A 57,671-nucleotide genomic window follows, 5' to 3' on the forward strand; every position below is an offset into this window, starting at 1 on the left:
GATAATATAAATATACATTTTAGATAGGGGGTACAATCAGATGGATACTATCCAGAAGCTGAGAATATATATGGAAGAGAAGAAGGTAGATTCTTTCTTTATTGCCAAGCCAGCTAATGTCCGTTACATCAGTTCCTATACCGGTGAAGATTCTTATCTCCTGACTTTTGCAGATAAAGAGAATTAAAAATGGCCGTAATCCCAGTATTTATGCGGGACTACGGCCTTGTTATTTTGTCATTTTTTCATGGTGTTTTTTCTATTTTTTTGTTTTTGCCAAAATTTTTTTTATTTCTCCCAGCGTACGGATACGTTTTCCGAAATCAATATCCATAATCGATCCAATCTCTTTTAGTACCTCATCATAGTAATCGAATAGATAATAGTTTTGCTGGAGCAGGCTGCATTCTGCTTTTGACAGGGAGTCCAGGATTCTTCCGACACTGTATTTTCGTTCCAACTTATTTTCCAGTATCCTTGCTATCGTCAAGGCTACAAAACAGGTCAGGAAATGTGCTTCGATATGTTCTTTTGTCCAGACGTATACGGGTCTGGCTTCCAGTTCGCTTTTGGTCACCTTAAAAGACTCTTCGATCCGCCATAGCCCCCGGTACATGTCGATGATTTCATCATCCGATGTCTCCATTTCACTGGTCAGGAGCATATAGTAACCGTCCAGTGCTTCCTCTTCACGGATCTTTTCTTCATCAATATCCAGTATGGATGAGGAGGTAAGGATCTCACCGGTCTCCTTGTCGTAGTCTATTTTTTTGACATATTTTGCTGCCCTATAGGAAGTGGCTCTTGTGTAGTTCCCCGGGTTTTGTGCCAGATCTCTGGCCTTTGCCAGTGCGGTTTCCCGTTCGGCTTTTGCCCGCCGGGCATATTTTTCACTCCAGAAGACGACCTGTTTCTCGTCCACCTGCTTTTTCATCTTTTTGCCGGTGACAGAAGTAACCAGGATCGTTCTTGGGGATTTTCGGGATTTTCGTTTATATTCCGTGCCAAGCCACTCGTAGCCCTCTTCTTTGAGGACATAGTCTTTGATCCCTTTTTCAGATCCTCTGATGGACATGCTGAAAACATATCCATCATGAGTAGGGGTATTGATCGTGTACCAGATGTTATCGCCTGTCGTCATGCCTTTGTCAGCAACGGAGATCACACGTCCAAGGTCAAACTGTTTTTTGATGCGCCCGAAGTTTGGCCGGTAGGTCAGGCAGTCATTGGTATTGCCGGGAAAGAGTTCGTAAGTAATGGGGATTCCTCTGTTATCCATGAAAAGGCCCATCTGTATAATCGGGTTTGGCCGGTGCTCTTTGGAAATGCCTTTGTGAAGGAAGTCGTTTTGTTCATCTGTTTCGAAATAGTAGTTTGTAACATCATAATAGATCAGGCTGGTATCCCTGCCATAATTCTTTTTAATCCTGTCATTCATCCATATCTGCAGGTTTTCCCTGTGTTTGTCCAGAAAAGAAAGGCAGCGGTAGACATCATCCAGGGAGTAATCCGATCTTTCAAAAAAACGTTCCCGGCCGTCATAAGAAGATTTCTTTGAAGCAGGAAAAAGGAGTCGGGAATAAACAAGCATCTTCATAATGGCGTTGGCATCATACTGTTCTTTCGAGTGGCGCTGCCGGTTGGTCAGGAAGGTATGGATGCCGAGTTCATGATAGATCCGGCTCAATGCGGCATAGCCGAAGTTTTTCCGCAGGTCATCATCAATGCGAAGCCTGTCGGAATCGTAGAAAGTAAAGTGAATCGGGGCTTGCTTTTTCTTTTTTTCCTCATTAAGTTGCGCTACACGTTTTGTGAAATGAGCAATCGGATCCTCATACTGCTTTTCCAGTTCATCGAGCCAGCCGATAGATTCTACGGTTTTCTGGCGGGAGCATTTCTTAACTTTATCGTAATAAGTATCAACAATAGAAAGCCGGATGCGGCCATGAGAGTTCGGTGTTTTTTTAAGATACATAATAAGCACTCCATTTCATATAATACTTATTATACCACAAAACGTTACAAAACGCTAGTAAAATATGACGAATTTAAAAAATAAAAAAAGCTTGTAAGCCGCCATACAAAAGGATTTCAAGCTATAAGCGAACATATGTTACTGCAAAACTGTGGATAATATAAATATACATTTTAGATAGGGGGTACAATCAGATGGATACTATCCAGAAGCTGAGAATATATATGGAAGAGAAGAAGGTAGATTCTTTCTTTATTGCCAAGCCAGCTAATGTCCGTTACATCAGTTCCTATACCGGTGAAGATTCTTATCTGTTCATTACACAGAAGAAGCAGTTCTTCATCACTGATCCACGTTATACAGAACAGGCATCTTATGAATGTCCTGATTACGAAGTGGTCAACTGGAGGACGCCGAACAATACGATCGGAATGACGGTACAGAAACTGGCGTCAGAAGAAGGGGCAAAAACAATTGCTTTTGAGGAAGATTATCTCACCTTCTCTTTTTATGAATCTATCCGGAGCCAGGGCGCGACAGAGATGGTACCGACGGTTAATGTGATCGAAGAGTTCCGTTCTGTTAAGACCAGCGAAGAAGAAGGATATCTAAGAGCAGCATGTGAGATTGCATCCAGAGCATTTGATAAGATTATTAAAGATATCCGTGTCGGAATGACAGAAAAGGAGCTGGCATCCAGACTTTCCCATTACATGGTAATGGAAGGAGCGGACACCAAGCCGTACGGCGGGATTTTGATATCAGGAGCAAGGACATCACTTCTTCACGGCATTCCGTCCAGCAAAGCCATCGAATACGGTGACTTCGTCCTGATGGATTACGGATGTCAGTTCAATGGTTATCTTTCTGACATGACAAGAACTGTTGTAGTCGGAAAGGCGACAGAGAAGCAGAAAGAAGTCTACAATCTCTGCCGTCAGATGACCGAAGATGTAGAGGCGGCGATTAAGCCGGGAGTGACAGGTACCGAGTGTTATGAGGCATCACTGAAAGCGATCAAGGACACAGAGTATCTGCAATACAATTACGGAGGGATCGGCCATGGCGTCGGCCTGTTCGTACATGAGCTTCCATTTATCGGAAGCAACAGCAAAGATGTTCTCCAGGAGGGGAACATTATGACGGTAGAACCGGGGATTTATATACCGGGATGGGGCGGTGTCCGGGTCGAAGACCAGGGACTTGTCACAGCGAAGGGATATGAAAACCTGATAAGTGCTACACATGAGTTAATAGAGCTTTAAAAAAGGAGGACACATTATGAAGAAAAAAGTATTTGCGGCGCTGCTTGCAACAGTGATGGTAGGAACCATGCTTGCCGGATGCGGCACACCTGGAAGCAAGAGCAGTAATGACAGTTCGAGTGATGGAAAGGTATTTCGCTATTCTACGAATACAGAGCCAACAACTCTGGACCCAACAAAAGGTAACTGTATTCCGGATAATGAAATTCAGCATGCTGTTACTGAAAGCCTTGTCCGCAACACAGGTGGAGAGATTACTCCAGGTGTTGCAGAGTCATGGGAAGTTTCAGATGATGGTCTTACATACACCTTCCATCTGAATCCGGATGCAAAATGGAGTGATGGAGAACAGATTAAAGCTCAGGATTTTGTTTACAGCTGGCAGAGGCTGATGAATCCGGATACAGCAGCTCCGTACGCGTTTATTGGGGAATATTTGAAAAATGGATATGCAATAGAAAAAGATCAGATGGATCCAAGTGAATTGGGGGTTGTAGCACAGGATGACACAACATTAGTTGTTACTCTCGAACATCCTACAGCATATTTCTTAAGTCTGATTGGTTCTTCGGCTCAGTATGCACCTCTTCGTCAGGATATTGTAGAAGAGTATGGTAAAGATTTTGCTGCAGATGCTGAGAAAAATGTATATTCAGGTCCTTATGTTCTTAAAAGTTCTCAAAATCAGAAATGGGTATTTGAACCAAACGAAAATTACTGGGATAAGGACTCTATCAAACTGGACCGCGTAGAATTAAGTTATGTTCAAAATACAGAAACAGCTGTTGCAATGTATGAGGATGGAGATTTGGATTATGTTCAGCTTCCGACAGCATCTATTGATCAGCATAAAGGCGAAGACCATACATTCCTGAATGGTAATGTAGACTTCTTCTATTTCAACATGGCAGGAAGTAATCCGGCTCTTGAAAACAAGAATTTCCGTCTTGCGTTAAACTATGCATTGAATAGAAATGATTATAATGAGCTTGTAAACAATGGTTACTTTAAACCAAGCAATGGCCTTGTATTCTCTGGATTAAGCGGAGTAAATGGTACATATGGTGAAGAATCTAATCTGAATTCCTATCCGTTGGACGGTGATGAAGATAAGGCGAAAGAATATCTGAATACAGCTTTATCTGAATTAGGATATTCAAAACCATCTGATATTACAGTAACTATTCTGACAACTGATTCAGACAATTCCAAGAAACAGGCTGAAGTTTGTCAGGAAATGTGGAAGAAGTCGCTCGGAATTAATGTTGAAATTGAACAGGTAACATATAATGAAGTACTTTCCCGTCAGCAGACAGGTGATTTTGAAATTTCATGGGCTGGATGGGGATCTGACTATGATGATCCATACAGTTATCTGGAACTTTTCAAATCTGACTGCTCTCAGAACTACTCTCATTATAAGAATGATCAGGTAGATCAGCTTTTGAATGCTTCTCAGACAGAAACAGATGCAGCAACACGTATGGATATGCTTCATCAGGCAGAACAGATTATTGTCGATGACGCAGCATTCCTTCCGCAGGCAGAACGTGAAGTTCACTACCTGCTTGATGATGATGTAAAAGATCTGCACTTCTTCTATTGCAGTATCAACATTGACTGGGTTTATGCAGATATTGAAGCTTAAAACAATAATTTAAAATATGTTTTTTCCACTGCCCGGAAAGAGAAGCCGGGCAGTGAGAATGTTAAGTAAAATAGAGATGGTTCAGGAAAGCCCAAAGGTGGGGATCTGATCTTTCCTGGATCATCTTGCTTACAACAGGAGGATGAAGGATGGCAAAATATATTTTAAAACGAGTGGTAGCAGCCATTCTGACGGTCTGGGTATTGATAACTATCGTATTTTTTCTTGTGCGTCTAATGCCAGGTGAGCCTTTTACAAGTGTAAAACTAACCCCGGAGATAAGAGCAAATATGGAGACATACTATGGCTTTGATAAACCAATGATCGTGCAGTATGGGACATATATGATGAACCTGCTTCATGGGAATTTCGGATATTCCATGAAGTATACGAATAGAACAGTCAATGATATTATCGGTGAGACATTCCCGTTCTCGGCTGATCTTGGTATACGTGCACTTGTAATGGCAGTTGCGATTGGATTAGTATTAGGTATTATTTCGGCCCGGAACAGAGGAAAAAAACTGGATTTCTTCTGCGTTATTATTGCGGTTTTGGGAACGAGTATTCCTGATTTTATTATGGGAGCAGTGCTCCAGTATTTCTTTGGAATCAAATGGGGATTGTTCCCGGTTGCAAAGTATGAAGGAATTGAATATACAATCCTGCCTGCCTTTGCACTTGCTTTTTATACATTGGCATCGGTATCACGTATTATGCGTGCAAGTATGCTGGAGGTAACATCCCAGGATTATATTAAGACAGCACGTTCTAATGGAGTATCAGAGCTGAGAATTACATGTAAACATCAGATTCGTAATGCGATTATGCCGGTCATGACCGTCATGGGACCAACTGTTGCTTCTGTATTGACAGGTACATTTGTTATCGAATCTATTTTTGCGATTCCTGGAATGGGAAAATACTATGTAGAAAGTGTATCCAATAACGACTATTCCATGGTACTTGGAATGACAGTATTCTATGGTATCTTCCTTGTATTATGTAACCTGATTGTCGACATCTTATATGGTGTTGCTGACCCACGTGTACGTATTGGAAAGAAATAAGGTAGGTGAGAGACATGGCAGAATTAAAGAAAGAACAATTTGTGATCAAAGGAAAAGATACTGTCCGCATGGAGAGTATCAGCCGTCCGTCTCTTTCCTTTTGGTCGGATGCTTGGAGACGGCTTCGTAAAAATAAAACAGCATTTATTGGTCTTTGCATCGTTGTGCTTTATGCACTGCTTGCTATTTTTGCACCGATGTTCAGCCAGTATACACAGTCAGAAATGGATGTTGAATCTAAGAATGCAATGATATCAGCAGCCCACTGGTTTGGATGTGATTCTACGGGACGTGACTTGTGGGTACGTATCTGGATGGGCGGCCGTGTATCGCTTACAATTGGTCTGATTTCAGCCGTATTGAATATGTGTGTTGGGGCTGTTATTGGAGGGCTTTGCGGATTCTATGGCGGCAAGCTCGATATGATTGTTATGAGAATTGTTGATATTTTATATGGAATTCCAAGTCTTATCATTACAATCCTCGTTATGATGGTACTTGGAAAAGGTGTTGCCCCATTGATTGTAGCAATGTGTATTGTTGGTTGGATTGGCACCTGCCGTTTTGTCCGTGGTGAAGTCTACCGGATCAAAGAGCAGGATTTTGTTATGGCGGCAAAGGTACTTGGAGTACCAGATTTTATCATTATTGTCCGTCATATTATTCCGAATATCCTTGGAATGCTAATTACAAACCTTTGTATGGCAATCCCGGGAGCCATTTTCCAGGAAGCATTCCTGTCCTACATCGGACTTGGTATCACACCTCCTGACTGTAGCTGGGGTGTTATCTGTAAAGAGGGAATTCAGTACCTGCGCTACTATCCGCATCAGATCCTGATTCCGGCATTTTTTGTCTGTACGACAATGCTGGCGCTGAACCTTCTTGGAAACGGACTTAGAGACGCGGTTGACCCGAAACTGCGTGGAACGGAATAGGAGGAACGGATAAATGGCAGAAAAAGAGAAACTTCTTGAATTAAAAAATGTTGTGTACTCTTTCCACACCTATGGTGGGGAAGTAAAGGCTGTCCGTGATGTCAGCTTTGAAGTACGCAAAGGGGAGATCCTCGGAATTGTAGGAGAGTCCGGATGCGGAAAGTCCGTTACAGCGCAGTGTATCATGCGTCTGAATCCGGAACCGCCGGGATTCTTTGAAGGCGGGGAAATCCTGTTTAACGGAAAAGATGTCCTGAAGATGGACAAAAAAGAGCTTAGACAGCTTCGTGGAGGAGATATCGGATTTGTATTTCAGGATCCGATGACATCCTTGAACCCGACAATGAGAGTCGGCGCACAGATCGAAGAGGTGTTCATTGGCCGGGCAGGTGTTTCAAAAAAGGAAGTTAAGGAAAAGGCACTGGAGATTATGAAACTGGTAGGTATCTCTGATGTTGAGAAACGTTACCGCCAGTATCCGCATGAGCTTTCCGGCGGTATGAAACAGCGTGTCATGATCGCGATCGCTCTTGTAAGCAGGCCGAGCCTTGTTATCTGTGATGAGCCGACGACATCTCTGGATGTTACAATCGAGGCACAGATCCTGGATCTGCTTCTTGAGCTGAGAGAAAAGCTTGGAACATCCATTATCATGATTACCCATGACCTTGGTGTTATTGCCCGTATGTGTGACCGCGTCGTTGTTATGTACGGCGGAAAGGTTGTAGAGCAGGGAACTGCACAGGAAATCTTTTACAATACGGCTCATCCGTATACAAAAGGACTGATGGATTCTATCGCAAAACTGGATACGAAGAAAGGTCAGAGACTGAAACCGATTGAAGGTACGCCTCCGGATCTGTTCTTCCCGCCGAAAGGATGTCCGTTTGCGGCAAGATGTGAGTATGCGATGGATGTATGCAAGGACAATCCGCCGTATACATATCAGTTATCAGCTGAACATATCACAAACTGCTGGTTACAGCATGAATATGCTCCGGATACCGAGTTCAAGAAAGAAGGAGCCGTAGCAGTAGAGAAAGGAGAGGTGGCAGAAGATGGAAAATAAGGAAAAACAGCCTCTCGTTCAGGTAAAGCATTTATGTAAATATTTCAAAGTGGGAAGGCATGCCGAACTGAAAGCGGTAGACGATGTTTCTTTTGATATCTATAAAGGAGAGACGGTCGGACTGGTAGGAGAGTCCGGATGTGGAAAATCCACGACAGGACGTTGCATGATCCGTCTGTACGAACCGACAAAAGGTGAAGTCATTTACGATGGAAAAGATATTACAAAGCTTTCCAAAGCAGAGCAGAAAGAGTTCTGTCAGAAGGTACAGATGATCTTCCAGAACCCGTATGCATCTTTGAATTCCCGTATGACGGTAAAAGAAATCGTAGGAGAGGGATTAAAGCAGCATGGAACCCCGAAGAATGAGATTGACAAAAAAGTAGAGGCATTGCTGGAAACTGTCGGATTGAACAAGGACCATATGTCCCGTTTCCCGCACGAGTTCTCAGGTGGACAGAGACAGCGTATCGGTATCGCGAGAGCCCTTTCGGTAGATCCGGAGTTCATTATCTGTGATGAACCGATCTCCGCTCTGGATGTATCCATTCAGGCTCAGGTTATCAATATGCTGAAAGATCTTCAGGAACAGCGGGAACTGACATATCTGTTTGTTGCCCATGACTTAAGTGTCGTTAAATACATTTCCGACCGCGTGGTTGTTATGTATCTTGGAATGATTGTGGAACAGGCAGAGACAGAAGAGCTTTACAGCAATCCGCAGCATCCGTACACGAAAGCACTGCTTTCCGCGATTCCGGAGGCAGATCCGGATAAGGCAAAAGCAAACCGCCGTATCCCGATCAAAGGAGAGATCCCAAGCCCGATCAATCCGAAACAGTGCTGCCGTTTCGCAGAACGTTGTGAATTTGCAACGGACCGCTGCTTTAATGAAGTGCCGGAATTAAGAGAAGTATGTCCGGGACACAAGGTAGCGTGTCATCTGATGGATGAGAAATAAAAGAAAAAAGAGTGATTCATTAAAAACCGGGAGGAATCCGCAGTATCTGTGGATTCCTCCCGGTTTTTTGATGACGAAACGGTTATGCTCGTTTAAGCGGTTCGCTTCTGGACCACTATATTCAAATCTAATATTCCGGATAATCGGCTGCCGTCTGATATTGATGCCAAAAATCAGAACCTGTTCCCTCAAGATCATCCGGCATAATATGTCCGCTTTCGGCATGACGAAATGGATTGGGTACGTTGACGGTAAGAAGCCGAACGACCTTGTTTGTGTGATTCATCCAGTTATGACTTTCATTGGAATGAATCTGGATACTGTCACCCGGATACAGCGTATATTGGGAAGAACCCACCTGAATGGTGGCAATGCCTTCCAGAATATAGATGAACTCCTCGCCGTTATGCGTATACATTTCCAGATTTTCTTCTGCTGTGTTGGCAAGTGGAAGCAGGGTAAAAATTCTTGGAAGAAAATCGAAGGAAGAAACATCGTGGCTTAAAATATGCTGGATGATCTGAGGCCCGACCTGTACTGCCGGAAGGGCAAAACTGTGTACAACAGGATCTGAAATATCCTTTACCGGTTCCTCATCGAAAAAGCTGGTAAGACTTACGCCGAGAACTCCGGCTATATTTTCCAGTGTGTCGATTGCTATAGATGACATGCCCCGTTCCATCTGGGAGAGAAATCCGGTGGACAGGTTTGTCTTTTCGCTGAGCTGCTTCAGCGTCATATTCTGTGAGGTACGTAATGCTTTGATTTTTTCTCCGATACTTGCGTTCTGGTTCATAATATAACCCCCATTCTTTGGTAATAACAGTATATTGACTTTTTTTTGTCAAGTCAACCTTTTTCACGCCGCCTGTCTATTCATAGAAATGAAACATTAAATGTAAAATATTTCACAAAGTTCACAAATGATAAAAATATGACAATAATTTCTGATAAAAGCTTCACAATCGAATAAAAATATTCATAAATATGAACAAAAGGATTGACGAAAATGAAAACTATGCTATAATAAAAGCATAAACTAGAACGCGGTCTAACAAGCAAACAGAAAAAGTGCACAAGAACAAGAAGGAGGATACTGGGGTGAAAATCAGAAAAACATTTCATACGATAGACACACATACCTGTGGTGAGCCAACGAGAAATGTGATTGGTGGAATCCCGAACATACCGGGTAAGACGATGCAGGAAAAGCTGGAGTATATGTCCACAGAGGGAGACTGGCTCAGAAAGCTTCTGACATTTGAACCAAGAGGAAATGAAGTAATGTCAGGAACACTGATCATGGAGCCGTGCAATCCGGAGGCGGATTTCGGAGTGCTGTATTTTGAGGTCGGCGGATGGATGCCGATGTGCGGACACGATACGATCGGAGTCGGAACCGCACTTGTGGAAGCCGGCATGGTTGATGTGCAGGAGCCTTACACCTATGTAACTCTTGATACTGCGGCAGGTCTTGTAAAGCTTCAGATTGAAGTGCGCGACTGCTCGGCTGTAAACGTTACTTTCGTGAATGCACCGGCATTTGTTATGGTTCGGGATGCGGAAATCACAACAAGCAAGTACGGAACAGTGAAAGCGGATATCGCATACGGCGGAAATATTTACGCGATTCTTCCGGCTGCATCCGTAGGACTTCACATCAATCCGCAAAGTTCTTCACTTTTGATTCAGGCGGGCAATTACCTGAAGCAGCGGATCAATGAACAGATTGCTGTGCAGCATCCTACGATTCCGTTTGAGCATCATGTGACACATGTTGAGTTTTATGAGCCGACAGATCAGGAAGACGGAGCAATCAAAAATGCAGTTATTATCCCGCCGGGAGCGATTGACCGTTCACCGTGCGGAACCGGAACATCGGCCAAGCTTTCTGTCCTGGCGGCAAAGGGAGAAATCAAAAAGGGCGAGAGCTTCATTCACCAGAGCATCATCGGCAGCCAGTTCAAATGTAAATACCTGGATGATGCAGAGGTGGCCGGCATACCGGCGGTGATTCCGCAGGTGACAGGAAGAGCCTGGGTGACAGGAATCCATACATTCCTTCTGGATCCGGAAGACATTTTCCAGGAGGGTTATCAGCTGGCATAAGGGCGGAAAGGAGACAAAAAGATGGAAACAGATACAATGAGAGTATTACATCATCCGATCCTGGGAGAACTCGGTCAGGATGACTATGTGGAGATTATCGTGGATGGAAAAAAGCTTCAGGCAAAGAGCGGCGAGACGATCGCGGCGGCGCTGATGGCAAACGGAATCCACATTCACAGATATACAACGAAAAAGCATGAGCCGAGAGGTGTGTTCTGCGGCATCGGACAGTGTACGGACTGCGTCATGACAGTGAACGGGAAACCGAATGTCCGTACCTGCATCACTCCGGTGGAAGACGGTATGGTAATTGAGACACAACAGGGATTCGGAAAGAGAGGCACGAAAGAATGAAAAGAGAAGTAGTAATCATCGGCGGCGGCCCGGCAGGGCTTGCGGCGGCAATCGAAGCAAAAAAAGACGGCTGTGACGTGCTTCTCGTAGATGAGAACAGACGTGCCGGCGGCCAGCTTTTCAAACAGCTTCACAAATTCTTTGGTTCCAGGGCACACCGTGCCGGCGTCAGAGGAATCGATATCGGAAAACAGCTCCTTCAGGAGACGGAAGAACTTGGAATTGACTTCTGGCTGAACAGCGCCTGCATCGGAATTTTCCCGGACAAGAGAGCAGCAGTATTGAGAGATGGAAAAACAGAAATCATAGAGGCGGAGAAACTTCTTCTTTGCACAGGCGGCGCGGAGAATCCGCTCCGGTTCCCGGGATGGACCCTTCCGGGTGTCATGGGAGCAGGTGCGGCACAGACGATGGCAAACGTACAGAGAGTGCTTCCGGGCAAGAGGATTCTGATGATCGGATCCGGAAATGTAGGTGTGATCGTTGCCTACCAGCTCCTTCAGGCAGGGGCGGATGTAGTCGGAATCGTGGAAGGAATGCCGAAGATCGGTGCTTACGGTGTGCACGCGGCGAAAATCCGCCGTGCGGGAATTCCGTTCTATCTTGGCAGCACCATTGCAGAGGCTAAGGGAACGGACCATGTAGAAAAAGCAGTGATCGCAAAATTTGAAAACGGACAGATTGTAAAGGGCACGGAGATGGAAACCGATGTGGACGTCATCTGTGTGGCAGTCGGACTCCGTCCGCTTTCCGAACTGGCACAGATGGCAGGAGTACAGCATGATTTCATTCCGGAGATGGGCGGATGGATGCCGCTTCACAACGCGGATATGGAGACGAGCGTGCCGGGAATCTACGTTGCCGGAGATACGGCGGGAGTGGAAGAGGCCAGCACAGCGATGGATGAAGGAAGACTTGCGGCGGCAGCAGCTGCGGAAGCACTTGGACATCTGACGAAAGAACAGGCAGAAGAGAAAAAGGCCGAAATCAGAGAGAGGCTGGATTCCCTGAGGCAGGGACCGTTCGGAGACCGGAGAATGTCGGCAAAAGAACGGATCATCAAGAAGGGGGTTTAATAGAGATGGCAACAGGAATCATTTATGATGGATACCCGTCTATGGACGAAATCAAAGAGGCAAATGGATGGCCGGACGAAGAACGCTTCGCGAAAGGCCCGGTGGCAGTGGTTGAGTGTGTACAGCAGATTCCGTGTAATCCTTGCGAATCCGCATGCCCGCTTCATGCAATTCATATCGGGGAACCGATTACCAATACGCCTCAGGTAGACAGAGAAAAATGTATCGGATGCGGCATGTGCGTTGCAGCCTGCCCGGGACTTGCGATTTTCCTTGTAGATAAGAGCTATTCCGAGACAGAAGCCACAGTCAGCTTCCCGTTTGAATACGATCCGCTTCCGGAAAAAGGAGCAGAAATAGACGCCCTTTCCCGTGCGGGAGAGTATGTTTGCAAAGGACGTGTGATCAAGGTAATGAATCCGAAAAAGAACGACCACACACCGGTTGTAACCATTGCGATCCCGAAAGAACATGCGGACACTGTCCGGACAATGAGAAGACTGAAGCTTCCGGAAGCACACGAAGGATTCCACCCGGTAGAACCGGAAGGACCGCTGGATGACGATGTGATCGTATGCCGCTGTGAGGAAATTACAGCAGGAGAAATCAGAAAAGCGATCCGGGAATACCATGCAACAACTGTGACGGAAGTCAAGAGAAGAGTCCGTGCCGGAATGGGACTCTGCCAGGGCAGGACATGCGGCAAACTGGTGAGCCGGATTATCGCAGAAGAAACAGGCAAAAAGATGAATGAAATTCAGGGAAGCACGGACCGGCCTCCGGTACGCCCTGTAACATTTGGAGAACTTGCAGAAGATGGAGAAGATCAGGAGGGATAAAAACATGGGCAAAGCATATGATGTAGCGGTCATCGGGGCCGGTGCCATCGGATCATCCGTGGCATACTTTAACGCAAAAAAGGGAGCCTCTGTCGTCCTGATTGACGCCGGGGACATTGCACAGTCCACAAGCAGCAGAAGTGATGGAAATGTTCTTGTCTGCGACAAACAGCCGGGATTTGACGCTCTGTTTGCAAAGGCCAGCCAGGATATGTTCGAAGGTTTAAGCAAAGAGCTGGATTATGATTTTGAGTGGAGACAAAGGGGAAGTCTCTTTCTCACAGAGACGGAAGAAGAATTTCAGATGGCGTCCGAGTTCTGTGAATCTATGAAGAAATGCGGAATTCCGATGCGGATGATGGACAGACAGGAAGTTCAGGATGATGAACCGTATCTTGCAAAAGATGTCTATGGGGGACTGGAAACCATGTCGGACGGCTCGGTTTATCCGATTGGACTGACTTATGGTATGGCATTGGGAGCAGAGAAAAAAGGCGCGGTGCTTTCTTTACATAACCGTGTCAAAGGAATCCGCCGGGACGGCAACGCATTTGTCATTGAAACAGAAAACGGGGAAATCGCAGCGAAGAATATTGTGGACGCCTGCGGAGTATGGGCCCCGGTGATCGGAAAGATGGTAGGACTTGACATTCCGATTCAGGCCCGCCAGGGACAGATCCTGGTTTCCGAGCAGACCTTCCAGGTGGCAAGAAGAAAAGTACATGAATTCGGATATATGTCCACAAAGTTCCAGAGCGACGGATACAAGCGTCCGGTATCGGAACGGGTGGAAAAATACGGAGTTGCTTTCGTATTTGAGCCGACAGCATCCAACAACTTCCTCATCGGTTCTTCCAGAACCTTTGCAGGAGAAGATACAAGAAGCAGCATTGAAGTCATGAAGGCAATGGCAGAGCGTGCGATCCGTTTCTTCCCTGTAATCGCAGATATCAAAGTGATCCGTTCCTACAGTGGACTTAGACCTTACACGCCGGACCACATGCCGATCGTATCCGGCACTCCGGTAGAAGGCTTCTACATTGCGGCCGGACACGAAGGAGACGGAATCGGACTTTCCCCGATCACAGGAAAAGTCATGGCAGATATGATTGCGGGAGAAGAACCGTTTATGGATTTAAGCCCGCTGAAATTTGACCGGTTTGCAGCCGGACAGGCATAGAGAGACGACAAAGTCAAGGAGGTAAAACATGAACACACAGTTTCAGGGCATTTATGCCGTAGTAGTCACACCATTCCACGAGGACGGAACATTTGATTTCGAGTCAGCAAAGAAAAATCTGGACTGGCTGATCGAACAGGGCGTGCAGGGAGTCTGCATCCTTGGAGCAACAGGTGAATATCAGAGTATTTCCGATGAAGAACATATGGCATATGTAAAAGAGATCGTTCCATATGTAAAGGACCGTGTCAGCGTCATTGTAGGGGCTTCCAGAGAACGCCCGGAAGACGTGGTCAAACTTGTCAACAACATCAAGGAATGCGGCGCTCATGCGGCAATGGTGCTTCCATCCTTCTACTGCCATCCGGCACAGGACGAGATCGTTGAGCACTACCGTTATATTGAAGAGCAGACTCAGTTCCCGATCGTGGCATATAACAATCCGGGATCTGCCGGAATCGAAATTGGCCAGGAAGCATTCCGGGAGATCATGGCACTTCCATACACAGCGATCGTAAAAGAGTCCAGCGGAAGCATGCAGAAGCTGACAGAAGTCCTGATGGATGCTCCGGAAAAGGTATCTGTATTCTGCGGATGCGACAATCTTGCATATGAAAGCTTTGCCGACGGTGCCTGCGGATGGATCTGCATGCTTGCAAATGTAGCTCCGAAACAGTGCGTGGAACTTTACGAGGCGGTTTATGTAGAAGGAGATCTGAAAAAAGGAAAAGAAATCTACAAAGAGATTCTGCCGGCGCTGAATGTGCTGGAGTCATTCCCGAAGCCGGTGCAGGCGTTAAAATACGGCCTTGGCAAAAAGGGATTAAACGGTGGATATGTCAGAAGACCGCGTATGGAATTAAATGATGAAGAAAAAGCATATCTTTCCGAAGCAATGAAATTTGAAACACTTCGATAGGTTATAGAACAGGCATAAAATTTCAGAAAGAGAGGTAAGAGCAGTATGGAAATCCGTAAACTGTACATCAATGGAGAATGGGTAGATTCATCACAGGACGAGTGGATTGAGATCGAGAATCCGGCTACGCACGAAATCATCGCCAAAGTACCAAGAGGAAACAAAGACGATGTAGACAGGGCAGTAAAGGCTGCAAGAGCAGCATTTGAAACATGGCAGTACACTCCTCTGAAAGAGAGAGTGGAGCTGATGAAAAAAGTTGTGGCCGGTCTGGAAGAAAGACGCCAGGAACTGATCGAGACCATCACCAAAGAACTTGGTTCTCCGTACAAGGTTTCCGCGGAAGTGCATACGGATCCGTTTATTCTGGAAGCAAAACATTATATCAAGACCGCTTCTGAATTCCCGTATGAGCAGAGAAGACTGACTTCTGTCGTAAGAAGAGAACCGGTGGGCGTTGTCGGAGGACTGACTCCGTGGAATTTCCCTCTGGAGCAGATTGAAAAGAAAGTTGTGCCGGCGCTTCTGGCAGGAAACTGTGTTGTATTAAAACCAAGCCAGTACACTCCGCTGACCGCATACATTCTCGCAGAAGAAATTGACAAGGCAGGATATCCGGCAGGTGTATTCAACCTGGTAACAGGACGGGGCGGAGAAGTCGGAAATGCCCTTTCCACACATGAAGACGTGGATATGATTTCCTTTACAGGATCTACGGGAGCAGGCCGGGAAGTGGCCAGAATGGCTCTTGGCAATATCAAAAAGATTGCTCTGGAACTGGGCGGAAAATCCGCTGCCATCCTTCTGGACGGCGGAGACTGGGAAAATGGAATTCATTCTGTACTGGAGACTGTCGTACCGAACGCAGGACAGACATGCAACGCGCTGACAAGACTTCTGGTGCCGAAGGACGGACTTGCACGCGCAGAGGAAATCATCAAAAAACAGCTGGAAGAATACAAATACGGACCGGCCGATGATCCGACGGTAACACAGGGACCGCTTTCATCCAAAAAGCAGTTTGACCGTGTCAAAGGCTACATTGAACTTGGATTACAGGAAGGTGCCAGAATGGTAGCCGGAGAAGTGCCGGAAGATAACGGAAGCTATTATGTAAAACCGGTGATCTTCAGTGATGTAAAACCGGATATGAGAATCGCACAGGAAGAGATCTTCGGACCGGTACTGGTAGTGATCCCTTACGAAACACAGGAAGAAGCGGTTCAGATTGCAAACGACAGCATCTACGGACTGGCAGGCGCTGTATTTGGCCCGGAAGAAGAGGCAAACAAAGTTGCACGTCAGATGAAGACAGGAACTGTTTACGTGAATGAAGGACAGTGGGACCCGACATCCCCGTTCGGCGGATACAAACAGTCCGGACTCGGAAGAGAAGGCGGCGTAGAGGGATACGAAGAATTCCTTGAAATCAAGACAATCTACGACAAGTAGGATAAAACATGCCATAATAACCTCACGAAGCACGGGGCAGCGGCTCGTAAAGAGCTGCTGCCTCTTGTGCTTTTTAGAATATTCTGCTATGATGAAGAAGACTTCTCTTTTTCTGTGTTTATTCTGAAAATGCAGTCTGATTTCATATCCGTGTTCTAATCTTTTGTCAAATTTATCATCAAATCTATCATCAAATCAAAGGAGGCTTCTGCCTATGAGTAAAAAACAAAGAAAACCAATATCCAAAAAGAAAAACACATCTTCGAATCATCATGTCAATTCTAAATATAAAGATACACTTTTCCGAATGATATTCCGTGACAAGAAAAATCTGCTCTCTCTTTATAATGCTTTAAACAAAACATCTTATACAAATCCCGATGATATGAAAATTACAACACTGGAAGATGTGATTTATGTGGGAATGAAAAACGATGTGTCCTTTTTATTCTCAAGTATCATGAATCTCTTCGAGCATCAAAGCACATTCAATCCGAATATGCCAGTTCGCGGACTGCTTTATCTGGCGCGGATTTATCAGAATTACATCCGGGAGAATGGGCTGAATATATACAGTTCTACCCAGATTTCTTTACCAGTACCGGTATATGTGGTATTCTATAATGGACGAAAAGAAGAAGCTGAATACCAGGAATTAAAACTTTCGGATGCTTTTAAAAAGTCAGAATTTTCCGGACAGGCGGCTCTGGAATGTCGCGTCATCATGCTGAATATCAATCTTGGACACAACAAAGAACTGTTCGAGAATTGTAGAATCCTCTGGGAATATGCATATTTTATCAATGAAGTCAGAGAGAATCAGAAAAAAGGTAGTTCTATAGAAGTAGCAGTCCGGCAGGCACAGAAGAGCTGTATCGAACAGGACATTCTGAAAGAATTTCTGGAGAAGAACAGTGCGGAGGTGAGCGACGTGATTCTGGAAGAATTTAATGAGGAACAATACGCCGAAGGGCTTAGGGAAGAGGGACGCCAAAAAGGACAGGAAGAAGGAAAAGCGAAAACATTAATCAGCCTTTATCAGAAAAATCTGTTGACGCTTGAGCAGGCAGCGGAAGAGTATGGAACGACAGTAGAGGAATTCCAGAAGCTTTTAGCTAGGAAAGTCTGAAAAGAAGATGGAAAATAAAGTACGGGGCAGCAGTTCTTTACGAGCCGATGCCCCGTTTTGTACAGATCAGGAGCAATTCCGGATATCCGATTCTTCCGGAAGAAAGCCCTCGAAAATAAAGTAGTCAAAAATATGCTCGCAGGCATAATATTCCCGCGGGGATTTTACTGTCCAGGCGAAACATGGAATGCCAAAAACCACCCGGCAGATCGTCAGGGAAAGGGCGCTTCTTGCATGGTGGTCGTAGGCGATGAAGTCCGGCTTTGTCAGAAAGTTGGTCAGCAGATGCCGCGGGAAATAATAGACAGGGTGCACCCGTCCGTCATCCTTGTGAAAATTCATTCCCAGCTGGCCTCTGACGGTATACGGCCGGTATTTCCGAAACCACATCAAAGCCACCGGATGGAAAGATTCGATGCAGTAAGAACCACTGTAATGATCCAGAAGCTCCGCGGCCTTCCGGCAGATGGAACTTCCCACATGTTTATATTTAATCTCCACAAGGAGCGGCACTTTGCCATCTACCAGATCCAGCACATCCTGAAACAGCGGAATGTGCTCAGCCGTACCAAGAACAGGAAGAGCTTTCAGCTCTTCATAAGTCAGCTCATCCACATCTTTTTCAACTCCGCAGATGCGCTTCAGATCAAAATCGTGTGCGGCAACAACCTGACCGTCTTTTGTCAGCTGGACATCCAGTTCGATTCCGTATCCGTGCTCTACAGCGCGCCGGAAAGCGGCCATGGTATTTTCCGGAATTCCGAGACTTAAGTCATGAAGCCCACGGTGGGCATAAAATTTCCCGGGCATCCGCTTCGGACGTCCGATCAATCTTGGCGCGATGGAAAGCAGGTAAAAAAGCCCTGCGGTCAGTCCTCTTTTTATCCATGAATGTCTATTATCTGTCATGATACACTCCTCCTCGACAAAAACCATTGCTTTCTTTTATGATAGCACAAATCCGGCAAAGGGGCAGAAAAATGTTTATAGTTTTTTCATTGGAGTTTCCATGTGCGCTTTGTTATACTATAGTGAGGAATCAATGTTCCATATTGATACAAGAAGAGGTGCGACTAATGAAAGAAAACTTGAAAGAGGTCTATACACAGCGTACGGACAGCTGTGATATGGCAAACAGCGTGGAATTCACAGCACTGATGAATAAATATAAATGTGCGATCATGGAAGTTGAGACAAAACTGAACGTACTGGATGCCGAGTTCTCGCTGAATTATGATCGAAATCCGTTTGAATCCATAGAGACGAGGCTGAAGTCTCCGGCCAGTATCATGGAGAAGCTGAAAAGAAAAGGGTTTGAGCCGACTTTGGAAAATATCGAGAAGAATCTTTTTGACGTGGCGGGCGTCCGTGTTGTCTGTGCGTTTCAGGAGGATATTTACAAGCTGGCGGAGCTTCTCACAGGGCAGGATGACATCCGGCTTCTGCGGACAAAAGATTACATACAGCATCCAAAGGAGAATGGATACAGGAGCCTGCATCTGATTCTGGAGGTCCCGATCTTTCTGGCAGACGGAAAGGAATATATGAAAGTGGAGGTGCAGTTCCGTACGATCGCCATGGATTTCTGGGCAAGCGTGGATCACCGTCTCCGTTACAAAAAGGAGATCGATGATGAGGGAGAGATCCAGAAGAAGCTGAAACGGTGCGCTACAGTGATCTCTGAGCTGGATCAGGAAATGCAGGATATCCGGAACATGATCGAAAAGAGCAACGGACAGAAACAAAAGCCAAGATATACCTGATTTGCGGTCGGAATGTTTTACGAACCCGGAAAACATGGTATACTATAGAACAGGAAAATTTGAATCGAAATGAGGAGATTGGAATGGACAGTAAGAAATTACAGGCATATGAGCTGATACAGGAGAGAGACCTGAGCGGGATCAAGGCAAAAGGGACGCTTCTCCGTCATAAAAAAAGCGGGGCAAGGATTGCCCTGATCGAAAACGATGATGATAACAAAGTGTTTTCCATCGCATTCCGTACGCCTCCTGAGGACAGTACGGGACTGCCGCATATTCTGGAGCATTCGGTACTCTGCGGATCAAAGGAGTTTCCGGCAAAGGACCCGTTCGTGGAGCTGGTGAAAGGATCGTTAAATACATTCTTAAATGCGATGACTTATCCGGACAAGACCGTATATCCGATCGCAAGCTGCAATGACCAGGATTTCCAGAACCTGATGCATGTTTACATGGATGCGGTATTCTATCCGAATATTTATGAGAGTGACAAGACATTCCGTCAGGAGGGATGGAGCTACGAGCTGGAAGATCCGGACGGAGAGCTGAAATACAACGGCGTTGTCTACAATGAGATGAAGGGAGCGTTTTCCTCCCCGGACGGCGTACTGGACCGGATGATTTTAAATTCGCTTTTCCCGGACACTTCCTATTCCAATGAGTCAGGTGGAGATCCGGATGCGATCCCGTCACTGACATACGAAGACTTCCTGAATTTCCACCGGAAATATTACCATCCGTCCAACAGTTATATTTATCTGTACGGCGATATGGATATGGAAGAAAAGCTCCAGTGGCTGGATGAGAAATATCTGAGCAGATTTGAAAAAGCCGAAATCGATTCGGAGATCCGCCTGCAGAAGCCGTTTGATGAGCCGGTAGAGTGGAAGCGGTATTATTCCATCGCAGCAAACGAGTCTGAGGAGATGAATACCTATCTGTCCTACAACAAGGTAATCGGCACCAGTCTGGACGAGAAGCTTTACCTTGCATTTTCCATTCTGGACTATGCATTGTTGTCCGCACCGGGTGCGCCGTTAAAGAAAGCGCTGACAGATGCAGGAATCGGACATGATATTCTGGGATCCTATGATAACGGAATTTACCAGCCGACATTCTCCGTGATTGCAAAGAATGCCGAAGAGTCACAGAAAGAAGAATTTGTCCGTGTGATTGAATCCACTCTGGAAAAGATTGTCAAAGAGGGAATAGATCCGGACGCTTTGACAGCAGGCATCAATTATCATGAGTTCCGCTACCGGGAGGCGGATTTTGGCAGCTACCCGAAGGGGCTGATGTACGGACTTCAGATGTTCGACAGCTGGCTGTATGATGAAGAAAGTCCGTTCCTTCACATCGAGGCACTGGACACGTTTGCATTTTTGAAAGAGCAGATCAGTACTTCCTACTATGAAGATCTGATTCAGAAGTACCTTCTTGATAACACCCATGCTTCCATTGTCATGATCTGTCCGAAGAAAGGACTGACAGCGGAAGCAGACCAGAAGCTCCATCAGAAGCTTCAGGACTATAAGGCGGGTCTCTCCAGAGAAGAAGTGGAGAAGCTTGTGCAGGATACGAAAGATCTGAGAGCGTATCAGGAGGAGCCGACTCCGCCGGAAATTCTGGAGAAGATTCCGGTGCTGAAAGTCAGTGATATTTCCGAAGACATTGCTCCGATTTATAACGAAGAGCAAAAAGCCGGGGATGTTCCATGTATCTGTCATCCGATCGATACAAACGGAATCGGCTATCTGACACTGATCTTTGATCTTCGGACATTAAGCGAGAAAGAGATCCCGTATGCAGGACTTCTGCAGGCAGTGCTCGGCATTATCGATACCGAACATTACGAGTACGGCAAACTGTTCAATGAGATCAACCGACGCACGGGAGGCATTGAGACATCCCTTGAAATGTACACCGACGTCACAAAAGTGAAGGAGAAAGAATTCCGCCCGACGTTTGAGATCAAGACGAAAGCGATGTACGGCCAGCTTCCGTTTGCCCTCTCTATGATGGAGGAAATTCTGATGCGGTCGGTGCTTACAGATGAGAAGAGGATCAAAGAGATTCTGGACATGCTGAAATCCAGACTTCAGATGAAGTTCCTCTCTGCGGGACACAGTTCCGCCGTGCTGCGTGCCATGTCCTACAGTTCGCCGCTTGCGCGCTTTAAAGACATGACAAACGGAATTGAGTACTACGAGACCGTCAGCCGGATCGCAGACCATTTTGAGGAAGAAAAGGATCGTCTCATGGAGATGCTGCAGACGATCAGCCGCAAGGTATTCCGGAAAGATCGGATGATCGTAAGCTATACGGGAGAACCGGAAAGCAAAGAACCGGTACTTCAGGAGATCGAGAAGTTCTCAGGATGTCTGCACACGGAAGAAGTGGAAGAGTCCGGTTTCCAGCTCACATGCGCGAAGAAAAACGAAGGATTCCAGACTTCCTCCAAGGTACAGTATGTGGCAATGGCAGGAAACTTTATCGATGCCGGAGCAGAGTACCACGGGGCGCTTCAGATTCTGAAAGTTATCATGGGATACGAATACCTCTGGCAGAATATTCGTGTCAAAGGCGGCGCCTATGGATGCATGAGCAGCTTTAACAAGCTGGGAGAAGGCTATTTTGTCTCCTACCGGGATCCGCACCTGAAAAATACGCTGGAAATTTACCAGGGTGTGACCGAATATCTGAGAAACTTTGATGTCAGTGACCGGGATATGACAAAATTCATCATCGGTACCATCAGCAATATGGATCAGCCGATGACTCCGGCTACCAGGGGCGACCGTTCCATGAATCTTTACATGAATCATGTGACGGAAGAGATGATCAGAAAAGAAAGGCTGGAAGTTCTCCGTGCAACGCAGCAGGATATCCGGAATCTGGCGGATATCGTGGAGAAAGTATTACAGGCAGACCAGATCTGTGTCATCGGAAATGAAGACAAGATTGAGCAGGAAAAAGAAATCTTTACCGAGGTGAAGGCGCTGTTTTAGGTGCCGGGGCCTCCGGTTCGGAGAGTTTACAAAGGAAAGAGGAACGGGATTTTGACAGAGAATAAGCAGTATAAATCAGGATTTGTGACACTGATCGGGCGGCCGAATGTGGGAAAATCCACGCTGATGAATCAGCTGATCGGGCAGAAGATCGCCATCACATCCAATAAACCACAGACAACGAGAAACCGGATTCAGACCGTACTCACAACGGACGAGGGACAGATCGTCTTTGTGGACACGCCGGGAATCCACAAGGCAAAAAACAAGCTTGGCACCTATATGGTGAATGTGGCGGAGCGGACACTCAATGAGGTGGATGTCGTACTCTGGCTTGTGGAGCCGTCCACTTTTATCGGTGCGGGAGAGCAGCACATTGCAGAGCAGCTGAAGAAAGTACACACACCGGTGATTCTTGTTATCAACAAGGTGGATAAAGTAAAGCGGGAAGAGCTTCTTCCGTGCATCGCAAAGTATAAAGATATCTACGATTTTGCGGAGATTGTTCCGGTCTGCGCAAGAAACGGAGAGAATACAGACGAACTGGTAAAGGTGATTCTGCAGTATCTGCCGTACGGACCACAGTTTTACGATGAGGATACGGTGACGGACCAGCCGGAGCGCCAGATTGTGGCGGAACTGATCCGGGAGAAGGCACTGCACAGCTTAAACGAGGAGATTCCGCATGGAATCGCGGTAGTGATCGACCAGATGAAATTCCGCAGGGGACAAAAAGGAACCATCGCGGATATTGATGCGACGATCATCTGTGAGCGGGATTCCCACAAAGGAATTATCATCGGAAAACAGGGCAGCATGCTTAAAAAGATCGGCAGTACCGCCAGATTCGAGATTGAGCGGATGCTGGACTGCAAGGTCAATTTAAAGCTGTGGGTGAAGGTGAAAAAAGACTGGAGAGACAGCGAATTTCTGATGAGAAATTTTGGATACCGGGAAGAAGAATAACAAAAGAAAAATCGGAGAACCTAATTTTATTCCAAAAGATGAAGAGGTGATCCGATGAATGAAGACTACTGGGCACGGTTTGAGATGACCGGAAAAGTAGAAGACTATCTGACCTACAAAGGGATAACGGCTCATAAGGCCGAAAAAGACCGGGATCAGAACGAAAGCCGGAAGGATGAAGAAAGTGAGCCAGACGATTACCGTGACAGGAATGATTCTGTCAGCGCTTCCGATTGGAGAATACGATAAAAGAGTGGTGATCCTCTCCCGTGAGCGGGGGAAGATCTCCGCTTTTGCCAGAGGTGCAAGGCGGCCGAACAGTATGCTTGTCGGGACGACGGGCCCGTTTCTGTTCGGCACCTTTACGCTTTACGAAGGAAGATCTTCGTATACGCTGCAGCAGGCGGAGATTCAGAATTATTTCGGAGAGCTTAGAACTGATATCGAAGCCGTGACATACGGGTTTTATTTCCTGGAATTTGCCGAATACTGTACAAGAGAGAATAATGACGAGACGGAAATTTTAAAGCTTCTCTATCAGACGATGCGGATTGTCGTAAAGAGAAGCATTTCTCTTCCCCTGATCCGGTGCATCTTTGAACTGAAGATGATCTGCCTCGAAGGGGAGGCGCCGCAGGCCTTTGCCTGCGCCGGATGCGGCAGGACGGAGGAGCTTTCCCGGTTCAGCGCGTCGAGGGGCGGCATGCTCTGCCCGGACTGTGCCGGACAGGCGGCGGATGTACTTCCGTTTGGACAGTCTGCGCTTTACGCCCTGCAATTTATTGAGGGGACGCCGGTGGAGAAACTTTACACCTTTACGGTGAGTGATGATGTGCTGGCGCAGCTGAAAAAGGCAGCAAAGCGGTGCGTAGATGTGTACATAGGACATACATTCCGGTCGCTGGAGATGCTGGAAATGATTTAAGCAGGGCTCCGGGCCGGAAGAACGGCCGAATTGTCAGGAAAACAGGACGCAAAAACAGGGGATGTGCTTGCAAAAGCGGGCAAATTACCGTATAATGGAAACAATTTTAGAAGAATGTGAGGTAAAAGACGATGGTAGAAAAAACAATGGACAAAATCGTAGCTCTTGCCAAAACCAGGGGGTTTGTATATCCGGGATCCGAAATCTATGGTGGACTTGCTAATACATGGGATTACGGAAATCTCGGCGTAGAACTGAAAAACAATGTGAAGAAAGCATGGTGGAAGAAATTTATTCAGGAAAATCCTTACAATGTCGGCGTAGACTGTGCGATTCTGATGAATCCGCAGACATGGGTTGCTTCCGGACATCTCGGAAACTTCAGCGACCCGCTGATGGACTGTAAAGAGTGTAAGGAGCGTTTCCGTGCAGATAAACTGATTGAAGATTATGCGGCAGAACACGGGATTGAGCTGAAAGAAAGCGTAGACGCATGGTCCCATGAGAAGATGATGGATTTCATCAATGAACACCAGGTTCCGTGTCCGAGCTGCGGCAAGCACAATTTCACGGACATCCGGGAATTCAATCTGATGTTCAAGACATTCCAGGGAGTTACAGAGGATGCGAAAAACGTCGTTTACCTCCGTCCGGAGACTGCTCAGGGTATTTTCGTCAACTTTAAGAATGTACAGCGTACTTCCAGAAAGAAGATCCCGTTTGGAATCGGACAGATCGGAAAATCTTTCCGTAACGAAATTACACCAGGTAACTTTACCTTCCGTACAAGAGAGTTCGAGCAGATGGAGCTGGAATTCTTCTGTGAGCCGGGAACAGACCTGGAGTGGTTTAAATACTGGAAAGATTTCTGCTACAACTGGCTGAGAGATCTTGGTATGACAGAAGACGAGCTGCGCGCACGTGACCATGAGCCGGAAGAGCTTTCCCACTACAGCCGTGCGACAACAGACCTCGAGTTCTTATTCCCGTTCGGATGGGGCGAGCTTTGGGGTATTGCAGACCGTACCGATTACGACCTGACACAGCATCAGGAAGTATCCAAGCAGGATATGACATACTTTGACGATGAGAAGAAGGAAAAATACCTGCCATACGTCATCGAGCCGTCACTTGGAGCAGACCGTGTCGTACTTGCGTTCCTCTGCGCAGCATACGATGAGGAAGAACTGGAAGGAGGAGATACAAGAACAGTCCTTCACTTCCATCCGGCTTTAGCTCCGGTGAAGATCGGTATCCTTCCGCTCTCCAAAAAGTTAAACGAGGGTGCGGAGAAGATTTATGCCGAGCTCAGCAAATATTACAACTGTGAGTACGACGACCGTGGAAACATCGGAAAACGGTACCGCCGTCAGGATGAGATCGGTACACCATTCTGTGTGACCTATGATTTTGAATCCGAGGAAGATGGCGCAGTAACTGTACGTGACCGTGATACGATGGAGCAGGAGCGTGTAAAGATCGAAGATCTGAAAGCTTATTTTGAAAAGAAGTTTGAATATTAAAAAACGAGGCCGGGAGCAGTTGTCTTCCGGCCGCTGTTATGCAGTGATTTATTCTGGCAGGAGGGAGTCATGTATCCGGAAATACATTATAAAACAGAATCAAAAGAATTTAAGACCGTCACCATCTTCGGATGCTACGGAGAGAGTCCGGAGGTCTTCCTTCCGGATACCATTGATGGCCTTCCGGTAACAAGAATTGCAGACTATGGATTTGCGCAGACAGAGGAAGAGGAAGGCATGGCAGTCTTTTTGCCGGACGGGGAGCGAAAATCAGAAGCGCGGAAGCGGCTCTGCGGCGGACAGGTGGAGGAGATCCATCTGCCGGAGGAGCTTGGTGAAGTAGGGCGCTACGCCTTTTACCGCTGCTTTCGGTTAAAACGACTGTCCTTTACGGACAGCCTGACCAGTATCGGCGGAGGTGCCTTTACCGGATGCCAGTTAAGCCATGTGGAAATCCGCTGCAGAAAGTCGCGCCAGACCTGTCTGAGACAGATTCTGGAGGAACAACGGTTTGAACTTGCGGTCCATATCTCCTATGAGGATCAGGAACAGATCGAGACAGCCAGTTTGATCTTTCCGGAGCACTACGAAGAGGCGGTGGAGAATACGCCGGCCCGGATCGTGGAGACGCACTACCACGGATCCGGCGGAGACTACCGGCAGTGTGTCTATCATAAGGAGATCGATTATGAGGAGTACGATTCCCTTTTTGTAAAGGCAAGAGCAAGGGAAGATGTCCGCACTTTGATCCGGATTGCGCTGGCCAGACTTCGGGAGCCGTACCGGCTTACCGGACAGGCAGAAGAAGAGTACGCAGATTTCCTGAGGGGCTGTGCCGGGGAGACTGCCGGATTTCTGCTTGAGGCGGATGACATGAAGACGGTACGATTTCTTCTGGATCAGAAGATCTGGGAAGGTGAGGCACTGGAGACGGCGCTTACTGTTGCGGAGAAAAAAGGACATGCTGAAATGTCAGCCCTTCTCCTGCAGGCCGGAAGGAAACGGAGCGGAAAGAAAACGTTTGATCTGTAATCAGAAAAATGTATGAAGATGGATAAGGAGGAAGAGATGGCAGAGACGATCAGCGAAGAGCAGGCCGCGCGCATGAATGCCCTGGGAAAGGAAATTCTGCGGACAGCGAGAAATGAGTTATATTTGAAAATGCGGTACCTGGACGTGGCGCTTTCCAGCCTGCGGTTCCAGATGGACGGGGAGATCGGCTCCATCGGAACAGACGGGCAGGGGCTTTACTTTCATCCGGGATGGCTTGGCGGAACTTACCGGGAAGACCGGAAGAATGTCAACCGGGCCTATCTCCACATCGTCCTGCACTGTCTGTTCGGGCATCTTTATCTGAGAGGTAAACGGGATCCCCTTTTCTGGGATCTGGCCTGCAATATCGCAGTGGAGTCCATTATCGACAGCCTTTCCTGCCCTTGTGTCAGACGGGCACCATCCTGGCTGAGAAAGGACGTATACCGCAGACTGAAAAACAGCACGAAGGTGCTGACAGCACAGAAGATCTATAAAAGTCTGACAGCATGGGGAATGAGTGAGAAGAAGCGGATGGAACTGGATGCCGAGTTTGGGGCGGACAGCCATCTTTACTGGCCGGACCCGGAGGAAAATAAAAAGCGGCCGCCAAATGAGACAGAGAATAACTGGAAACAGATCAGCGAGCAGATGGAACTGAATCTGGATACTTTCGCGCAGGAAGAGGCAAGTGCTTCCGGAGACCTTCTGGAAGAGCTTCGGGTCGCCAACAAGAAGCGCTACGACTACCGGGAATTTCTGAGAAAGTTTTCCGTGTGGCGGGAAGAAATCGGTGTGGATGACGACAGCTTTGACTATGCCTTTTATCATTACGGACTGTCCATGTACGGTAATATGCCGCTGATCGAACCACAGGAGACAAAGGAGGTTAAAAAGATTGAAGAATTTGTCATTGTGGTGGATACGTCCATGTCCTGCTCCGGAGACCTGGTGCGGAAATTTCTGGAAGAAACGTATGATGTCCTGAGCGAAAATGAGAGCTTCTTCCGAAAAGTTCATATCCGGATTCTTCAGTGCGATGAACAGGTGCAGGAGGATGTGAGGATCGAGAGACAGGAAGACTGGGAACGCTATATGCAGGAGCTGAAACTCTATGGCGGCGGCGGAACCGATTTCCGTCCGGCCTTTGCCTATATTGACAGCCTGATTGAACAGGGAGCGTTCCAGAATCTGCGGGGCGTGATTTATTTTACAGACGGATACGGCACCTATCCGTCCCGGATGCCATCCTACGAGACGGCGTTCGTCTTTATCGACGACGGATCGAGGGACATCCGGACACCGGCATGGGCAATCCGGCTTGTGCTGGATGAAGCGATATTTATGGAAAGCGAGGAAGAATAGAGGATGCATATCAAACGAGCAAAGCAGGAAATCCGGGATTCCATCGAGGCTTATCTGCAAAAAGACGCGGACGGACATTACCTGATCCCGTCGATCCGGCAGCGGCCGATCCTTCTCATGGGGCCTCCGGGAATCGGGAAGACCCAGATCATGGAACAGGTCGCAAGAGAATGTGGAATCGGCCTGGTTTCCTATACGATTACACACCATACCCGGCAGAGTGCGGTAGGACTTCCGTTTATCCGGGAGCGCAGCTATGGCGGGGAAGTCTGTTCCGTCACGGAGTATACGATGAGCGAGATTATTGCGTCAGTTTACGAGAAGATGGAGGAGACCGGGTTAAAAGAAGGCATCCTCTTTCTGGACGAGATCAACTGCGTTTCGGAGACACTGGCGCCGACCATGCTGCAGTTCCTTCAGTGCAAGATGTTCGGAAACCACAAAGTACCGGAAGGATGGATCATTGTGGCGGCAGGCAACCCGCCGGAATACAATAAGTCCGTGCGGGAATTCGACATTGTGACACTGGACCGGCTGAAACGGATTGACATCGAGGAAAATTATGACGTATGGCGGGAGTACGCCTACGAGGCACAGATCGATCCGGCGATTCTTGCTTATCTGGAAATCCGGAAGGATCATTTCTACAGGGTAGAAAATACGGTGGATGGAAAGCAGTTTGTGACGGCCAGAGGATGGGAGGATCTCTCAGAACTTCTCCGCGTATACCGGATGCTTGGTAAGAAAGTGGACCGGGAAGTAGCGCACCAGTATTTACAGAACTGGGAAATAGCAAAGGAATTTGCCAATTATCTGGAACTGTACGAGAAATACAAGAAAGACTACGGTCTGGAAAAGATTGTACAGGGCATTTACGGGGAGGATGTTCTCGAAAAGCTGAAATTCGCCGCCTTTGATGAACGGTTCAGCATTGTAGGCATGTTAAACGGAAAGCTTGCCGAGTATTTCCGGGCGTACCAAGAGGAAGATGCCAGAACAGAACGGCTGTTTGCGGAATTAAAAGTATACAAAGAGGAGCACAGCCTGTCAGCAGTGATTGAACGACTTCGGGCAGAACTGGCGTCGAAAAAGAAGGCAGGGCTTCTGACCGGAGCCATGGAAAAACTGGAAACTTCGGTGATTACAGAGCTGGAATCCTATGAGCAGCGGTGGAAGCTGACCGAAGCGGCGGCAAAAGGCGCCGGATGGGACGAGGAGTTTGCTTTTGTCAAGGAAGCATTTTCCGGACAGGTGGAGAAGCGGCAGACAGTTACGGACCAGGCGATGGAAGCACTGGAAAACACATTCCGGTTTCTGGAGGACGCCTTTGGCGAAAGTCAGGAGATGGCGGCCTTTCTGGCAGAACTCAATACCAACGGGGACAGTATCCGGTTCCTGAGGGATAATGACTGCCCGTATTTCTACAAGTACAATAAAGGACTTTTGTTTGATGAGAGACAGAAGGAGATTCTGACAGAGATGGAAAATCTTGAAAAAAGTATTGACACATCTGCGCTTTCATCCTATAATGAGTAAAAATTGAATTTAGCCAGATAAACCGTTGAAGTGGAGATCAAAGTTGCCGTGCACCCACAGAGAGTCCGGGAAGGTGAGAGCCGGATGGAACGCAGTCAGCCAAATGGACCACGGAGGGCGCAGTCAAAAGCAGGAATTCCTGCCCAGTACTCTGCGACGTAGGGCATACGTCAGTTGCCGGAGATATGTTGGTATCTCGCTAAGCGCATGGAAGATTTTTTCCGTGAATCAAGGTGGCACCGCGGTATGTAGATATCGTCCTTGATACAGATGTTATGGATTGTCTGTATCAGGGGCGTTTTTTTGTTGTCGGAATGCTGATCCGGCTGATAGTACACAATGCTCTTTGATCAGACCGGAAAGGAAAAAGATGATTCAGAATTTTGTGGAGGTTTACAGACATGATTAAAGAAGCAATATTAAAACTGGCACAAAGAAACGATCTGACAGCAGAAGAAGCACTGGAAGTCATGAATGAGATCATGGACGGCAAGGCAAGCCCGGTTCAGATGAGCTCTTATCTGACCGCTCTTTCCCTGAAAGGGGAGAACATCGAAGAGATTACCGGTTCAGCCAAAGGAATGCGGGATCACTGTATCCGTCTCCTTCATGAGATGGACGTACTGGAGATTGTCGGAACAGGAGGAGACGGAGCGAATTCGTTTAATATTTCCACCACATCTTCTCTGGTCATCGCGGCGGGCGGCGTTCCGGTTGCAAAACACGGGAACCGGGCGGCATCCAGCAAAAGCGGGGCGGCCGATGTTCTGGAAGCGCTGGGAGTCCGGATCACGGCCTCGCCGGAAGAAAGTGCGGCCATGTTAAAGAAGATCGGCATCTGCTTTCTGTTTGCACAGAACTATCACATTGCCATGAAGTATGTGGCGCCGATCCGGAAGGAACTGGGGATCCGTACTGTATTCAATATTTTAGGGCCGCTCTCCAATCCTGCAGGAGCAAACATGGAGCTGATGGGGGTCTATGAAGAGTCGCTGGTAGAACCGCTTGCCAGAGTTATGAGCAATCTTGGAGTCAAGCGCGGGATGGTGGTTTATGGGATGGACCGGCTGGATGAGATTTCCATGAGTGCGCCGACAAAGGTCTGTGAGATCAAAGGCGGAACCTATCATACTTACGAGATTACTCCGGAAGATTTCGGATTTATCCGATGCGAGAAAGAGGAACTGACGGGAGGAACACCGGAGGAAAATGCACAGATCACACTGGAGATTTTAAATGGAAAGAAAGGACCAAAACGGGATGCTGTGGCACTGAACTCCGGAGCTGCCCTTTATCTGGCCGGAAAGGCACCGAATCTGGAGGCCGGCGTACGGATGGCGGAAGGAATCATCGACAGCGGGGCAGCCAGAAAGAAACTGGAAGAATTCATTCGGGAATCGAACGGCTGGAAACCGGAAGTACAGGAGGAACGGGTATGAAAACCATACTGGATGAAATCGCTGAAAAGACAAGGGAGCGGATTGCAAAGAAAAAGAGGGAGATTCCGACAGGCCGGCTTCTGGAGAGAATCGAAAGCCGGAAGGAGCAAAAAGAACCGTTTCTTTTTCAGAAGAGCCTTTCCAGGGAAGGACTTTCGTTCATCTGCGAGGTGAAGAAAGCTTCCCCGTCCAAAGGGGTGATTGCGGAAACATTTCCATATCTGGACATTGCAAAAGACTATGAAAAGGCTGGAGCGGCAGCCATCTCCTGTCTGACCGAACCATTCTATTTTCAGGGGAGCGATGCTTATCTGGAAGCAATTGCCAGGGAAGTACAGATCCCTGTTTTGAGGAAAGATTTTACTGTGGATCCGTACATGATCTACGAGGCAAAAGCCATGGGAGCCGATGCAGTGCTTCTTATCTGTGCGATTTTGACGGAAGAGGAATTACGGTCTGATCTGGAACTTGCAGAGCATCTTGGACTTTCCGCTTTGGTGGAAACACATTCTGAGGAAGAGATAGAGATGGCAAAGCGGTGCCAGGCAAAGATCATCGGTGTCAACAACCGGGATCTTCATACGTTTCAGGTAGATCTTCAGACAAGCGCCAGTCTGCGCAGACTGGTGCCGCCGGAAATCATCTTTGTATCAGAGAGCGGCATCCGCACTCCGGAGGACATACGGCTTTTAAAAGAAAACGGAACGGACGCGGTGCTGATCGGCGAAACACTGATGCGGGAACCGGACAAAAGGAAAGCGCTTACCTGTCTTGGGGGAATGGACCAATGAAAACGAAGATCAAAATCTGCGGATTGAGGCGAAAAGAAGACATTGTATATGTGAACGCGGCAAGGCCGGACTACTGTGGATTTATTCTAAACGTGCCGCAAAGCCGGAGAAATATGGATCCGGAAGGACTGAAAGGGCTTTTGGAAGAGCTGGATCCGGGGATTGTGCCTGTAGGAGTCTTTGTCAATGAGGATACAAATACGATTCTACGCATTGTGAGGGAAAGCGGGCTTAAAATGATTCAGCTCCACGGACAGGAAGGAGAAGAGATGGTCCGGACGATTCGGGAGACAGCCGGCGTGCCGGTGATCAAAGCTGTTTCCGTAAAGAGCAGAGAAGATGTAGAAAGAGCAGCGGGATTTCCGGCAGACTATCTGCTGTTTGACTGCGGAACCGGCGGAACAGGAAGAAGTTTCGACTGGTCATGCCTGGAGGAAGCAAAACAGCCGTACTTTCTTGCCGGAGGAATCGGCATTCATAATATGAAAGAAGCCGTGGAAAGGTTTCATCCGTTTGCCGTCGACTTGAGCAGCAGCGTTGAGACAGACGGAGTGAAAGACGAAAAAAAGATCGCGGACGCAGTACACATGCTGCGGTCGCTGACTTGAGATATCAGATAAGAGAAAGAAAGGAAGGAATCAGATGTCAAAGGGAAGATTCGGCGCCCATGGAGGGCAGTATATACCGGAAACGTTGATGAATGCGGTCATTGAACTGGAAGAGGCCTACAATCATTATAAGAACGATCCGGAATTTCAGAAGGAACTTACAACACTATTAAATGATTATGCAGGGAGACCATCCAGACTCTACTATGCGGAGCATATGACGAAGGATCTGGGCGGGGCTAAAATTTATCTGAAAAGGGAAGACTTAAATCACACCGGCGCTCATAAAATCAACAATGTTCTTGGTCAGGTTCTGCTTGCAAAAAAGATGGGAAAGACCCGTGTGATTGCGGAGACCGGAGCAGGGCAGCACGGAGTTGCAACCGCAACTGCAGCCGCTCTGATGGGGATGGAGTGTGAAGTGTTCATGGGAGAGGAGGACACAAAACGTCAGGCACTGAACGTGTATAAGATGCGCCTTCTCGGAGCCAGGGTACATCCGGTCACTACCGGAACGGCAACTTTAAAAGATGCGGTGTCCGAAACCATGAGGGAGTGGACGAACCGGATCGATGATACCCACTACGTCCTTGGATCTGTCATGGGGCCCCACCCGTTCCCAACCATCGTACGGGATTTCCAGGCAGTGATTTCCAAAGAAATCAAAGAGCAGATCCTGGAGGCGGAAGGAAAACTTCCGGACGCGGTGCTGGCCTGTGTCGGCGGCGGCTCCAATGCGATCGGAGCGTTTTACCATTTTATCGAAGAGAAAGACGTCCGGCTTATCGGATGTGAAGCGGCAGGCCGCGGCATCCATACGAAAGAGACGGCAGCAACCATTGCTACAGGAAAGCCCGGTATCTTCCACGGAATGAAATCCTATTTCTGCCAGGATGAGTACGGACAGATTGCTCCGGTATACTCCATCTCAGCCGGACTGGACTATCCGGGAATCGGTCCGGAACACGCGGATCTTTATGATAAGAAACGGGCTGAATATGTGGCGGTGACAGATGACGAGGCAGTGGACGCCTTTGAATATCTGTCCAGGACGGAAGGAATTATTCCGGCCATCGAAAGCGCCCATGCCGTAGCCTATGCCATGAAACTTGCAAAAGAGATGAGACCGGACCAGTGTATCGTCGTCAATCTGTCAGGAAGAGGCGACAAGGACTGCGCGGCCATCGCCAGATACAGAGGGGAGGATATTTATGAGTAGGATCAGAGAAGCATTTACACATGGAAAAGCATTTATTCCATTTATCACCTGCGGTGATCCGTCCGTCGAGGTGACAGAGAAGATCGTCTATGCCATGGAGGAGGCGGGAGCAGACCTGATTGAGCTTGGAATTCCGTTTTCCGATCCGACGGCGGAAGGACCGGTGATTCAGGATGCGAATTTACGTGCTCTCTCCGGAGGAATTACGACGGATGCGGTCTTTGAGATGGTCCGGCGGATCCGAAGAAACACCAGTATTCCTATGGCCTTTATGACTTATGCCAATGTGGTATTCTCCTACGGGACGGAACGTTTTATACGGACTGCATCGGAAATCGGCATGGACGGTCTGATTCTTCCGGATGTTCCGTTTGAAGAGAAGGAAGAGTTTGACAGCGTGTGCAGGAAGTATGGGCTGGACTTTATTTCGCTGATCGCACCGACATCCAGAGACCGGATCCAGATGATTGCAAAAGAGGCAGCCGGTTTTGTCTACTGCGTCTCCTCGCTCGGGGTAACGGGTGTACGTTCAGAGATCACAACGGATGTGGGAAAAATGGTGCAGCTGGTGAAAGAAGAACAAGATATCCCGTGTGCGGTCGGATTCGGAATATCGACAGAAGAACAGGCAGGGAAGATGGCGGAAGTTTCGGACGGCGTGATCGTAGGTTCGGCCATTGTGAAGCTCTGCGGGCGGTACAAAGAGCAGTGTGTGCCGTATATAAAAGAATATGTAAAGAAAATGAAAGAAGCACTGTGACTTTTGGCAAAAGTGATGTATAATAAGAGTACTTGAGGGCATTTGAGCCTGAAAATATCTCATGTCAGAAGGAGGAACAAAACAGTGGACAGAAGAAATGTATGGAAGACCTACACACAGGCAGAATTAAAAGAGATGGAAGACATCAGCGCACGTTATAAACGTTGCCTGGATGAAGGAAAGACAGAAAGAGAATGCGTAGAGGTCGCAGAGCGCCTGGCAAAAGAAGCAGGATACCGCTGCCTGTGCTCTTACAAAGAGGCAGGAGAACCATTAAAGGAAGGCGACAAGATTTACGCATCTTTCATGGGCAAGATGATTCTTCTTTTCCAGATCGGTAAAGAACCGCTGGAAAACGGAATGAATATCCTTGGAGCTCACATTGATTCTCCACGAATCGATATCAAACAGAATCCGCTCTATGAGACGGATGAGATGGCATATCTCGATACTCATTACTATGGAGGCATCAAGAAATATCAGTGGCTTGCTTCCCCGCTCTCTCTTCACGGAGTGATCGTAAAGAAAGACGGAACCAAAGTCCGTGTTAATATCGGAGAAAATGAAAATGATCCGGTATTTGTAATCACAGACCTGCTTGTACATCTGGCTGGAAAACAGATGTCACAGAAAGCATCTGAAGTGATTGAAGGCGACAATCTGGATCTTCTGATCGGAAGCCGTCCGCTCACAGAGGCAGAGGGACTCAAAGAAGACGAAAAAGAAGCAGTAAAAGCAGGCGTTCTTCGTCTTATGGAAGAAACATACGGAATCGGAGAAGAAGATTTCGTATCTGCAGAGCTTGAAATCGTTCCGGCAGGAAAAGCAAGAGACTGCGGTATTGACAGAAGCATGATCTTATCCTACGGACAGGACGACAGAGTCTGCGCATTCACATCTCTGTTTGCAATGCTGGACAACCCGCAGATCAGCCGTACCGCATGCTGCATCCTGGTAGATAAAGAAGAAATCGGAAGCGTCGGAGCAACCGGCATGCATTCCAGATTCTTTGAAAATACGATAGCAGAGCTCATTGCACTGACAGGTGAAGAGTCCGAATTAAAAGTAAGACGTGCCCTTCAGAATTCCAAGATGCTTTCCTCAGACGTAAGTGCTGCTTACGATCCGATGTTTGCAGCAGCATTTGAAAAGAGAAGCTCCGCATTCTTCGGAAAAGGACTTGTATTCAACAAGTTCACAGGAAGCCGTGGAAAGAACGGCTCCAACGATGCGAACGCAGAGTATCTCGCAGAAATCCGCAGCGTCATGGATGAGGCAGGAGTCGGATATCAGTATGCAGAACTTGGTAAAGTAGATGTCGGCGGCGGCGGAACGATCGCATACATCATGGCACAGTACGGCATGGAAGTGATCGACAGCGGTGTTGCAGTTCTCTGTATGCATGCAATGTATGAGATCTCCAGTAAGGCAGATGTATACGAAGCTGTGAAAGGCTATAAAGCATTTATTGAAAAAATCGGACAGAAATAAAACGAGAGTGACAATCCGGCCATAAGACATGACCGGATTGTCGCATAAACTGTGACATAATTGCCATACGAGGCATGACAGAATTGTTGCAGAAAATACGATAAATTTCTTGACGAACTATGTTAAAACATTTACAATATTACCAGCGGGAAACTGCAAAAGAACGTAATATTCCGGGCACAGAAGTACGACTTTACATAAGAGAAACGCAAAGTCGTGTTTTTCGTGTCAAATATTACAAATATATTATTAGGAGGACATTGAAACATGGCTACGAAATGGGTGTATATGTTTACAGAAGGTAACGCTACAATGAGAAACCTTCTGGGTGGTAAAGGTGCGAACCTTGCTGAAATGACAGGCCTTGGACTCCCGGTACCTCAGGGATTCACTGTAACAACAGAGGCTTGTACCCAGTATTATGAGGACGGCAGACAGATCAATGACGAAATCATGAGTCAGATCATGGAAGCTATGACAAAACTGGAAGAGATCACAGGAAAGAAATTCGGAGATAAAGAGAATCCGCTTCTCGTTTCCGTTCGTTCCGGTGCAAGAGCTTCCATGCCGGGTATGATGGATACTATCCTGAACCTTGGTCTGAATGAAGAAGTTGTTGAAACTCTGGCAGAAGCTTCCGGAAACCCGCGTTGGGCATGGGACTGCTACAGAAGATTTATCCAGATGTATTCCGACGTTGTTATGGAAGTCGGCAAAAAATATTTTGAAGAACTCATCGATAAGATGAAAGAAGAAAAAGGCGTGAAGCTGGACGTTGAACTGACAGCAGAAGACCTCAAGGCTCTTGCAGGACAGTTCAAAGCTGAATACAAAGAGAAGATCGGATCCGACTTCCCGGCTGACGCAAAAGAACAGCTCATCGGCGCTGTAAAGGCTGTATTCCGTTCATGGGACAACCCGCGTGCCAATGTATACCGTCGTGACAACGATATCCCGTATTCATGGGGAACAGCTGTTAACGTACAGATGATGGCATTCGGTAACATGGGAGATGACTGTGGTACAGGTGTTGCATTTACACGTGACCCGGCTACAGGAGAAAACGGTCTGTTCGGAGAATTCCTTACAAACGCACAGGGCGAAGACGTTGTTGCCGGTGTTCGTACTCCAATGCACATTTCCGAAATGGAAGACAAATTCCCGGAAGCATTCAAACAGTTCAAAGAAGTATGCAGCACTCTGGAAAACCACTACAGAGATATGCAGGACATGGAGTTTACTGTAGAACATGGTAAACTGTACATGCTTCAGACACGTAACGGAAAGAGAACAGCACAGGCTGCTCTGAAGATCGCATGCGACCTTGTTGACGAAGGCATGAGAACAGAAGAAGAAGCAGTTGCTATGATCGATCCTCGTAACCTTGATACATTACTTCACCCACAGTTCGACGCTGCTGCACTGAAAGCAGCTACACCGATGGGCAAAGGTCTTGGAGCATCTCCGGGAGCTGCCTGCGGTAAAGTTGTATTCACAGCTGATGACGCTGTAGAGTGGGCTGAAAGAGGAGAAAAAGTCGTTCTGGTTCGTCTTGAAACATCACCGGAAGATATCACAGGTATGAAGAGCGCTCAGGGTATCCTGACAGTTCGCGGTGGTATGACATCTCACGCAGCAGTTGTTGCCCGTGGTATGGGTGAATGCTGTGTATCCGGATGCGGCGACATCGTAATGGATGAAGCAAACAAGAAATTCACACTTGGCGGAAAAGAATTCCACGAAGGAGACTTCATCTCCATTGATGGTACAACAGGTAACATCTACGACGGAGTAATCCCGACAGTAGACGCTACAATCGCTGGTGAGTTCGAACGTATCATGAACTGGGCTGACAAATACAGAACATTAAAAGTTCGTACAAACGCAGATACACCGGAAGACGCTAAGAAAGCTGTAGAACTTGGCGCAGAAGGTATCGGACTTTGCCGTACAGAGCATATGTTCTTCGGTGAAGGAAGAATCGACGCGTTCCGTGAAATGATCTGTTCTGAAACAGAAGAAGAAAGAGAAACAGCTCTTGAAAAAGTTCTTCCATATCAGCAGGGAGACTTCGAAGCTCTCTACGAAGCTCTGGAAGGTAACCCGGTAACAATCCGTTTCCTGGATCCGCCGCTTCATGAGTTCGTTCCGACAGAGGAAGAAGATATCAAGAAACTTGCAGAAGCTCAGGGCAAGACTGTAGAGCAGATCAAAGCAATCATCGACAGCCTGCACGAGTTCAACCCGATGATGGGTCATCGTGGATGCCGTCTTGCAGTTACTTATCCGGAAATTGCAAAGATGCAGACAAAAGCTGTTATCCGTGCAGCTATCAACGTAAAGAAAGCTCATCCGGACTGGAACATCAAACCGGAAATCATGATTCCGCTTGTTGGAGAAGTAAAAGAGCTTAAATACGTGAAGAACTTCGTTGTTGAAACAGCTGACGCTGAAATCGCAGCAGCTGGTATCGACCTTGAATACGAAGTTGGTACAATGATCGAGATCCCGAGAGCTGCTCTTACAGCTGACGAGATCGCAAAAGAAGCTGACTTCTTCTGCTTCGGTACAAACGACCTGACACAGATGACATTCGGATTCTCCCGTGACGACGCTGGTAAGTTCCTCAACGCTTACTATGACGCTAAGATCTACGAGAACGATCCATTTGCAAAACTTGACCAGGTTGGTGTCGGCAAACTGATGAAGATGGCTATCGATTTAGGAAAACCGGCTAACCCGAACCTGCATGTAGGAATCTGTGGAGAGCACGGTGGAGATCCAAGCTCCGTAGAATTCTGCCATAAACTTGGCCTGAACTACGTATCCTGCTCACCATTCCGTGTACCGATCGCTAGACTTGCAGCAGCACAGGCAGCAATCAACAACAAATAATAAATAAAGATTTTAATCTATATTTATGATAAAAAGGGAAGCGTATGCTTCCCTTTTTTCCTTACCCTTATGTTTGTTTTACCAGCCCATCATGAAGGCCCCTCTTAAAGAACCCTCACGAAGAAAGGTCCTCTTTAAATTTAGATACCCGAATTCTTCTCCATTTATGGTTTTAAAACTTTCATGGATTGTTCTATTCTTTTCAATTAATCACAGCCAAAATCTTGGAGTCTGCTTTGCGATATAGATCCAAATAAGAGCTTGTAAAAATGAAGTTTTTTGCATTCCCATTTTCGTCCGTAAGTGAATTCTTAAGATCTTCAATTATTTTGTAATAAGATTCCACCTTTTCTTGGTCCTTTAAAATGATTATGAAGTAGATCTAATGCAAAATGTGGATTTAACTAATCCGGATATTGAAAACGTCCTCTGGAATGTCTATCCCTACCTTCGGATTCGATGAATAAGAACATACAATCCAAACAGGGCGAATACTGCCATTGCCAGTTTCAGACCGGCCAAGACAATCCAGACCCCTGCAATCAAAAGCCCGATTAGAAGCACGCAGATCCGTCCCATAATCCGGTTCCTGGTGTCCTGATTATGGACCAACAGTTTCAGGGCGAAGAAAATAAGAACAAGAATAGATACCGTGAAACCAAACAGAAAAAATCCGAATCCCATTTTGAAACCGACGGATAAACCGTTGCCTTCTATAGAGACGATATCGGTCTGATCCGGGTTGTAGCGGATGGTAATCTGTTCTCCGATTTCAAAGGAGCGTCTGGAGCTCCAGACATTTCCTGTACCCATGCAGATCCCGTTTCCTTCTGCCTGATAGCGGACTACAGGGGCGTAGAGATAGCCGGAAGTTTCGCCTGTAGTATCCCATTTCCGGGTATATTCTACTACAGTTCCATTCGCTTCGCCGGAATATCTCAGATCTTCCTGACAGGAAGAATATAGGAAATAAACGCCGACTGACATAAATCCAACTGTGAAAACAAGAAGAAACAGTGCTGTCCCAAGTCTGGTAAAAATGGATATGTGCGCCGGAACAGTTGTATTTTCTGTATTGATATCTTCTGGAACATTTCGATTCTGTCTCCACCGGAAAAAGAAAAATACAGTTATGCCTGCGCTAAGTATGCCTAGAATAAGAATCATGATCGTATAGAAAAGCATAAGACACTCCTCCAATCTTTACTGTCATTATAAAAGAAAGAACCGGTATGAACTACTGGCTTTCTGTCAAGTCTAAGTAAAATCCTGATAAAAAGGAAATGGCAATGTTTATCTGCATGCCTGCTTTAACCCAAATTTAACCCAAATCTGAGCAAAGTTAAAATACAGGAAAGCTATAATTTCCATAAAGGGGAAGAACAGCTTTCCTTTTGTGTTTTATGAAAAGTCTATATGGTAAAGGAGACCTGCATATGGTAAAAATCTATGTCATCGACACCAACATTCTCATTCAGAATCCACAGGCACTGCTCAGTTTTGAGGATAATCAGGTGATTCTGCCTGTTGTTGTACTGGAAGAGCTGGATAATCTCAAGAAGGCAGATGGCGAGAAAGGAAGAAATGCCAGGACAGCGATCCGGATTCTGGAAGAACTCCGGCAAAAAGGAGATCTGCTGGAAGGAATTGAACTGGCATCAGGAGGTATACTCCGGGTGGAGAAAAACTTTGTAAACGTGACGCTCCCTGAGGATCTGCCGGAAGAGAAGATGGATAACCGGATTTTGAAAGTCTGCAAGGGATTGGCGGAGTCCTGTGAGGAACAGGTGGTTCTTGTGACAAAAGACATTTTGCTCAGAATTAAGGCACAGATCATCGGAATCCGGGCAGAAGATTATACGACAGAGCAGGTTGTAGAGTATGAAGGGCAGTACAGGGGAAGGATAGAAGTGTATGTGCCGGAAGAAAAATTCAAAGAGTTTAAGAAAAAGGGTGTTCCGGTGGAGGATGTCTACCTTTCGGACGAACAGGGTAACCGGATCGTGCCAAAGCTGGAAGAAAATGAATTTGTGATTTTAAAGGCGGATCAGTCTGCAAAGAAAACCCAGCTCGGTCGGGTGGAAAAGGGAGTGATTAAAAAGCTGGAATACCGGAAAACCCAGCCTTACGGTGTTTCTCCAAGAAATGCAGGACAATATTTCGTACAGGAAGCACTGATGCAGCCGGCTGAAAAGGCACCGCTTGTTATTATCAAAGGCAGGGCAGGGACCAGTAAGACTTTCTATACGCTGGCGGTCGGTCTGGAAAAAATCCTGAATCATCCAACGGGAGAATACCGGAGAATTCTGATTTCCAGGCCAAACGCACAGTTTGACTCGGACATCGGTTTTCTCCCGGGAGACGAACAGGAGAAGATTTCTCCGCTGATGCGTCCTGTCATTGACAATCTGGAACAGCTGATCGATTCCAACGAGGAAGAACGCTATAAAGATGAGCGGGAATTACAGGGGAAGATCGATGAAATCTTCGACCGCGGGCTGATTCAGACGGAAGCGTTAAATTATATTCGCGGGCGTTCCATTATGAAGACTTATCTGATTATCGATGAAGCACAGAACATGACGCCGAATCAGGTAAAAGGAATTATTACAAGAGCAGGAAAAGGCACCAAAATCATTCTGCTTGGTGATACGAACCAGATTGACCGTCCGATGCTGGATGAGCGGACGAATGGTCTCAGTTATGCTTCCGAATATATGAAAGGAAGCCCGCTCTGCTGGCAGGTGACCTTCACGCCGGAGGAATGTGAGCGTTCCGCCCTTGCCATGGACGCAATTACAAGATTATAAGAAGAGGAGTTACGACAGAATATATGGCAGAAAAGAAACAAGACATCATTACTTACAGAAAGGTAAAGGAAAATGAAGAGATAAATCTTTTGATAGAGAAAGGAAATGAGGTGCTGGATGTTCTTGGATTTACGGAACATTCCCGAAAACATGCCGCCAAGGTGGCAGAAACCGCCGGAAAGATTCTCAAAGATCTTGGGTATGGGCCAAAAGAAATCCGGCTCAGCAAAATTGCCGGGTACATGCATGATATCGGCAACAGCATCAACCGGCACGACCACGCCCATACCGGAGCACTGTTGGCTTATGGAATTTTAAAAGAAATGGGGATGCCTCTCCGGGATGTAATGACTGTGACAACAGCGATCGGGAACCACGATGAATCCACAGGAACTGCCGTGGACATCGTCTCTGCGGCGCTGATTCTGGCGGACAAAACCGATGTGCGGAGAAACCGGGTGCAGAATCCGACTATTGCCAATTTTGATATCCACGACCGGGTTAACTATGCGGTGCTGGCCTCCAGTCTGGAAGTCAAAAAAGAGAAGAGAGTGATTCAGATGAATCTGGAGCTGGATGACGAGATGTGTACGGTGATGGATTATTTTGAAATTTTTCTGGAACGGATGATCATGTGCCGGAGAGCCGCCGAGGTTCTGGGATGCAAGTTCAAGCTTGTGGCAAATGGCAATAAGATTTGTTAGATATAGAAAGAAAAAGGGGGAGAGACGAAATGCTCTCCCTGTTATACGTTAGAAGGTTACGGTGGAATCGCAGCACCGGAAGTCGGTATCGATATAATGTGCGATGATCCGCACTTTCAGATGCCGTTCACAGCACAGCGACTGGCATGGACAGCCGGATACATTCAGGTCTTCCGGAAGAACAAACTTGATGCATTTTATTTCTACATCCTGACAGTTCTTCTGAGTATGGGCCGGTATGGTGATGGCCTTCATGCCACGCTGATATTCGCTTCCGTAGTTATCGGTTTCGGTCAGAATAATTCCGAGAGCAACCCGTTTGTGAGGGCAGACATTTTTCAGTTTGACATTGAGCTGTACGATCCGGCCGGAAGATTCCAGATACGCATCTCCCAGATCAACGACCAGAGAGTCCTGGCATTTTCCGATTGTAAAATCGACCGGAACCGGACAAGGCTCTGGGTCTACCGAAACGCCGCATTCAACCTGAACGGAAGGTTCAGGGAAGGATACGGTATTACCTTCCGTATCCGAGTAGAAAATGGACTGGTTGACAGGAAGATTTCCGGAAGTCTGGCCGGTGTGCTGCACATAGAATTCCAAAGACGCGCCCTCGTTTCCAGAGACTCCGAGTGATGGAATTTTCCATTGCAGAGACTGGGAATCAATGGCGGAGGCAGTACCGGAAGAAGGCATGCCAATACTTACAATAGTGAAATCCGGATTGAGAGTCTCATTAATGACAATATTTGTTGCTCCCGGCTTGGAAATGTTGGCCGCCAGATCCGCAAACAAGTCCTCCAGTTCAGAATCATCCGGGGTGACAGCAACATGAGATGCATCCGGATCTGTTGCCCAGTCATTGAGTACATCCACATCAATTCCTGTGTCTCCAATCAGACCGATACAGTAAATAATGATCCCCGAATCACGGATCATTTCTGCGACCGGTGCAGGAGGAATTCCGGAAGTCGTTTTCCCGTCTGTAAACATGACAATGACCTTTTCGTTGGAAGAAGAAGGGTCAAAGAGGGATGCTGCAGTGGAAAATGCGTCTGCATGGTTGGTGGATCCACCTGCAGAAAGCGCAGCTACCGCCGCCTTTAAGTCAGCAACCGAAGTAATCAGCTGTGTGTCTGCTGATGCGTTGCTGGAAAAGCTGACGATACCGATATGGCTTCCCGAGCCGATCTGTCCATCCTGAGTACTGTCGGTAGTTTCATCGATAATGTCAATAAAGGTGTCCGCCCCAAGCTTCAGATTTTCGAGCGGGCTTCCGGCCATACTGCCGGAGCGGTCGAGAACAAGAACAATATCCACCGGATTTTCCGAAATATCCGGAGCTGCCGAAAGACCAAGTGTTACCTGGAAGGTTCCGCCGCAGGTGATCTGTGAGACATTGACCTCTTTGTTAGAGTTTGTAATACCCATGAAAGTGCCTCCTGTTTTTTATTTTGGAGGAAATAAATCCTTCACTATCAGGGTATGAAAAGGGAGAGAAATGGTTCCTTTTGTCGAATAGGAAACCAGTTCTCTCCCGGAGAAAGAAGGGTCTGCAAAAACAGTACATCAGTATAAAAGAAGATTGCCTTTTTTCTTGGCCTGTTTCATAAAACAGTCAAAGACTATATATCCAGCCGCAAACCAGAGAAGGCTGACGACGCACAGCAAAAGGAACGTCATTCCCAGATCTTTGTGAACAAAGCTGTTCCGGATCACGGTATTACACATCGTAAGCGGAAGCACACTGGAAACTTCTGTGATGACTGGCGATGTTGGAATGGTATCCGTAACAAAAAGAAGAAATAACTGTACCAGAAGCACAATAGCGCCGATCCGTTTGTAATACAGAGAAAGCCCTGCGATCATCAGCCCGATTCCGTACATGCCGAGGATGGAAATTAAGAATGCGGCTACGATCGGAAGTGTTACTGTATACCGTACCCCGAAAAAGAAATATGTTACAACAGAATAAATGATCACAACAATAGTCTGGACGAGCACCGAGGAAAGCAGGTCTCCCAGATAGAGAATCTGAAGCGGAAGACGGGAGTGAAGCTTGAAAAAGAGGGTGCCGCGCTGAAGCTCTGCCAGAAGCTGGGAAGCAATAGTGGAAATTGCTGTGACAGAAAAGGTCCATGCCACGTAGCCCAGAAGAAGCAGTGCCTGATAATTTTCTACGCCATACAGTTCTTGAAAGGACTGCCCTGTATTAGACCAAAAGAAAAAACAGAGAAGTAATGTATAAATCACCAGGTCAGAAACCAGTCCCATCTTATAGCGGAACGTCCTTAACACATCCATTTTACATTCATACCAGATTATTCTCATAACGATTCCCCCTGCAAATATAATGCTTCATAAATTTTCAGAAATTCCTTTGTATCAAGATGTTCTTTTTCGACTGCGATCTGCCCGTCTTTCAGAAACAGAAATCGTTCGGCGGCCGACGTAATAAAGTCCGAATCATGGGATGTGATCAAAATGGTCTTCGTATTTCGGATGGAAGTAACAGCGTGAAGCAGTGCCCGTTTGTGATCCAGATCCAGTCCTTCGGTCGGTTCGTCTAAAATCAGATACCGGGAATTCGTCACCAGAGCCGCAAGCAGAATCATCAGCTGTTTCTGACCGGTAGAGAGCTCCTCAAACAGTTTGTTTTTTACGGAGTCATACAGCGGGAAAGAAGGCAGGTACCGGTCCAGGTTCTGCCGGATATCCGAGTTGGAAAGGCCCCGCAGCACCGCAAGGAATTCGATGTTTTCTTTCACTGTATTTTTCGCATACAGCTGATGGGAACCCGACAGAACGGTAAAAATTTCTCTTTGAAAATCAGGAGTTTCGGAGGTGACTTCGCCAGAATCCGGTACCAGAGATCCGCACAGAATATTCAAAAGCGTTGTTTTTCCGATTCCATTTGGTCCGATCAGCGCCGTGGCTGTCTGATCCGGGATTTCAAAGCTGATGTGATCCAGAACACAATTACCATGAAAAGATTTACTAACTTGTTTTACAGATATCATACCTTTGCCCTCACATAAATTGTATTTCCCTTATTATATCAACAAATAAAATGTGTGTCAATTTAATGGGGGGTGGGTAAAATTTTGGAATATTTTATATAAAAGAAAATAATCAGAATAAATATTAAGGGAAGATTAAAGAATATTCTAGATGAAAATATTGACAAATAATATTGATAATTAAATATTATCACAAAAAAATGAATTTAAATCTATAATGATAGACAAATATTTTTGACAATGATATAATTTAGACAATAATAGCCGGATAATTGAACGGTGATTGCGGGGGAAGAATGATGGAAAAGGAGAGAAAAAAGAGTAGTAGAGGAATTGTTCTGTTTCTTACAACATTGATTCTGCTTGCAGGATTGTTGGCTTTTCATATGTTGATTGGACGGGGTATGGAAAAGCAGATCGAAAAGCTCCCGGAAGGAATCCTGCTGAAACTTGTAGAGCCTTTAGAGGCCGGGGAGATTATGAAGGCAGAAACTGCCGGATACGAGGTAAAAAACATAGAGAAGGGTTCGGGAGAGATTTCGATTTATACTGTCAGAAAGACGAATGAGAAGCCGCTTCATGTCAATCAGGTGTCTGACTTTACATGGAATGTTTTTGGCAGACAGATCGAAGGAGAGAGTCTGAATCTGTCCTCACACAGAACAATGGCTTCTCAGGCAGTGTATCTGTCATGGCTGATTGCATTGCTTCCGATGAGCGTGATCCTTCTGTTTGTCGGTATCCGAAAACTCGGGGCATTGCAGGAGAAGCAGTGGAGACAGGGAGTCGAAGGCGTACTGATGATTGGAGCATGGCTTGTGGTGATCTATTTTCTGACAGGAAAACTTGAGATACCGAGAGAATTTCTGCCGCCGGAACAGATCCTGGATATCCGGTTTTATGTGGATGGAATCCGGGGATTCTTTGCGGATGATAGATGGACCGATCTGGAACTGTACCAGACGCTCCGGGCATGTTATAATCAGGAGGTGGAAATTTATGGAGCCTGGGTTATATGCGGATGGATCGGTACACTGATTTTCTGGATAGCCGCAGGTGTGGAAAGCCGTAATCAAAAGAAAAAAGAAAGAAGACGGCAATACGGATAGACAAAGGAGAAACGATCGGCATGCACAACGAAGAGCAGTCAGTTCAGTCAGAAGAATATAGAAAAAGTCTGATATCATTACATATTGCAGTCATGCTGTTTGGGCTGTCTGCTGTCCTTGGACAGTTTGTGACAGCTCCGGCAGTGATTGTAGCAGGAGGGCGGGTCATCTGTTCCTCCCTTTTGCTTTTCCTGCTTTCTATAGCAGGCCGAGCCTCCCTGAAACTTAAATCGAGGAAAGACTACGGAATCGCGGTGTTTGCAGGGATCATTCTGGCAGTCCACTGGACGACCTTTTTCCAGGCGATTCAAAGTTCCTCTGTGGCAATCGGGACCATTACCTTTTCTACGTTCCCGCTGTTTTTGACATTTCTGGAACCACTTTTGTTCCGGGAAAAATTGAAAGTGACAAGTGTGTTGAGCGCGGCGGTCCTGCTTCTTGGCGTCTTTATTACGATACCGGAATTTTCACTGGAGAATCAGATTACCATCGGGATCCTTTGGGGAATGGTGTCCAGTCTGTCGTATGCGGTTCTGTCTCTGGCAAACCGGTATCTATCCCGCAGTTATGCGGCAAGAACAGTCTGCCTGTACGAACAGGGAACGGCAGCGGTTGTCCTGCTTCCGGCAATATTTTTTGTCAAAACAAGCTGGACAACACAGAATATTCTCGGTATTGCTGCAATCGGTTTTATCTGTACTGCATTCGCCCATTCCCTGTATGTGGCTGCACAGCGGAAAGTAAAAGCTCAGACGGCTGGTATTATCTCCGGTATGGAAACAGTTTACGGGATCGTGTATGCACTTCTCTTTCTCGGAGAAGTGCCGGGGATCCGGGAACTGATCGGAGGCGCGGTGATTCTTGGAGTGGCGCTGGTAATTTCCTTGAGAAAAGAATAGCATCTTCTTTGGGGTGACGGAAGAAAGTGGTGTGTTAAGATGGAATATAGAAAAAAGAAGTACATTTTGAGAGTAGAAGATCAAAATGTACTTCTTTTGTGCTATTTGGAAAGAGATGGGAAAAATTTATCTAGAAATTTGAGGGTAAAGCAGTTCATAGACAGCATTGAGAAAACGACCTCCATCCCGGCACTCTGCAAAAGTTGTGACGACTGCCTGTTCGTCTGGAAATATAATTGACAACTGCGAATATTTCCCATCTGCTCGAAAGGAATGGTGCTTTCCACACCAAAAACAATAACCGTACGGAGCATCATAGTGTTGGCGGCTGCATTCATTGATCCAGTCGGAATCCAGTAGTTGCTTTCCATTCCATTTGCCTTGCTGGAGACAAAATAAACCAAAGCGATGAAGCTCGGATAAGGTTAACATCAGCCCTGCAGAGCCAAAAGTATTTCCGAGGGGATCAGTTTCCCAGGTGGGATTCTTGATGCCAAGATAGGTAAAAAGACGAGGAGTCAAATACTCAACGAGATTACATTTTGCGCGTCTTTGTACCAGAACACCCGCCAGATACGGACCAACATTATTATAAACAAATTTGGAACCAGGGCTGTAAAGAAACGGAAAACGGAGAGACAGTCTGACCCAGTTATCAGATTCTAAAAGAGGGCGCTCTGCATCCCGGAGATAACTCCTTTTCTGTCCTAAATGCATAGTCAGCAGATCTTTCACAGTTGCACAGGATAAATTCTCACTGATTGTAGACGGCAGGTCTTCTGCAAAAGCATCTGTTAGCTTTTCGTCTAAGGATAACAAATTTTCCTGAAGTGCAAAACCTACAGCGCAGACAGTGAAACTCTTGGCTGCAGAATAGACGTTTCTACGATGGTCTTCTTCAAGATACCATTCGCCAACAAGCGTTTTCCCAATATTTATTTTCACACCCAAAAGCCCAAGAGGCCGTGTGGCATTAATAAAAGAATCCAATTGAATTAAAGAGTGCTTCATATGCAACCTCCTTTTGATGAAATATCGTATAGAAAAAGGGATTAATAAATTTCTGTCATTATAGATGGAAATATCTAAAAAGTTAATTTATAAAATTAAAATTTAAAAATTAATAGCAATTTTATTATGCTGGTGATATAATCGAAACAATATATTTCTAAAATGGAAATGGGATGAAGGGTATGAGAAAAGGAAGCATGATTGACGCTTCGGAAAGCGTAAGAAGGAAGAAAGTCAGAAGAACTTTTCTGCTGTTGAACTGTCTGTTTGAGTTTTATGCGGGAATTACAGGTGCGACATTTGTTCTGTTTCTGTACAGCAAGGGACTGAATACGATGGAAGCAAATCTTGTTGTTGCCATGTCGCTGATTGTTTCGTTTTTCATGGAGATTCCGACTGGCGCGTTGGCGGATTCAATTGGATATGTCAGGACGACTGTACTCAGCGGAATTCTGATGGCTGTGACCAATGTGCTGTTTTTCTTCTGTGATACAATGCCGGTATTTCTGGCGGCACAGATTTCTCTTGGTATTGCCTGTGCTTTTGAGTCCGGGACGCTGGATGCATGGGTTATCGACAATACGTCGACAGAAGAAAGCAGAACGGTCTTTATTTTGAAAAACAAAGGGATTTCTGTCATGATGATCCTGTCCGGCCTGTTAGGAGGTCTGGTTGCGGATTTTTATCTCGAAGGAATTTTCCTGCTTGCTTTTGTGGCAGCGGTGATTTACATAGGAATCAGCCTCGTAGTGATGCCAAAGGTGGAGACGGTCAGAAAGACGAGAACACAAAGGCAGATTTCAGAAGCAGCGTCTGGTGTAAAAAAAGTCATAAAAGAGAGCGTGCAGTACTGTATGAAAGACAAAAATGTCTGGAATGTGATTTTGTTTAACAGTATTCTGACTTTTGCGTTTTCACCGGTATTTGTATTCTGGTCGCCGGTGCTGCACAGTTTTGAACGCGTTAATTATACAGTGATCGGGCTGGCGTGGGTATTGATGCGGGCCGCAATGCTGGCTGGCAATGCAGTACTGGAACGAAGAAAAGAACGGTCGTTTTCGGCACTTGCAGTGATTAGTGCAGTATGCGGAATCAGTGTGTTTGCACTGGCATATCTGCATACATTCTGGAACCTGCTGTTTGGAATCCTTCTGTTTGAGTTTTTCCTGGGGATCATATATCCGCTCAAGGAGACCGTATTAAATGCAGGAATCAGCCATGAAAACAGGGCCACAGTCCTGTCCTTTCACTCAATGATTGTGAGTATTTTTAATTATGTTTCCATGCTGGTCATGGGAAAGATTGCGGAGATCTGGTCGATCGAAACGACATGGAAGATGAGCGGCCTGCTTTTGGTGATTGCAGGGATAGTTACCGTTATAAAGAAAAGAGAGAAACTCCTTTCCTGAAATCAGATTTCGGGAAAAGAGAGTTCTCTCTTTTTTTGTTTATGTGGCTTTAGCTGGTTAAGTGATTCGTTATATGCAACATCATAATATACGGTTAACAACCTGAAAAGTAAGGGCCTTAACCGCAAACTTTTTAGGCATGTTGTACGGTTAAGATCACGGTAGGGAGAGTCTCAACCGTAAACCTCCATTTGTTGCAACATTATAACGCTAAAACATAAAGAAATAGGAATAAGATCCTTTTTAATTTATGATGCTGCGTTAGATGGTTTACACCGAGGTCGGATTTTAACAGCAGCCATGTTCCAGGGATGCTTCAAAGACAGACAGATCCAGTCCAAAGTCTCCATAGCCTTCCCGGATTGTCTGGATGTAGGTGTCTGACGGGCGGCCCGGTTTTGCTTCTTCGGCCATGATATAGACCATGGCTGTGATTGTCTGTCCGTCCTGAAGCGTAACCGGAACATCCTCTTTGTAGTAAAGGGTCGGGTACACTTCGTACTCGTCAAGGCTTTTTTCATTTTCCGGAGTAATATCCCACAGTGCGACCGGGGTGGCAGCACCTTCTTTTTTCTGGATGGTTGCATAGATTTTTTCCGGTTCAAGTCCACGGTAAATCAGTTCCCATCCTTCCAGCGTTCCGACTGCGTAAGGAACTGCGCCCGGGCACCGTTCTTCCATCTGTTTTTTGTGAAGATTACTTCCATAAGCTACATATAATCTCATATTTTCTCTCCTATTGTGTAATTTCTTGTATCTGTTTTCATTTTGTACTATTTTTGCGTTTTTATCAATAGAATCCTGAAAAAAAGAAGAAGTGATATCATTTAAAAACCGAGTGGATTAATATTCGCAAGTGGAAAAATTCTGAAAATAATAAAAAAATAATGAGAAAGACTGGTTAATTTGCTCGAGATTTGATAAAATAATAATAAATTAGCGGGATACAAAGACCGGAGAAAGATGGGGGATGATAAGAATGCCGGGGAAAAAGAAGAATCCGCTGTGGAGGAGTTTTGGATATGCTTTTGCCGGAATCTGGACAGGAATCCGGAAAGAGAGGAATATGAAAATTCACTGCACGGCACTTCTGATGGTTGTGATTGCGGGGATTGCCTTCCGGATTACCGTTTCAGAATGGTGTATCTGCATTGTCCTTTGTGCGTTTGTCATGTCGCTGGAGCTTGTCAATACAGCAGTGGAAGCGGTAGTGGATCTGGTGACGGAGGAGAAAAAGCCCCTGGCAAAAACTGCAAAAGATACGGCGGCAGGCGCGGTTCTGATCGCAGCGATTGCTTCTGTCATAATAGGACTTCTGATTTTTGTCCCGCATATAGCCGGATGGTTCATACAGTCGTAAAAAGAGAGGAGAATACATATGGATGGATTAGGTGAAAATTTAAAGAAAGTACTTCTTGCAGGGGTAGGCGCTGTAGCGGTTACGGCAGAAAAGTCAAAAGATCTTCTAGATGAGATGGTGAAAAAAGGTGAGATCACGGTAGAACAGGGGAAAGTACTCAACGAAGAATTGAAACACAATATCAGAAAGACCATGAAAGAAAAGGTTAATGTCTCTATCAAACCGTCTTCGCCGGAGGAACTTCAGGAACTGGTAGGAAAGATGACGCCGGAACAGCTTGCTGATTTAAAAGCGGCGATCCAGAAGATGGAAGAAGAGCCGAAGGCACAGGAGGAATCCGGGACAGATCCGGAGGGAAAAGCAGAAGAACCGGAAGAGACATCAGAAGAGGATAAAGGAGAGACAGAATAGTTTTAATGAGCGAGCAATCATCGGAAAAATATGGAAAACGTTTAAAAGAAATAACCTCAGTGCTCCATAAGCATGCGATTTCACGTGGAGTGACACCGGAAAAGCTCCGCCTGATTCTGGAGGAACTTGGTCCTACCTATATCAAACTGGGGCAGATTGCCTCCATGCATTCCGATATTCTTCCGAAAAAATACTGTGACGAGTTGATGCGGCTCCGTTCTGACGTGGCTCCGATGCCTTTTGAACAGGTACAGGAAGTACTGGAAGAAGCCTACGGATGTCCGTATACGGAGGTTTTTGCAGAGGTGGATCCGGTTCCCCTGGGGTCTGCATCCATTGCACAGGTACATAAGGCGGTACTGAAGACCGGGGAAAAAGTAGTGGTAAAAGTACAGCGGAAGGGAATTTATGATATTATGTCCCGCGACATCGGGCTTCTTCACAAGGCGGTCCGGCTGCTTCCGCCCATCAGCATGAAAGGTCTGGTGGATCTGGATATGGTGCTGGACGAGCTCTGGGCAGTCACTCAGGAAGAAATGAACTTTCTGATTGAAGCGTCCAACATGGAAGAATTTGCCAAAAAAAATGAAGATGTGGCTTTTGTGGGAACTCCGGCGCTTTTCAAGGAATATACGACAACCCATGTTCTTGTAATGGAGTATATTGACGGACTTGGAATTGATGAAAAGGAAAAACTGCTGGAAAACGGGTACGATCTGAAAGAGATCGGGACCAAGCTTGTGGATAACTATATTAAACAGGTTATGGATGACGGCTTTTTCCATGCAGATCCGCATCCGGGTAATGTAAGAATCCGGGACGGCAAAATCATCTGGATTGATATGGGAATGATGGGCAGGCTGACTGAAAGAGATAAAGATCTGATTGCTGAAGCAGTAAAAGGGGTGGCCGCCAATGATGTGGCGCTGATTCTGGAAGTGGTCATGGCTCTTGGAGAATTTCAGGGACATCCGGATCAGAGCGAGCTGTACAGAGATATCGGGGATCTGCTTTCTAAATATGGAACTGTTGATATGGGGGATATCGATCTGGCCGAAGTGATCCAGGATCTGATGGAAGTGATGAAGAAAAATAAAATCCGGATGCCGCACGGATTGACAATGCTGGCAAGGGGACTGACACATATGGAGGGGGTTCTTGCAGATCTGGCTCCTGAGATCAATATGGTCGGCATAGCAGCAGCGAGAATGTCTGGAAGCATTTTCCTGGAAAAAGACTGGAAGAATGCGTTAAAGCATAATGCAAGAAGCGTGTACCGGTCTTTGCATAAGGCACTTGACATACCTGCTTTGACGGCAGATATTCTTCATGGTTTTCTGAAAGGACAGAACCGGATCAATCTGGATCTGCATTCTACAGATGACCTGAATGAAATGCTGACCAGACTTGTGAAGCGGATCATCATGGGATTTCTGGCGATGGCTCTTCTGATCAGCTCAAGTATCATTTGTACGACGGATATGAAACCTAAAATTTGGGGAATTCCGGCGCTTGGCGCAATCGGATATATTCTGGCTCTTTGCATGGCTCTTTATATTTTTTTAAGTCATATCCATATCCGAAAATAAAGGAAAAGAAATAAATTGTAGGTTTTGGAGAAATCGTATATACTATATCTATGCAGGAATGACACAGAAAGGAAAGATATAGATTATGAGTGACGAAAAGAAGAATGAGACACTGACAGACAGAAAAAAAGAAGTAATTCAGTCAATCCAGAGGGCGGCAGAGATCTATACCATTGCATCCGTATGTACAAAGATGCCATATGTTTTCTGCGATCCGGAGACATTTGACGATGAAGTTTTTGTATTTTTGAAGCTGGAGGATGCACAGACAGCGGCGAAAGCACTTGCTGAGGAAAAGGAGCCGGTAAGTCTTGTAAAAGTAGAGAACAAGCAGCTTCTGCATTTTTTTTCCAATCTTTACACAATTGGAGTCAACTGTGTTGTTGTGGATCAGAATTCCGGCAAGGAAGAGCGCCTTCAGCTTCAGGAGATTGTACATAGGGCAGAGGTAAAAGAATTACCGGATGGAAAGGTACGGGTGGAAAATCCGGAACTGGTTCTTACGGCATTATATCTGATGCAGAAAACCCAGAGACTCCGGTTAAGAGAAGGTGAGCAGGAGATCAAAGATCTTCAGGATGAAGTAATGGCACATTTTTCCAGAGGACGTTATATCGTAGCTTTTGAGGCGGATAAGGGAATTCCTCTTTTAAAAGACAAGAAAGATGACACATATCAGCCGGTATTTACGGATATTATGGAATTTCAGAAATTCAACAGAGAAAATCGTTTCCGGACAGCTGTAATTCCGGCGGAAAAGATTCCGGATCTTCTTGCACCGGAGACAAAGGGTGTGACGATCAACCCGATGACGGTCAATCTACAGCTCCAGATCCGGAAAAAGAAAAACTGATTCCATGTTTCACTTATAAACGAAAAGGAGTGTGTGCATATGACGAATCATACTATTATTACCATTGGCAGACAGTTTGGAAGCGGAGGGCATGAGGTAGGAAACCGTCTTTCCGAGAGATTGAACATTCCGCTGTATGATAACAATCTGATTTCAATGGCAGCGCATGAACTGTCGATCAGTCAGGAGGCGGCAGAGAAGGTGGATGAGACAATCCTTGGAAAGTTTCTCTCGGCCTATGTAGTAAATATGCGTGATTATACAGTCTTTATCAATGACAGCAATGAATCTGTGCCGCTAAGCGACAAGGTTTATGAAGTCCAGACGAGTATTATCAACCGCCTTTCCGAGAGAGGACCATGCATTTTCGTCGGAAGATGCGCTGACTATATTCTGGGAGATTACAGCAACTGCATTCACACTTTTATCTATGCCTACAAGGAGGATCGGATCCGCCGTATCATGAAGATTTATGGACTGGATTCCAAACAGGCATGGGAGAAAATTAAGAAGATGGACCGGGAGAGAAAGACTTATTACGAAGCTCATACCGGAAGAGAATGGGGAAGTATTGAGGCGCATGGAATGCTTTTTAATGTAAGCCTTCTGGGGATTGAAGGAGTGACAGATGCGCTTGAAGCGATTTACAGAAAGTGGGAATCCAATGTCAAGCAGGGATAAAAACCTGACAGATTTCTTAATTTTTTGTGAAAACCAAAATCATAAAGAGCCGGGAACCTGCGCAAATACGGGATTTGTCGGGGGTCCGGCTCTGTTTTGATGTCTTTTTTCCAAGGGTCCTGCTTGACTTCCTTTTGGAATACGGGATATAATCTAACGAGGGAATGAATGGGAATAAATAAGAGAAAAGGGAAGATGAACTATGTCGAAAATGAGTCGTCAGGACAGGCAGGCCTATGAGCAGGCATTGAAGAGACGAAAAAAGCAGAGCAGTCCGGGGAAAAGACAGCGGACGGCTTACTCCAGAACTTCCAAAAGCAGTACCGCAGGGCGATCCAGAAGCCGCTATACGGACTATGATGGAAATGAGATTGACGAAAGTTACATTAATAATAGAAGAAACAGCAGATACACAGGCTATGATACATATGATCGTTATAGCGGGTATGATGACTATGATTACGATGACTATGACGACTATGATGATGATGATTATGATTACGAGGAAAGACCGGGGAGAACCCGGATGCCGGAAGATCTTGGGTTTGGATACCGGAGAGAGAAAAGTTCCTCAAAAAGGAGAAGACCGGAAGACTCCTATCCTGTGTCAGGCAAAAGGAGCCGGAAGCAAAACGGGAAGCTGGTCCTTTTGATTCAGCTGATTGCTACGGCGCTGTTCCTGGCATCAGCAGTTTATCTGGGAATGATTCCGTGGCTTTATCTTGGTGCAGCAGCAATTGTCCTTTTGATTCTCGTTCTTCTGGTTTACCGGATGCAGAACGGATTCCGGAAGAAGCATTTTCTGGGAGCGCTGCTTGGACTCCTGATCAGTGCAGTACTTCTCGTGGCGGCATTCTATATGTTTGAAGTGCGTTCCGCATTAAATGATATTACGGACGGCAATGAAGCACCGGAGTTAAGTGAAGCCGCCGCGGGTGTCAATGTTTCCGAAGATCCGTTCAGCGTTTATATCAGCGGAATTGATGTGTATGGAGACATTACGCAGCAGAGCAGAAGTGATGTCAACATCATCGCAACTGTGAATCCGAAGACAAAGCAGATTTTACTTGTTACGACACCGAGGGACTATTACGTACCGATCCCCGGTGTATCGGAAGGTTACCCGGACAAGCTGACTCATGCAGGTACTTATGGAATCGCGACTTCCATGGCAACTCTGGAAGAGCTGTATGATGTGGATATCCCATTCTATGTAAGAGTAAACTTTACATCTCTGATAGAGATGGTAGATACTCTTGGAGGCATTGATGTTGAGTCGGACATTGCGTTTACGACGGGAGAGGAGTCAGGACTTGTCGTTGAGGTCAAAGAAGGAACCAATCATTTCAACGGCCAGGAAGCACTGGCATTCTGCCGTGAACGTCACGCGCTTGCGGAGGGAGATAATCAGAGAGGAAAGAACCAGCAGGCTGTCATTGAGGCCATGCTGAAAAAGGCAATGTCTCCATCGATCCTGATTAAAGGACCTCGTCTGATTGATCAGGTCAGCGGAAATACCGAGACCAATATGTCTACAAGCCAGCTCCAGGAGCTTGTCAGAGTCCAGCTGGCAGGGATGAATGGCTGGGATGTCGTATCTGTCGCAGCAGAAGGAACTTCTTCCACGGAGTATTGCTATTCCTACTCAGGAGGACCGCTTTCGGTCATCGTGCCGGATGATTCTTCCGTAGCTTCGATTCAGGAAAAGATCAATGCAGTAGAGGCAGGAGAAACGGTTTCCGAATAAAAGAAAAAGACGTATAAATAAAAGCCGGACAGAAAGGGAAGAAAAACTTTCCAATCTGTCCGGTTTTTTGCACGGAAAATGGATTATGACTGGAAGCATGAGAGCGATCCTGTTACAATAATTCTAAAAGGAAGGAAAGAAGGTGTTTCCATGCGTATCAAGGATATCCGTATCCGAAATTTCAAGTCGATCCGGGAGATTCATATCCCGGATATTGAGCAGGCATTGATCCTGGTCGGACAGAACAGTACGGGAAAGACGGCCATTCTGGATGCGCTCCGGACCGCGGGAGGAATCTATCAGGTTCAGCCGGAAGATTTCAGGGAAGATTTTCCCAATATTGAAATCATGCTGACATTGTCGGTAGAAGAGGAAGACTTAAAAAGACTGCATCAGTGCGGGATTGTCAGTTCCTACAGAAGGTATGAGTCCTGGTACCGGGACTTCTGCAGAAAGATTCCGTCATTTCATGACGGAGAGATGACATTTGAATGTACAGTGAACAAAGACGGGAAGGTGCGCTACGGTGATGGTTTCACAAAAAACAACCGCCATATTCCGATGCTCTTTCCGAAAATATATTATATTGACGCGCAAAGGGATCTGGAAAATTTTGAGGAAGATCTCTGGATGATGCAGGAGGATGATCTGGTAAAAAGAATGAGATCCGGAAGCTGTATGTTTGATATGGCCAAAATGTGTAATCACTGTTTTTCCTGTATCGGACTGATTCATAAAAAGACGACGGCCGAACTGAATGCGT

At 46.4% G+C, this 57,671-nt stretch carries 52 protein-coding genes (1 of these 52 running past the window's edge); 43 read left to right on the forward strand and 9 right to left on the reverse strand.

Translation table 11 applies throughout. From position 1 onward, the window contains the following. Positions 1 to 40 precede the first annotated feature (40 nt). Complete coding sequence (locus tag FGQ85_RS00005; RefSeq protein ID WP_087169484.1) at positions 41 to 187, forward strand: aminopeptidase P family N-terminal domain-containing protein; 147 nt, start codon at positions 41 to 43, stop codon at positions 185 to 187. Positions 188 to 259: 72 nt separating this feature from the next. Here the strand turns inward: FGQ85_RS00005 and FGQ85_RS00010 are convergent, their stop codons facing one another. Beyond that, positions 260 to 1,975 (reverse strand): IS1634 family transposase, encoded by a 1,716-nt coding sequence (locus FGQ85_RS00010; RefSeq protein ID WP_138372358.1) that lies wholly within the window; start codon positions 1,973 to 1,975, stop codon positions 260 to 262. A 194-nt stretch (positions 1,976 to 2,169) separates the two neighbouring features. Between FGQ85_RS00010 and FGQ85_RS00015 the strand changes: the two genes are divergently transcribed. The 6 genes from FGQ85_RS00015 (at position 2,170) to FGQ85_RS00040 (ending at position 8,926) form a co-directional block, all read left to right on the forward strand. Further along, entirely contained in the window at positions 2,170 to 3,240 is a 1,071-nt protein-coding gene (locus FGQ85_RS00015) for a Xaa-Pro peptidase family protein (protein WP_087169482.1), read from the forward strand. Positions 3,241 to 3,256: 16 nt separating this feature from the next. Continuing rightward, complete coding sequence (locus FGQ85_RS00020) at positions 3,257 to 4,888, forward strand: peptide ABC transporter substrate-binding protein (protein WP_087169481.1); 1,632 nt, start codon at positions 3,257 to 3,259, stop codon at positions 4,886 to 4,888. A 149-nt stretch (positions 4,889 to 5,037) separates the two neighbouring features. Further along, entirely contained in the window at positions 5,038 to 5,958 is a 921-nt protein-coding gene (locus tag FGQ85_RS00025) for an ABC transporter permease (RefSeq protein WP_087169480.1), read from the forward strand. 14 nt (positions 5,959 to 5,972) lie between these two features. Continuing rightward, positions 5,973 to 6,896, forward strand: a complete 924-nt coding sequence (locus tag FGQ85_RS00030; RefSeq protein WP_087169479.1) for an ABC transporter permease — start codon at positions 5,973 to 5,975, stop codon at positions 6,894 to 6,896. Positions 6,897 to 6,909: 13 nt separating this feature from the next. Further along, positions 6,910 to 7,965 carry an ABC transporter ATP-binding protein gene (locus FGQ85_RS00035; protein ID WP_087169478.1) on the forward strand — a complete coding sequence of 352 codons (1,056 nt, stop codon included), beginning with the start codon at positions 6,910 to 6,912 and terminating at the stop codon, positions 7,963 to 7,965. Further along, positions 7,955 to 8,926 (forward strand): ABC transporter ATP-binding protein, encoded by a 972-nt coding sequence (locus FGQ85_RS00040; protein WP_087169477.1) that lies wholly within the window; start codon positions 7,955 to 7,957, stop codon positions 8,924 to 8,926. Before FGQ85_RS00035 ends, FGQ85_RS00040 begins: the two co-directional genes overlap by 11 nt. A 127-nt stretch (positions 8,927 to 9,053) precedes the next feature. On the opposite strand, the gene FGQ85_RS00045 is transcribed toward FGQ85_RS00040, so the two are convergent. After that, positions 9,054 to 9,722 carry a cupin domain-containing protein gene (locus FGQ85_RS00045; RefSeq protein WP_087169476.1) on the reverse strand — a complete coding sequence of 223 codons (669 nt, stop codon included), beginning with the start codon at positions 9,720 to 9,722 and terminating at the stop codon, positions 9,054 to 9,056. Between the two features lie 305 nt (positions 9,723 to 10,027). Between FGQ85_RS00045 and FGQ85_RS00050 the strand changes: the two genes are divergently transcribed. The 8 genes from FGQ85_RS00050 (at position 10,028) to FGQ85_RS00085 (ending at position 17,984) form a co-directional block, all read left to right on the forward strand. Continuing rightward, positions 10,028 to 11,035, forward strand: coding sequence for a proline racemase family protein (locus tag FGQ85_RS00050; protein WP_087169475.1), 1,008 nt, complete (start codon positions 10,028 to 10,030; stop codon positions 11,033 to 11,035). A 36-nt stretch (positions 11,036 to 11,071) separates the two neighbouring features. Further along, a complete protein-coding gene (locus FGQ85_RS00055; RefSeq protein ID WP_087169487.1) occupies positions 11,072 to 11,389 on the forward strand; it encodes a (2Fe-2S)-binding protein in 318 nt (105 codons plus the stop codon). Then, positions 11,386 to 12,465: an NAD(P)/FAD-dependent oxidoreductase gene (locus FGQ85_RS00060; RefSeq protein ID WP_138372359.1), complete on the forward strand. Its 1,080-nt coding sequence runs from the start codon at positions 11,386 to 11,388 to the stop codon at positions 12,463 to 12,465. Before FGQ85_RS00055 ends, FGQ85_RS00060 begins: the two co-directional genes overlap by 4 nt. Positions 12,466 to 12,470: 5 nt before the next feature. Continuing rightward, a complete protein-coding gene (locus FGQ85_RS19060; protein WP_171027843.1) occupies positions 12,471 to 13,304 on the forward strand; it encodes a (2Fe-2S)-binding protein in 834 nt (277 codons plus the stop codon). Between the two features lie 4 nt (positions 13,305 to 13,308). Then, entirely contained in the window at positions 13,309 to 14,484 is a 1,176-nt protein-coding gene (locus tag FGQ85_RS00070) for an FAD-dependent oxidoreductase (protein ID WP_158099278.1), read from the forward strand. A 28-nt stretch (positions 14,485 to 14,512) separates the two neighbouring features. Then, on the forward strand, positions 14,513 to 15,403 hold the full coding sequence (locus FGQ85_RS00075) for a dihydrodipicolinate synthase family protein (protein WP_087169471.1): 891 nt from the start codon (positions 14,513 to 14,515) through the stop codon (positions 15,401 to 15,403). Between the two features lie 45 nt (positions 15,404 to 15,448). Then, complete coding sequence (locus FGQ85_RS00080; protein ID WP_118636571.1) at positions 15,449 to 16,855, forward strand: aldehyde dehydrogenase family protein; 1,407 nt, start codon at positions 15,449 to 15,451, stop codon at positions 16,853 to 16,855. Positions 16,856 to 17,069: 214 nt separating this feature from the next. Beyond that, positions 17,070 to 17,984, forward strand: coding sequence for an Rpn family recombination-promoting nuclease/putative transposase (locus tag FGQ85_RS00085; protein WP_138372361.1), 915 nt, complete (start codon positions 17,070 to 17,072; stop codon positions 17,982 to 17,984). Positions 17,985 to 18,050: 66 nt separating this feature from the next. On the opposite strand, the gene FGQ85_RS00090 is transcribed toward FGQ85_RS00085, so the two are convergent. After that, positions 18,051 to 18,893, reverse strand: a complete 843-nt coding sequence (locus tag FGQ85_RS00090) for a glycerophosphodiester phosphodiesterase (RefSeq protein WP_138372362.1) — start codon at positions 18,891 to 18,893, stop codon at positions 18,051 to 18,053. Between the two features lie 167 nt (positions 18,894 to 19,060). Here FGQ85_RS00090 and FGQ85_RS00095 point away from each other — a divergent pair, with 167 nt between their 5' ends. The 16 genes from FGQ85_RS00095 to ppdK all read left to right on the forward strand — a co-directional run bounded on the left by FGQ85_RS00095 (position 19,061) and on the right by ppdK (position 39,305). Continuing rightward, positions 19,061 to 19,747, forward strand: coding sequence for a GTP pyrophosphokinase family protein (locus FGQ85_RS00095; RefSeq protein ID WP_087169467.1), 687 nt, complete (start codon positions 19,061 to 19,063; stop codon positions 19,745 to 19,747). A gap of 83 nt (positions 19,748 to 19,830) precedes the next feature. After that, positions 19,831 to 22,755 carry an insulinase family protein gene (locus FGQ85_RS00100; RefSeq protein WP_138372363.1) on the forward strand — a complete coding sequence of 975 codons (2,925 nt, stop codon included), beginning with the start codon at positions 19,831 to 19,833 and terminating at the stop codon, positions 22,753 to 22,755. Positions 22,756 to 22,806: 51 nt separating this feature from the next. Further along, a complete protein-coding gene (gene era, locus FGQ85_RS00105; RefSeq protein WP_087169486.1) occupies positions 22,807 to 23,721 on the forward strand; it encodes a GTPase Era in 915 nt (304 codons plus the stop codon). Positions 23,722 to 23,775: 54 nt separating this feature from the next. Continuing rightward, entirely contained in the window at positions 23,776 to 23,970 is a 195-nt protein-coding gene (locus FGQ85_RS00110; RefSeq protein WP_138372364.1) for a hypothetical protein, read from the forward strand. Beyond that, entirely contained in the window at positions 23,906 to 24,646 is a 741-nt protein-coding gene (gene recO / locus FGQ85_RS00115; RefSeq protein ID WP_243128455.1) for a DNA repair protein RecO, read from the forward strand. Before FGQ85_RS00110 ends, recO begins: the two co-directional genes overlap by 65 nt. A gap of 131 nt (positions 24,647 to 24,777) precedes the next feature. Then, entirely contained in the window at positions 24,778 to 26,169 is a 1,392-nt protein-coding gene (locus FGQ85_RS00120) for a glycine--tRNA ligase (protein ID WP_087169464.1), read from the forward strand. A gap of 69 nt (positions 26,170 to 26,238) precedes the next feature. Further along, positions 26,239 to 27,201: a leucine-rich repeat domain-containing protein gene (locus tag FGQ85_RS00125; protein ID WP_087169463.1), complete on the forward strand. Its 963-nt coding sequence runs from the start codon at positions 26,239 to 26,241 to the stop codon at positions 27,199 to 27,201. Between the two features lie 36 nt (positions 27,202 to 27,237). Then, positions 27,238 to 28,566 (forward strand): VWA-like domain-containing protein, encoded by a 1,329-nt coding sequence (locus tag FGQ85_RS00130; RefSeq protein ID WP_087169485.1) that lies wholly within the window; start codon positions 27,238 to 27,240, stop codon positions 28,564 to 28,566. A gap of 3 nt (positions 28,567 to 28,569) precedes the next feature. Continuing rightward, a complete protein-coding gene (locus tag FGQ85_RS00135; protein ID WP_087169462.1) occupies positions 28,570 to 30,102 on the forward strand; it encodes an AAA family ATPase in 1,533 nt (510 codons plus the stop codon). Positions 30,103 to 30,503: 401 nt separating this feature from the next. Further along, positions 30,504 to 31,541, forward strand: coding sequence for an anthranilate phosphoribosyltransferase (trpD, locus tag FGQ85_RS00140; protein ID WP_118636560.1), 1,038 nt, complete (start codon positions 30,504 to 30,506; stop codon positions 31,539 to 31,541). Next, positions 31,538 to 32,332 carry an indole-3-glycerol phosphate synthase TrpC gene (gene trpC / locus FGQ85_RS00145; RefSeq protein WP_087169460.1) on the forward strand — a complete coding sequence of 265 codons (795 nt, stop codon included), beginning with the start codon at positions 31,538 to 31,540 and terminating at the stop codon, positions 32,330 to 32,332. Before trpD ends, trpC begins: the two co-directional genes overlap by 4 nt. Beyond that, entirely contained in the window at positions 32,329 to 32,940 is a 612-nt protein-coding gene (locus FGQ85_RS00150; protein WP_087254062.1) for a phosphoribosylanthranilate isomerase, read from the forward strand. The genes trpC and FGQ85_RS00150 overlap by 4 nt, the downstream gene beginning before the upstream one ends. 34 nt (positions 32,941 to 32,974) lie before the next feature. Beyond that, entirely contained in the window at positions 32,975 to 34,159 is a 1,185-nt protein-coding gene (gene trpB, locus FGQ85_RS00155; protein WP_087254065.1) for a tryptophan synthase subunit beta, read from the forward strand. Next, entirely contained in the window at positions 34,152 to 34,919 is a 768-nt protein-coding gene (gene trpA, locus FGQ85_RS00160) for a tryptophan synthase subunit alpha (protein WP_087254068.1), read from the forward strand. The genes trpB and trpA overlap by 8 nt, the downstream gene beginning before the upstream one ends. Before the next feature lie 84 nt (positions 34,920 to 35,003). Further along, positions 35,004 to 36,410, forward strand: coding sequence for an aminopeptidase (locus FGQ85_RS00165; RefSeq protein WP_087254072.1), 1,407 nt, complete (start codon positions 35,004 to 35,006; stop codon positions 36,408 to 36,410). Between the two features lie 267 nt (positions 36,411 to 36,677). Then, the gene (ppdK, locus tag FGQ85_RS00170; protein ID WP_087169455.1) at positions 36,678 to 39,305 is read left to right on the forward strand and encodes a pyruvate, phosphate dikinase; all 2,628 of its coding nucleotides are present in this window, start codon (positions 36,678 to 36,680) and stop codon (positions 39,303 to 39,305) included. A 444-nt stretch (positions 39,306 to 39,749) separates the two neighbouring features. Here the strand turns inward: ppdK and FGQ85_RS00175 are convergent, their stop codons facing one another. Further along, positions 39,750 to 40,490, reverse strand: coding sequence for a DUF3592 domain-containing protein (locus FGQ85_RS00175; RefSeq protein WP_087169454.1), 741 nt, complete (start codon positions 40,488 to 40,490; stop codon positions 39,750 to 39,752). Between the two features lie 251 nt (positions 40,491 to 40,741). Here FGQ85_RS00175 and FGQ85_RS00180 point away from each other — a divergent pair, with 251 nt between their 5' ends. Both FGQ85_RS00180 and FGQ85_RS00185 read left to right on the forward strand, forming a co-directional pair. Then, on the forward strand, positions 40,742 to 42,115 hold the full coding sequence (locus FGQ85_RS00180) for a PhoH family protein (protein ID WP_138372365.1): 1,374 nt from the start codon (positions 40,742 to 40,744) through the stop codon (positions 42,113 to 42,115). Positions 42,116 to 42,138: 23 nt separating this feature from the next. Further along, positions 42,139 to 42,819, forward strand: a complete 681-nt coding sequence (locus FGQ85_RS00185; protein WP_138372366.1) for an HD domain-containing protein — start codon at positions 42,139 to 42,141, stop codon at positions 42,817 to 42,819. A 48-nt stretch (positions 42,820 to 42,867) separates the two neighbouring features. Here the strand turns inward: FGQ85_RS00185 and FGQ85_RS00190 are convergent, their stop codons facing one another. From FGQ85_RS00190 to FGQ85_RS00200, 3 genes are all read right to left on the reverse strand, one after another. Beyond that, positions 42,868 to 44,250 (reverse strand): VWA domain-containing protein, encoded by a 1,383-nt coding sequence (locus FGQ85_RS00190; RefSeq protein ID WP_138372367.1) that lies wholly within the window; start codon positions 44,248 to 44,250, stop codon positions 42,868 to 42,870. A gap of 138 nt (positions 44,251 to 44,388) precedes the next feature. Next, positions 44,389 to 45,150 (reverse strand): ABC transporter permease, encoded by a 762-nt coding sequence (locus FGQ85_RS00195; protein WP_138372368.1) that lies wholly within the window; start codon positions 45,148 to 45,150, stop codon positions 44,389 to 44,391. After that, positions 45,147 to 45,839, reverse strand: a complete 693-nt coding sequence (locus FGQ85_RS00200; RefSeq protein ID WP_138372369.1) for an ABC transporter ATP-binding protein — start codon at positions 45,837 to 45,839, stop codon at positions 45,147 to 45,149. Before FGQ85_RS00200 ends, FGQ85_RS00195 begins: the two co-directional genes overlap by 4 nt. A 299-nt stretch (positions 45,840 to 46,138) precedes the next feature. On the opposite strand from FGQ85_RS00200, the gene FGQ85_RS00205 reads away from it, so the two are divergent. Beyond that, a complete protein-coding gene (locus tag FGQ85_RS00205) occupies positions 46,139 to 46,948 on the forward strand; it encodes a hypothetical protein (protein ID WP_138372370.1) in 810 nt (269 codons plus the stop codon). A gap of 20 nt (positions 46,949 to 46,968) precedes the next feature. Further along, a complete protein-coding gene (locus FGQ85_RS00210; protein ID WP_138372371.1) occupies positions 46,969 to 47,847 on the forward strand; it encodes a DMT family transporter in 879 nt (292 codons plus the stop codon). A gap of 126 nt (positions 47,848 to 47,973) precedes the next feature. Here FGQ85_RS00210 and FGQ85_RS00215 read toward each other — a convergent pair whose 3' ends face one another. After that, on the reverse strand, positions 47,974 to 48,858 hold the full coding sequence (locus FGQ85_RS00215) for a serine hydrolase (protein WP_138372372.1): 885 nt from the start codon (positions 48,856 to 48,858) through the stop codon (positions 47,974 to 47,976). A 182-nt stretch (positions 48,859 to 49,040) separates the two neighbouring features. Between FGQ85_RS00215 and FGQ85_RS00220 the strand changes: the two genes are divergently transcribed. Further along, on the forward strand, positions 49,041 to 50,267 hold the full coding sequence (locus FGQ85_RS00220; protein WP_171027844.1) for an MFS transporter: 1,227 nt from the start codon (positions 49,041 to 49,043) through the stop codon (positions 50,265 to 50,267). Positions 50,268 to 50,555: 288 nt separating this feature from the next. Here the strand turns inward: FGQ85_RS00220 and FGQ85_RS00225 are convergent, their stop codons facing one another. After that, positions 50,556 to 50,993, reverse strand: coding sequence for a gamma-glutamylcyclotransferase family protein (locus FGQ85_RS00225; RefSeq protein WP_087168870.1), 438 nt, complete (start codon positions 50,991 to 50,993; stop codon positions 50,556 to 50,558). A gap of 253 nt (positions 50,994 to 51,246) precedes the next feature. On the opposite strand from FGQ85_RS00225, the gene FGQ85_RS00230 reads away from it, so the two are divergent. From FGQ85_RS00230 to FGQ85_RS00260, 7 genes are all read left to right on the forward strand, one after another. Next, entirely contained in the window at positions 51,247 to 51,627 is a 381-nt protein-coding gene (locus FGQ85_RS00230; RefSeq protein WP_138372374.1) for a diacylglycerol kinase family protein, read from the forward strand. A gap of 18 nt (positions 51,628 to 51,645) precedes the next feature. Further along, positions 51,646 to 52,038 (forward strand): hypothetical protein, encoded by a 393-nt coding sequence (locus FGQ85_RS00235; RefSeq protein WP_087168872.1) that lies wholly within the window; start codon positions 51,646 to 51,648, stop codon positions 52,036 to 52,038. Between the two features lie 5 nt (positions 52,039 to 52,043). Beyond that, positions 52,044 to 53,627: an AarF/UbiB family protein gene (locus FGQ85_RS00240; RefSeq protein WP_087168873.1), complete on the forward strand. Its 1,584-nt coding sequence runs from the start codon at positions 52,044 to 52,046 to the stop codon at positions 53,625 to 53,627. A gap of 85 nt (positions 53,628 to 53,712) precedes the next feature. Further along, the gene (locus FGQ85_RS00245) at positions 53,713 to 54,480 is read left to right on the forward strand and encodes an SseB family protein (protein ID WP_087168874.1); all 768 of its coding nucleotides are present in this window, start codon (positions 53,713 to 53,715) and stop codon (positions 54,478 to 54,480) included. A 39-nt stretch (positions 54,481 to 54,519) separates the two neighbouring features. Then, positions 54,520 to 55,161, forward strand: coding sequence for a cytidylate kinase-like family protein (locus FGQ85_RS00250; RefSeq protein ID WP_087168875.1), 642 nt, complete (start codon positions 54,520 to 54,522; stop codon positions 55,159 to 55,161). A 202-nt stretch (positions 55,162 to 55,363) separates the two neighbouring features. Further along, on the forward strand, positions 55,364 to 56,908 hold the full coding sequence (locus tag FGQ85_RS00255; RefSeq protein WP_243128456.1) for an LCP family protein: 1,545 nt from the start codon (positions 55,364 to 55,366) through the stop codon (positions 56,906 to 56,908). Positions 56,909 to 57,058: 150 nt separating this feature from the next. Then, positions 57,059 to 57,671, forward strand: the 5' portion of a protein-coding gene (locus tag FGQ85_RS00260; protein WP_138372375.1) for an AAA family ATPase. It continues 1,244 nt past the right edge of the window; the window shows 613 of its 1,857 coding nt (coding positions 1-613); it begins with the start codon at positions 57,059 to 57,061; its stop codon lies beyond the right edge, outside the window.

Source organism: Pseudoflavonifractor sp. BSD2780061688st1 E11, from assembly GCF_005844125.1.
GTDB lineage: Bacteria > Bacillota > Clostridia > Lachnospirales > Lachnospiraceae > Sellimonas > Sellimonas catena.

Bases quoted from the DNA above. Each gene is read 5' to 3' on its own strand.
- FGQ85_RS00005 (WP_087169484.1), top strand. From the start codon at position 41: ATGGATACTATCCAGAAGCTGAGAATATATATGGAAGAGAAGAAGGTA.
- FGQ85_RS00010 (WP_138372358.1), bottom strand. From the start codon at position 1,975: ATGTATCTTAAAAAAACACCGAACTCTCATGGCCGCATCCGGCTTTCT.
- FGQ85_RS00015 (WP_087169482.1), top strand. From the start codon at position 2,170: ATGGATACTATCCAGAAGCTGAGAATATATATGGAAGAGAAGAAGGTA.
- FGQ85_RS00020 (WP_087169481.1), top strand. From the start codon at position 3,257: ATGAAGAAAAAAGTATTTGCGGCGCTGCTTGCAACAGTGATGGTAGGA.
- FGQ85_RS00025 (WP_087169480.1), top strand. From the start codon at position 5,038: ATGGCAAAATATATTTTAAAACGAGTGGTAGCAGCCATTCTGACGGTC.
- FGQ85_RS00030 (WP_087169479.1), top strand. From the start codon at position 5,973: ATGGCAGAATTAAAGAAAGAACAATTTGTGATCAAAGGAAAAGATACT.
- FGQ85_RS00035 (WP_087169478.1), top strand. From the start codon at position 6,910: ATGGCAGAAAAAGAGAAACTTCTTGAATTAAAAAATGTTGTGTACTCT.
- FGQ85_RS00040 (WP_087169477.1), top strand. From the start codon at position 7,955: ATGGAAAATAAGGAAAAACAGCCTCTCGTTCAGGTAAAGCATTTATGT.
- FGQ85_RS00045 (WP_087169476.1), bottom strand. From the start codon at position 9,722: ATGAACCAGAACGCAAGTATCGGAGAAAAAATCAAAGCATTACGTACC.
- FGQ85_RS00055 (WP_087169487.1), top strand. From the start codon at position 11,072: ATGAGAGTATTACATCATCCGATCCTGGGAGAACTCGGTCAGGATGAC.
- FGQ85_RS00060 (WP_138372359.1), top strand. From the start codon at position 11,386: ATGAAAAGAGAAGTAGTAATCATCGGCGGCGGCCCGGCAGGGCTTGCG.
- FGQ85_RS19060 (WP_171027843.1), top strand. From the start codon at position 12,471: ATGGCAACAGGAATCATTTATGATGGATACCCGTCTATGGACGAAATC.
- FGQ85_RS00070 (WP_158099278.1), top strand. From the start codon at position 13,309: ATGGGCAAAGCATATGATGTAGCGGTCATCGGGGCCGGTGCCATCGGA.
- FGQ85_RS00075 (WP_087169471.1), top strand. From the start codon at position 14,513: ATGAACACACAGTTTCAGGGCATTTATGCCGTAGTAGTCACACCATTC.
- FGQ85_RS00080 (WP_118636571.1), top strand. From the start codon at position 15,449: ATGGAAATCCGTAAACTGTACATCAATGGAGAATGGGTAGATTCATCA.
- FGQ85_RS00085 (WP_138372361.1), top strand. From the start codon at position 17,070: ATGAGTAAAAAACAAAGAAAACCAATATCCAAAAAGAAAAACACATCT.
- FGQ85_RS00090 (WP_138372362.1), bottom strand. From the start codon at position 18,893: ATGACAGATAATAGACATTCATGGATAAAAAGAGGACTGACCGCAGGG.
- FGQ85_RS00095 (WP_087169467.1), top strand. From the start codon at position 19,061: ATGAAAGAAAACTTGAAAGAGGTCTATACACAGCGTACGGACAGCTGT.
- FGQ85_RS00100 (WP_138372363.1), top strand. From the start codon at position 19,831: ATGGACAGTAAGAAATTACAGGCATATGAGCTGATACAGGAGAGAGAC.
- FGQ85_RS00110 (WP_138372364.1), top strand. From the start codon at position 23,776: ATGAATGAAGACTACTGGGCACGGTTTGAGATGACCGGAAAAGTAGAA.
- FGQ85_RS00120 (WP_087169464.1), top strand. From the start codon at position 24,778: ATGGTAGAAAAAACAATGGACAAAATCGTAGCTCTTGCCAAAACCAGG.
- FGQ85_RS00125 (WP_087169463.1), top strand. From the start codon at position 26,239: ATGTATCCGGAAATACATTATAAAACAGAATCAAAAGAATTTAAGACC.
- FGQ85_RS00130 (WP_087169485.1), top strand. From the start codon at position 27,238: ATGGCAGAGACGATCAGCGAAGAGCAGGCCGCGCGCATGAATGCCCTG.
- FGQ85_RS00135 (WP_087169462.1), top strand. From the start codon at position 28,570: ATGCATATCAAACGAGCAAAGCAGGAAATCCGGGATTCCATCGAGGCT.
- trpD (WP_118636560.1), top strand. From the start codon at position 30,504: ATGATTAAAGAAGCAATATTAAAACTGGCACAAAGAAACGATCTGACA.
- trpC (WP_087169460.1), top strand. From the start codon at position 31,538: ATGAAAACCATACTGGATGAAATCGCTGAAAAGACAAGGGAGCGGATT.
- FGQ85_RS00150 (WP_087254062.1), top strand. From the start codon at position 32,329: ATGAAAACGAAGATCAAAATCTGCGGATTGAGGCGAAAAGAAGACATT.
- trpB (WP_087254065.1), top strand. From the start codon at position 32,975: ATGTCAAAGGGAAGATTCGGCGCCCATGGAGGGCAGTATATACCGGAA.
- trpA (WP_087254068.1), top strand. From the start codon at position 34,152: ATGAGTAGGATCAGAGAAGCATTTACACATGGAAAAGCATTTATTCCA.
- ppdK (WP_087169455.1), top strand. From the start codon at position 36,678: ATGGCTACGAAATGGGTGTATATGTTTACAGAAGGTAACGCTACAATG.
- FGQ85_RS00175 (WP_087169454.1), bottom strand. From the start codon at position 40,490: ATGCTTTTCTATACGATCATGATTCTTATTCTAGGCATACTTAGCGCA.
- FGQ85_RS00180 (WP_138372365.1), top strand. From the start codon at position 40,742: ATGGTAAAAATCTATGTCATCGACACCAACATTCTCATTCAGAATCCA.
- FGQ85_RS00185 (WP_138372366.1), top strand. From the start codon at position 42,139: ATGGCAGAAAAGAAACAAGACATCATTACTTACAGAAAGGTAAAGGAA.
- FGQ85_RS00190 (WP_138372367.1), bottom strand. From the start codon at position 44,250: ATGGGTATTACAAACTCTAACAAAGAGGTCAATGTCTCACAGATCACC.
- FGQ85_RS00195 (WP_138372368.1), bottom strand. From the start codon at position 45,150: ATGAGAATAATCTGGTATGAATGTAAAATGGATGTGTTAAGGACGTTC.
- FGQ85_RS00200 (WP_138372369.1), bottom strand. From the start codon at position 45,839: ATGATATCTGTAAAACAAGTTAGTAAATCTTTTCATGGTAATTGTGTT.
- FGQ85_RS00205 (WP_138372370.1), top strand. From the start codon at position 46,139: ATGGAAAAGGAGAGAAAAAAGAGTAGTAGAGGAATTGTTCTGTTTCTT.
- FGQ85_RS00210 (WP_138372371.1), top strand. From the start codon at position 46,969: ATGCACAACGAAGAGCAGTCAGTTCAGTCAGAAGAATATAGAAAAAGT.
- FGQ85_RS00215 (WP_138372372.1), bottom strand. From the start codon at position 48,858: ATGAAGCACTCTTTAATTCAATTGGATTCTTTTATTAATGCCACACGG.
- FGQ85_RS00220 (WP_171027844.1), top strand. From the start codon at position 49,041: ATGAGAAAAGGAAGCATGATTGACGCTTCGGAAAGCGTAAGAAGGAAG.
- FGQ85_RS00225 (WP_087168870.1), bottom strand. From the start codon at position 50,993: ATGAGATTATATGTAGCTTATGGAAGTAATCTTCACAAAAAACAGATG.
- FGQ85_RS00230 (WP_138372374.1), top strand. From the start codon at position 51,247: ATGCCGGGGAAAAAGAAGAATCCGCTGTGGAGGAGTTTTGGATATGCT.
- FGQ85_RS00235 (WP_087168872.1), top strand. From the start codon at position 51,646: ATGGATGGATTAGGTGAAAATTTAAAGAAAGTACTTCTTGCAGGGGTA.
- FGQ85_RS00240 (WP_087168873.1), top strand. From the start codon at position 52,044: ATGAGCGAGCAATCATCGGAAAAATATGGAAAACGTTTAAAAGAAATA.
- FGQ85_RS00245 (WP_087168874.1), top strand. From the start codon at position 53,713: ATGAGTGACGAAAAGAAGAATGAGACACTGACAGACAGAAAAAAAGAA.
- FGQ85_RS00250 (WP_087168875.1), top strand. From the start codon at position 54,520: ATGACGAATCATACTATTATTACCATTGGCAGACAGTTTGGAAGCGGA.
- FGQ85_RS00255 (WP_243128456.1), top strand. From the start codon at position 55,364: ATGTCGAAAATGAGTCGTCAGGACAGGCAGGCCTATGAGCAGGCATTG.